The sequence below is a fragment of the Kineococcus sp. NBC_00420 genome (genome assembly GCF_036021035.1).
In the GTDB taxonomy this organism is placed as follows: Bacteria; Actinomycetota; Actinomycetes; order Actinomycetales; family Kineococcaceae; genus Kineococcus.
In genome coordinates this window covers 3670271-3726431 of sequence record NZ_CP107930.1, presented here as the reverse complement: position 1 = coordinate 3726431, position 56161 = coordinate 3670271, and the positions used below count along the sequence as shown (strand labels likewise).

Sequence of the window (56161 nt, the reverse complement as noted above, 5' to 3'; positions counted from 1 at the left end):
CACTCCCGCCGCGTCGGCGATCTTCTTGGCGCTCCCGCGGACCATGATCTCCGGCCGGTGGCCGTCCTCGCGTTCGACGACGACGTCGCGCCACACGAGCCCGACGGGCGCGCCGAGCGACTTCGCCACGGCCTCCTTGGCCGCGAACCGCGCCGCGAGGGACTCCGCGGGCAGGTTCCGCTCGCCGTCGCCGAAGAGGCGTTCCAGCAGCAACGGTGTCCGTTCGACCTGACGTTTGAAGCGCGCGACGTCGACGACGTCGATGCCCACTCCGATGATCATTGGTTGATCCCCCTCCGCCGGGCGTCACCGTCCCACGAGGGCGGGTGACGCCCGACGGCGGGGGGTCACTCCACGGTGACGGACTTCGCGAGGTTGCGGGGCTGGTCGACGTCGAGGCCCTTGGCGGTCGCGAGCTCGCAGGCGAACACCTGCAGCGGCACCACGGCCAGCAGCGGGGACAGCAGCGTCGAGGTCTGCGGGATGCGGATCACGACGTCGGCGAAGGGTTCCACGGCGGTGTCGCCCTGTTCGGCGATGACCAGGGTGCGCGCGCCGCGGGCCCGGACCTCCTGGATGTTGGAGACGACCTTCGCGTGCAGGGAGTCCCGCCCGCGCGGGCTGGGCACGACGACGAACACGGGGGTCCCGGGTTCCACCAGCGCGATCGGCCCGTGCTTGAGCTCACCGGCCGCGAAACCCTCGGCGTGGATGTAGGCGAGTTCCTTGAGCTTCAGCGCCCCCTCCATCGCCACCGGGTAGCCGACGTGGCGGCCGAGGAAGAGCACCGAGCGGGTGTCGGCCATGTAGCGGGCGATCTCGCGGACCTGTTCCAGCCCGTCGAGGACCTGGCGGACCTGGGCCGGGATCTCTTGGAGTTCCGCGAGGACCTGGGCGATCTCGTCGGCGAACTTGTTGCCGCGCAACTGGGCCAGGTACAGGCCGAGCAGGTAGCAGGCGGTGATCTGGGCGAGGAACGCCTTCGTCGAAGCGACCGCGATCTCCGGTCCGGCGTGGGTGTAGAGCGCCGCGTCGGACTCGCGCGGGATCGTCGAGCCGTTGGTGTTGCAGATCGCCAGCACCTTCGCGCCCTGTTCGCGGGCGTGGCGGACGGCCATGATCGTGTCCATCGTCTCCCCCGACTGCGAGATCGCGACGACGAGGGTGCGCTCGGACACGACGGGGTCGCGGTAGCGGAACTCGTGGGCGAGTTCCACCTCCACGGGGATGCGGCACCAGTGCTCGATGGCGTACTTCGCGACCTGGCCGGCGTAGGCGGCCGTCCCGCAGGCGATGACGACGATCTTGTCGATGCTGCGCAGCTGCGCCTCGGAGATCTTCATCTCGTCCAGCTGCAGCCGGCCGTTCGCGTCGGTCCGCCCGAGCAGGGTGTCGGCGATGGCCTGCGGCTGGTCGTGGATCTCCTTGGCCATGAAGGACGGGAACCCGCCCTTCTCGGCGGCCGCCGCGTCCCAGTCGACGTGGAAGCGACGGCCCTGGCTGGGCGAGCCGTCGAAGCCGGTGACGACGACGTCGTCGGGGGTGATGGTGACGATCTGGTCCTGGCCCAGCTCCAGCGCCTCGCGGGTGTGGGCGATGAACGCCGCGACGTCGGAGCCGAGGTAGTTCGCGTGCTCACCGAGCCCCACCACCAGCGGGGAGTTGCGGCGGGCGCCGACGATCGTGCCGGGTTCGTCGGCGTGCACCGCGAGCAGCGTGAACGCGCCCTCGAGGCGGGCGCAGACGGCCCGCATGGCGGCGGTCAGGTCCCCCGCGGCGTCCGCGTCGTAGGCCCGGGCGAGCAGGTGCGCGACGACCTCGGTGTCGGTCTCGCTGGTGAACTCGACACCGGCCCCGAGCAGCTCGGTGCGCAGCGTCGCGAAGTTCTCGACGATGCCGTTGTGGATGAGCGCGAGCCGGCCGCCCTGCCCGACGTGAGGGTGGGCGTTGCCGTCCGTGGGGCCGCCGTGGGTGGCCCAGCGGGTGTGCCCGATCGCGGTGCCCGCCGCGGGCAGCGGGTCGGCGTCGAGGAGCTCGACGAGGTTGGCCAGCTTCCCGGCCTTCTTGCGGGTCTGCACACCACCGGGGGTCAGCACCGCGATGCCCGCGGAGTCGTAGCCCCGGTACTCCAGCCGACGCAGCCCTTCGAGGACGACCTCGCTCCCGTGCTGCGCTGCCCCCACGTACCCGACGATTCCGCACATGGGATCGAGGGTACGGTCCGGGCGGCGCAGTCCTGGTCACCCGAACGGGACGCGTCACCCGGTACCCTCACGCCGGTGAGCACCGGCGCACCCACGCACGTCCCCGTGAACTCACACCCGAGCTCCGCCAACCCCTACGTGGTCCTGGACCGCGAGCACTGGAGCGCGCTGCGCGCCTCGACCCCGCTGACCCTCACGGCCGAGGACGTCACCCGGCTGCGCGGTCTCGGCGACCGGGTCGACCTGCGCGAGGTCGAGGAGGTCTACCTCCCGCTGTCGCGGCTGCTGACCCTCTACGACCGTTCCGCGGGTTCCCTGCACGCCGCGACGTCGACCTTCCTGGGCGAGGCCGTGGCGCGGACCCCGTTCGTCATCGGGATCGCCGGGTCGGTGGCCGTGGGCAAGTCCACGACGGCCCGCGTGCTGCGCGAACTGCTCTCGCACTGGCCCGAGACCCCCCGGGTCGAGCTCATCACCACCGACGGGTTCCTGCTGCCCAACGCCGAGCTGGAACGCCGCGGGATCCTGCACCGCAAGGGGTTCCCCGAGAGCTACGACCGGCGGGCGCTGCTCCGCTTCGTCGCGGCGGTGAAGTCCGGGGTCCCCGAGGTCCGGGCCCCGGTCTACTCCCACCTCGTGTACGACATCGTCCCCGGCGAGGAGGTCGTCGTGCGCCGCCCCGACGTGCTCATCGTCGAGGGCCTGAACGTCCTGCAACCGGCCCGGGTCCGCGACGACGGGACGCAGGGCGTCGCGGTCAGCGACTACTTCGACTTCTCGCTCTACGTCGACGCCCGCAGCGAGGACGTGCGGAACTGGTACGTCGACCGGTTCCTGGAACTGCGGCGGACGGCGTTCTCGAAGCCGCAGTCCTACTTCCACCGCTACGCCTCGCTCACCGACGACGAGGCCGTGGAACGCGCCCGCCGGATCTGGAACGACATCAACGGCCCGAACCTCGCCGAGAACGTCCTGCCTACCCGGGGCCGGGCCACCTGCGTGCTGCAGAAGGGGCCCGACCACTCGGTGCGTCAGGTGCGGTTGCGCAAAGTCTGATCCCGCAGGGTGTGATCCCGCAGGGTGTGACGGATCTCGGCCACGGGCGCCTCGAGTTCCTCGATCAGTTCGTCGAGGACGAAACCGAGCTGCTCGTTGACCGCGATCATCGGCGTGTTCGACACCGCGTTCCACGTCGAGACCCGTTGCGCGACAGGATTGTCCACCACGGCGGTGCGCAGGCACTCGAGTTTCAGCAGCATCCCCAGCCGGTGTCCGCGGTGTTCGCGCAGCACCAGGGTGTCCAGCTGGATGAGCCGCTCCGGTTCGTGGTCGGAGCGCACCAGGACGCTGTAGCCGACGGCCGCACCGCCCGGGTCCTCGGCCACCGCCACCCACTGGTGCCGGCCCTGCGCCGCCCGGGCGGCCTCGACCTCGCGGATCCGGTCACCGTCCCACACCTCGGGTTCGACCTCGAGGTCGCCCATCGGGGCGTCGGTGCTCATCCGCGCGGTGAGGGCGGCCATCACGTCGAGGTCCGCCTCGGGAACCCAGCCGGCGAAGCTGCGCAACCGGTACCCCGACGCGTGCGGACGGGCCGCGGCCGCCAACGCCACCAGTCGCTCCGGCGGCACCGGCAGCGGGAGCTGGCGACGGGCTTCGAGCTGACCGCGGGTGAAACCCCAGGCCCGCGCGGCGCGTGACCCCGGCCAGGTTTCCTCGGGGTGGGTCACCGGACGGTCGACGGAGATCCGCACCGTGCTGCGGCCGGCGGCCTCGGCGAGATCGAGGGCGTGCTCCAGCAGCGCGGTACCGACCCCGCGTCGCCGCTGGTCCGCCACGACGCCGACCTGGACCCAGGCGGTGCGGGTGTTGTCCAGCAGGGTGAAGCGCACCTCGGCGACGCCGACGGGGACACCGCCCTCGCGGGCCAGCACGAGGTGGACCTCCTCCTCCGTGCTCCCCCGCTCCAGCTCGGCCCGGAGCTCACCGCGCCGCCAGGTCGAGGGATCGGGGCGGTCCTGCGCCTCGGCCGCGGCCAGGACGTCGTACCAGTCGTCGAAGTGCTCCGCCGCCCACGTGGCGCGGTCGGGGGCGGCGTTCGTCGTCGAGGTGAGCTCCACGCGGTCCAGTCAGCCAGACCGGAGGTTCAGAGCGCGAGTCGTTTCCGGACGACCTCGGCCAGGCGACCGGCGACGTCCTGGGCGTGCTCGGTGTGCGCGGCCTCGACCATGACCCGCACGAGGGGTTCGGTCCCGCTGGGGCGCAGCAGCACCCGGCCGGTCTCGCCGAGTTCGCGTTCGGCGTCGCCGACGGCCGCGAGCAGTTCCGCGTCGCTGCCGGCGCGGGACTTGTCCACCCCCCGGACGTTGATGAGGACCTGCGGCAACCGCTGGACGACACCGGCGAGGTCCTCCAGGGTGCGGCCGGTCTCGGCCATCCGCGCCAGCAGGTGCAGACCGGTGAGGACGCCGTCACCCGTCGTCGCGTGCTCGGGCAGGACGACGTGGCCGCTCTGCTCGCCGCCGATGCTCCACTTCCCCGCGCTCAGGGCCTCCAGGACGTAGCGGTCGCCGACGCCGGTCTCGATCATCGTGACGCCCTCGCGCTGCATCGCGAGGCGCAGACCGAGGTTGCTCATGACGGTGGCGACGAGGGTGTCCTCGACGAGCTGCCCGCGGTCGCGCAGGGCCAGGGTCAGGACGGCCATGATCTGATCGCCGTCGATCGTGTGACCGGCGGCGTCCACGGCCAGGCAGCGGTCGGCGTCGCCGTCGTGGGCCAGGCCGATGTCCGCACCGTGGGCCAGGACGGCCTCGGTGAGGGGTTCGAGGTGCGTGGAGCCGCAGCCGTCGTTGATGTTCAGCCCGTCGGGCGCGGCGTACAGCGTCGTCACCGTGGCGCCGGCCTCGGCCAGCACCCGCGGGGAGATCGCGCTGGCGGCGCCGTTGGCGCAGTCGACGACCACGTGCAGCCCGGCGAGCGACCCCGGTCCGCCCGGCAGGGTGGAGAGCAGGTGCGCGACGTAGGTGTCCTGCGCGTCCTGCTCCACGTCCGGTCCCGCGTGGACCCGGCCCACGGCGGCCCCCGTCGGACGACGCCCGCCGCCCTCGCGGTATGCGCGCTCCACGGCGTCCTCGACGTCGTCGGGGAGCTTCACCCCGCCGCGGGCGAAGATCTTCAACCCGTTGTCGGGCATGGGGTTGTGCGAGGCGGACAGCATCACGCCGAAGTCGGCGCCGGAGGTGTCCACCAGGTGGGCCAGCGCCGGCGTCGGCACGACACCGACGTCGAGGACATCGACCCCGGCGCTCGCCAGACCGGCCACGACCGCGGCGGAGAGGAACTCCCCCGACGCGCGGGGGTCGCGGGCCACGAGCGCCCGCGGGTGCGCGCTGCCACCCGGTTCGACCAGGACGGTCGCCGCGGCGACCGCCAGTCCCAGCGCCATGTCGGCGGTGAGGTCGACGTTCGCCAGCCCCCGCACACCATCGGTCCCGAAGAGCCGCGCCACCCTCTGTTCCTCCCCCACACGGCCGACACCGGCCGGACGTGACACGACGGCCCCGGGAGGACTCCCGGGGCCGTCGTGACGGTACTCGCTGAGCGCTGGATCAGCGCTTGCTGAACTGCGGCGCCTTGCGGGCCTTCTTCAGCCCGGCCTTCTTGCGCTCGATGGCGCGCGGGTCGCGGGTCAGGAACCCGGCCTTCTTCAGGGACGGGCGGTTGGCCTCGAGGTCGATCGCGTTCAGCGCGCGGGCGACACCGAGACGCAGCGCGCCGGCCTGACCGGAGGAGCCACCACCGTGGATGCGGGCGATGACGTCGAACGACCCCTCGAGCGCGGTGACGCGGAAAGGCTCGTTGACGAGCTGCTGGTGCACCTTGTTCGGGAAGTAGTTGTCCAGCTCACGACCGTTGATCGTCCACTTGCCGGTACCCGGCACGATGCGGACGCGGGCGACGGCTTCCTTGCGGCGGCCGGTGGCCCCGCCGGGAGCGATGATGCTGTTGCCGCCGGTCGCCGGGGTGGACGACTCGGAGGTGTACGTGCCGGTGAACTCGTCGGACTCGGTGATGTCCTCGACGACCTCAGGGGTGAAATCGGTGCTCACGATGCTCCTCGCTCAGTTTGCCGGGTGTGCGGCGGTGTGACTGCCGCGGCTCACTGCGCGACCTGGTGGATCGTGTACGGCACGGGCTGCTGAGCCGCGTGCGGGTGCTCCGGGCCGGCGTAGACCTTGAGCTTGCTCATGACCTGACGACCGAGGGAGTTCCGGGGGATCATGCCGCGGATGGCCTTCTCGACGGCCTTCTCCGGGTTCTTCTCCAGCAGGTCGACGTAGCTGGTGGCCTTCAGACCGCCCGGGTAGCCCGAGTGGCGGTAGGCGACCTTCTGCTCGCGCTTGGAGCCGGTGAGGGCCACCTTGGCGGCGTTGACGATGATGACGAAGTCGCCACCGTCGACGTGCGGCGCGTAGGTCGCCTTGTGCTTGCCGCGCAGGAGCGTCGCGGTCTGCACCGCGAGGCGGCCCAGCACGACGTCCTCCGCGTCGATGACGAGCCAGCGGTGATCGATGTCGCCTGGCTTCGGGGTGAACGTGCGCACGGGGGTTGCCCATCTCCTCGAGACGAATTGCGGACCGGCCCGCGCTCGAGATCCTGCAGCGCGCAGGTCATGAGACCGGGCGCTGACGGCAGGCACTGCGTGGGCACAACGACTCCCGACGGTACCTGTCGTCCACGCCGCGGGTCAAAACGGCTCCGCCGCGGCCGTGGTCGACGCGCGGTCAGCGCGTGGTCGACGCGTGGTCAGCGCGCCCGTTCGACCCGGCTGACGTCCCACACGGGCTCCGGTGTCTCCACGACCCGACCGTCCTCGCCGAAGAGCAGGAAGCGGTCGAAACCGCGGGCGAACCAGCGGTCGTGGGTGACGGCCACGACCGTCCCCTCGAAGACCCCCAGCGCCTGCTCCAGCGCCTCCGCGGAGTGCAGGTCGAGGTTGTCGGTCGGTTCGTCCAGCAGCAGCAGCGTCGCCCCGGACAGCTCCAGCAGCAGGATCTGCAACCGGGCCTGCTGACCCCCGGAGAGGTGCTCGAAGCGCTGTTCCGCGGCCTCGGCCAGGCCGTAGCGGTCCAGCGCCCGCGAGGCCGCCTCGCGGTCCAGGCCGGAGCGGTGGGAGTTCCCGCGGTGCAGGACGTCCAGCAGGGTCTTGCCGACCAGCGAGGGCTGCTCGTGGGTCTGGGCGAACCACCCCGGCCGCACCCGCGCCCCGAGGCGTGCGGAACCGCGGTGCGCGACGGGGTCGGGGACGTGCTCGTCCACCGGGCGGTGCTCGGCGTCGGGGTCGGAGCCGCCGGCGGCCAGCAACCGCAGGAAGTGCGACTTGCCGGAACCGTTCGCCCCGAGGACCGCGACCCGGTCCCCCAGCCACAGCTCGGCGTCGAAGGGCTTCATGAGGCCCGTCAGCTCCAGGCCCTCCACGACCACGGCGCGCTTGCCGGTCCGCCCGCCCTGCAACCGCATCCGGACGTCCTGGGCCGCCGGGGGCGCCTGCGGCGGACCGGCCTCCTCGAACTTCGCGAGCCGGGTCTGGGCGGCGGCGTAGCGCGAGGCCATGCCGTCGTTGAACTTCGACTTCTCCCGCAGGGTCACGACGAGGGTGCGGAGCTTGACGCGTTCCTCGTCCCAGCGCCGCCGGAGTTCCTCCAGCCGTTCCCCGCGGGCCTGGCGGGCCGCGCCGTAGTCGGCGAAGGAACCCCCGTGGGTCCAGGAGACCGCACCCAGCGCACCGGGTTCCAGCGTCACGATGCGTTCCGCCGCAGCGGAGAGCAGTTCCCGGTCGTGGCTCACCAGCAGCACCGACTTCGTCGTGGCGCGGAGCTGTTCCTCCAGCCAGCGCTTGCCGGGGACGTCGAGGTAGTTGTCGGGTTCGTCGAGCAGCAGGACGCCCTCGGGTCCGCGCAGCAACGCCTCCAGGACGAGGCGCTTCTGCTCCCCGCCGGAGAGCGTCCGCACCGGCCGGTACCGGCAGGCCTCGAACGACATCCCCAGCGCGGCCGAGGTGCACTCGTCCCAGAGGACCTCCTGCTCGTACCCGCCGGCGTCACCGAAGTCGGCCAGGGCCTGCGCGTAGCGCATCTGGGACTTCTCCGACTCCTCCTCGACCATCGCGGTCTCGGCGGTCTCGACGGCCGCGAACGCTCGGCGCAGGGCCTCGGGGGCGACGGAGACGAGGAGTTCGGCCACCGAGGTCTCGTCGCGGACGGAACCGACGAACTGACGCATCACGCCGAGCCCGCCGCTGCGGGCGATCGCGCCCTCCTGCACCGGTTCGTCCCCGGCGATGAGCCGCAGCAGGGTGGTCTTGCCGGTGCCGTTGGGACCGATCAGCGCGGTCGTCGACCCGTCGGCGACGCGGAACGACACCCCGTCGAGGAGGGGGCGCCCGTCCGGCAGTTCGTGCCCGACCCCCGAGACGTCGACGTGCCCACCGCTGTTCCCAGATCCCGCCACGGGCGACCAGTCTGCCGTGCGGTGGCTAGTGCTCGCCGCCGGTTTCCGCGCGGGCGGTGTGCTGGTGGGTCAGGCTGCAGCTGGTGGTGTCCGCGTCGGCCCACTCCCCCTGCACCGCGACGACGGCGATGCCCCCGGTGCGCAGCTGGCTCACCTCACCGGTGAGGGCCTCGACGAGGGAGCTCACGCCGGGGTTGTGCGCGACGATCACGACGGTCGCGTCGGGGCGGTCGGTGTCCAGACCCCGCACGATGCGCAGCAGGTCACCGAGCGAGGCCTCGTAGAGCCGCTCCTCGTCGACGACGACCGGAGCGACGCCCCACCCGTCCAGCAGGCGCGCGGTGGTCTCCTCGGTCCGGCGGGCGGGCGAGGTCAGCAGCAGGTCGCAGCCACCGACGTTCTCCGCGAGCCACCGACCGGCCTCGACGGCGTCCGCCTTCCCCCGTTCGGCGAGGGGGCGGGCGATGTCCTGGAGTCCTACCGGCGAATCGGCCTTCGCGTGGCGGACGACGACGAGCGTGGGCACACCCACCACCCTGCCCCACGACCACCCGGGCGCGCCGCCCGGGCCACCCGCTCAGGGGAGCGTGCGCACCGCACGGGCCTCGTGGGCGCGCGCGGCCAGGTCCCCGTCGGCGGGGTAGACGACCTCCTCGAGGGTCAGTCCCTGCGCTGCGACGACCGCGACGGTGGGGTCGCGCACCGCGGCGTCCTGCACCAGCCGGGGCCAGGCGACGTCGCGACGGCCGTCACCCACGGCCAGCGCGGCGCCGACGAGGGCGCGCACCATCGAGTGGCAGAAGGCGTCCGCCTGCACGTCGGCCACGAGCAGACCGTCACCGTCCCGGGTCCACGAGTACGCCAGCAGGGTCCGCACGGTCGTGGCGCCCTCCCGGGGCCGGCAGAACGCGGCGAACTCGCGCAGGCCGACGAGGCTGCGCGCCGCGAGGTCCATCGCGCCCAGGTCGAGGGGGCGGCGGTGGTGCAGGACGTCGAAGCGCCGCAACGGCGGGAGCCCCGCGGGGTCGTCGCAGACGCGGTACGCGTAGCGGCGGCGCAGGGCGCTGAAGCGGGCGTCGAAACCCTCGGGGGCGAGCCCGGCCCGGTGCACCCGCACGTCGGGCGGCAGGACGCCCGCCAGGCGCCGTACGAGGGCCGCTGCGGGCTCCGTGCCCGACCGGCCCGGGACGGCGTCCCAGCGGGCGCGCGGGACGTCGACGTGGGCCACCTGGCCGTTCGCGTGCACCCCGGCGTCGGTGCGCCCCGCCACGGTGAGCCGGGGGGCGGGGTCCAGGCGCAGGACCCGGGCCAGCCCGGCGGTCAGCTCGCCCTGGACGGTGCGCAACCCCGGCTGCTCGGCCCAGCCGGAGAAGGCGGTGCCGTCGTAGCCGAGGTCCAGTCGCACCCGCACGACGCCGGGGGGAACGCGGACGAGCCCGCCCTCCCCGGTGTCGGGGAGGACGGGCTCGTCGGGGTGAAGGGAGGCGCTCAGGCCTGGTCCTTCGTGTTCTCGTCGCTCGGGTCGGCCTCGGCGGCGTCGACCTCGACACCCTCGTCAGCGGTCGCCGGGGCGTCCGCGTCGGGGAGGGTGTCGGGCTGGTCCACGCTGCCGGCCTCGACCTGGTTCGCGTCGGTGGACTCGGCCGCGGGGGCCTCGTCACCGACGACGACCTCGTCGGCCGCCGGAGCGGTCGCCGCGGCGGCGCGCTCCGCCTCGCGGACGACACCCTGCTTGGCGCTGACCGGCTCCATGACGAGCTGGATCACCGCCATGGGGGCGTTGTCGCCCTTGCGGGGCCCGATCTTGACGATGCGGGTGTACCCACCGTTGCGCTCGGCCATGGCCGGCGCGATCTCGGTGAAGAGGAAGTGCACGACGGACTTGTCGCGGATCGTCTTCATGACCTCGCGGCGGGCCGCCAGGTCACCCTTCTTCGCGAAGGTGATCAGGCGTTCGGCGTACGGACGCATCCGCTTGGCCTTGGCCTCGGTGGTGGTGATGCTGCGGTGCTCGAAGAGGGCCGTCGCCAGGTTGGCGATGATCAGCTTCTCGTGGGCCGGCCCGCCGCCGAGCCGCGGACCCTTGGTGGGGGTGGGCATGTTGTTGTCTCCTCGGTTTTACCCCTCCCCCGCGTCAGCGGGGGGAGGGGCGACGGACGGTCAGAGCTGCTCGTCCTCGGCGAACGACGCGTCGTCGTCCTCGAAGTCGTTGACGACGGCGCTCGGGTCGAACCCGGGCGGGGAGTCCTTGAGGTGCAGGCCCATGCCGACCAGCTTGGCCTTCACCTCGTCGATGGACTTCTGCCCGAAGTTGCGGATGTCGAGCAGGTCGGCCTCGCTGCGCGAGACCAGTTCCCCGACGGTGTGGATGCCCTCGCGCTTGAGGCAGTTGTAGGACCGGACGGTGAGGTCCAGCGCCTCGATCTCCAGCGCGAGGTCCGCCGCCAGCGCGGCGTCGGTCGGCGAGGGACCCATGTCGATGCCTTCGGCCTCGACGTTGAGCTCACGGGCCAGACCGAACAGCTCGGTCAGCGTCTTGCCCGCGGACGCCACGGCGTCGCGCGGGGTGATGGCGTGCTTGGTCTCGACGTCGACGACGAGACGGTCGAAGTCCGTCCGCTGCTCGACGCGGGTCGCCTCGACCTTGTACGTCACCTTCAGGACGGGGGAGTAGATCGAGTCGACCGGGATGCGGCCGATCTCCTGCTCACCCGTCTTGTTCTGCGCCGCCGAGACGTAGCCGCGGCCGCGTTCGACCGTCAGCTCCAGCTCGAGCTTGCCCTTGCCGTTGAGCGTCGCGATGTGCAGGTCGGGGTTGTGGACCTCGACCCCCGCGGGCGGGGCGATGTCGGCCGCGGTGACCGCGCCCGGCCCCTGCTTGCGCAGGTACATCACGACGGGTTCGTCGTGCTCCGAGGAGACCACGAGGTTCTTGACGTTGAGGACGATCTCGGTGACGTCCTCCTTGACCCCCGGCACGGAGGTGAACTCGTGGAGCACACCGTCGATCCGCAGGCTCGTCACGGCCGCGCCCGGGATGGACGACAGCAGCGTGCGGCGCAGCGAGTTGCCGAGGGTGTACCCGAAGCCGGGTTCGAGGGGTTCGATGACGAAGCGCGAGCGGTACTCGTCGACGACGTCCTCGGTGAGGGTGGGGCGCTGTGCGATCAGCACGGAGGTTCCTTCCCGCGGGCGTCCGCCATATGACGCCCCGCACGCCCGTCAGCATCGGTCCGCCGACGGGGTCTGACTCGATCAGAGAACTGGTCCGATCAGGTGGGTCCCGCAGGCCTGGGCCTGCGGGACCGCACCGACGTCAGACGCGCCGACGCTTGGGCGGCCGGCAGCCGTTGTGCGGGCTGGGGGTGACGTCCTGGATCGCGCCGACCTCCAGGCCGGTGGCCTGGAGGGAACGGATCGCGGTCTCGCGGCCGGAACCCGGTCCCTTGACGAAGACGTCGACCTTGCGCATGCCGTGCTCCTGCGCACGACGCGCGGCCGCCTCGGCGGCCATCTGCGCAGCGAACGGGGTCGACTTGCGGGACCCCTTGAACCCGACCTGACCGGCCGACGCCCACGCGATGACCGCGCCCGTCGGGTCGGTGATCGAGACGATCGTGTTGTTGAACGTCGACTTGATGTGCGCGTGACCGTGCGCGACGTTCTTCTTCTCCTTGCGACGCGGCTTGCGCGTCGCCGTGGCCGTACGGCTCTTGGGAGGCATGCTCTCCGGGCTCCTGGTGTACTGCGGCGACTGAGATCGAGGGCGAACCCGTGGGTTCGCGAGGCGGCCCGCTGGCGGACCGCGCCGTCAGACTGCGACGGTTACTTGCGACCGGCCTTCTTCTTGCCGGCCACGGTGCGCTTCGGGCCCTTGCGGGTGCGCGCGTTGGTCTTGGTGCGCTGCCCGCGGACGGGCAGACCGCGGCGGTGCCGCAGGCCCTGGTAGCAACCGATCTCCACCTTGCGGCGGATGTCGGCGGCCACCTCGCGGCGGAGGTCACCCTCGACGCGGTAGTTGCCCTCGATGTGGTCGCGGAGCGCGACCAGGTCGTCGTCCGTGAGGTCGCGGACGCGCAGGTCCGGACTCACGCCCGTCGCGGCCAGGGTTTCCTGGGCTCGCGTGCGACCGACGCCGTAGATGTACGTGAGCGCGATCTCCAGCCGCTTTTCGCGGGGGAGGTCGACGCCGACGAGACGTGCCATGCGGGATGGTCCCTATCTGTCGCGGAGGTCTGGTGCAGGACCTGCCCCGCCGTCTCCTGCGGGTCCCCGGCCTCCGACCGGGGGTGTCACCGACCGCGGCTCGTGCTGCGGTCGGAGGGTCCTGCGCTGGGTGCCACCGTCTGCGTGCGGTGACCTTTCCGTGGATCGACTGCTGGGTGAGCCGGAGCTCAGCCCTGACGCTGCTTGTGACGCAGGTTGTCGCAGATGATCATGACCCGACCGTGACGGCGGATCACCTTGCACTTGTCGCAGATCTTCTTGACGCTCGGCTTGACCTTCATCGCTTCTCCGGTCGTGCTGACCCCGCCCGCGGGGAGCGGGGATCGGCGGCCAGTGGGTGGGTCACTTGTAGCGGTAGACGATGCGCCCGCGGGACAGGTCGTAGGGGCTGAGCTCGACGACCACCCGGTCCTCCGGGAGGATGCGGATGTAGTGCTGGCGCATCTTCCCCGAGATGTGGGCGAGCACCTTGTGACCGTTGCTCAGCTCGACGCGAAACATCGCGTTCGGCAGGGCCTCGATCACGGTGCCTTCGATCTCGATGACGCCGTCCTTCTTCGGCATGTCCTCCGCTTTTCCATCAAGTGTCGGTTCGGGATCAGCCCGGCCCTCGTGAGCACAGAACGTGCGAACGAGGAGGCATGGCGGACCGACGGTCAAGCTTACGTGACGGCGCGCCTGAGACGAAATCGGGCGATGATGCCGCTGAAGTGGGCTGGGGCGCAACACAAGACGCGTCCGGCGCTGCGCGCCGGCTCCAGCACCCGACCGCGGGGGGCGGCGCCGCAGCCCCTGGCGGGGTCAGGCGGAAGGGACCTGGACCCCGAACGCCGCGAGCTCCGAGGCGCCCCCGTCGGGTGCGGTCAGCACCCAGAGGCCCTCGTCGAGGACGGCCACGGTGTGCTCCCAGTGCGCGGCGCGGGTGCCGTCGGAGGTGACCACGGTCCAGTCGTCCGGCAGGACGTCGGTCTCGATCCCCCCACGGGTGCACATCGGCTCGATGGCCAGCACCATGCCGGGACGGACCTTGGGGCCCTTCTCGCGGACCCGGTAGTTCAGGACGTCGGGCGCCATGTGCATGGCCGTGCCGATCCCGTGGCCGGTGTAGCCGTCGACGATGCCCAGGCGGCCGTCCACGGCGTCCTCCACGGCCGCGCCGACGTCGCCGACCCTCCCGCGTGCGTCGAGGGCTGCGATGCCCGCCCAGAGCGCCTGACGGGTGATCTCGACCAGTTCCGCGTCGCCGGCGTCGTCCGGCTCACCCACGATCGCGGTGAAGGCGGAGTCGCCGTGCCAGCCGTCGACCACCGCTCCCCCGTCGATCGAGACGACGTCGCCCGCCACGAGCGGGGTGTCGCCGGGGATCCCGTGCACGACGACCTCGTTGACCGAGATGCAGAGCGTGGCCGGGTAGCCGTGGTAACCGAGGAAGTTGGACGTCCCACCACCCGCGTGGATGACCTCCGCGCCGATGGCGTCCAGCTCCTTCGGAGTGATCCCGGGCCGCAGGGCGGCCCGCACCGACTCCAGGGCCGCGGACGTCAGCAGCCCCGCCGCACGCATCTTCTGGATCTGTTCGGGGGTCTTGATCTCGACCCGTTCACGTCCGAGCACGGTGGCGGCGCGTCAGTTCGGGAGGCCGAGGGCGGCGACCAGGCGCGAGGTGACCTCGGCGATCCCGCCGAGGCCGTCGACGCTGCGCAGCAGCCCGCGGTCGGAGTAGACCTTCACGAGGGGCGCCGTCTGGTCCAGGTAGACCTGCTGGCGGGTGCGGACGACCTCTTCGGTGTCGTCGCTGCGCCCCTGCTCCAGCGCGCGGTGCGTCAGCCGACGGACGAGCTCGTCGGTGTCCGCGGTGATCTCGAGCACGTGCTCGAGCTTCACGCCGAACCCGGAGAGCATCTCGTCGAGCTCGCGGACCTGGTCCGTCGTGCGGGGGTAGCCGTCGAGGATGAAGCCCTCGGTGGCGTCGGGCTGCTCGAGGCGGTCGTGGACCATCGCGTTGGTCACGGTGTCCGGCACGTACTTGCCGGCGTCCAGGTACTCCTGGACGGTCTTGCCCAGTTCGGTCTGCTCCGCGACGTGGGTCCGGAAGATGTCGCCGGTGGAGATGGCCGGCACCCCCAGGCGGGCGGAGAGGAGCTTGGCCTGGGTGCCCTTGCCGGCACCCGGCGGACCGAGGAGGACGAGACGAGTCATCGCAAGAACCCTTCGTAGTTGCGCTGTTGGAGCTGGGACTCGATCTGCTTCACCGTCTCGAGCCCGACCCCGACGATGATCAGGATCGACGTGCCCCCGAAGGGCAGGTTCGTGCTGGCGTTGAAGAGCACGATAGCGATGAGCGGGAGCAGGGCGATCAGTCCCAGGTACAGCGATCCTGGCAGGGTGATGCGGGTGAGGATGTAGTCCAGGTACTCGGCGGTGGGCCGTCCGGCGCGCACCCCGGGGATGAAACCGCCGTACTTGCGCATGTTCTCGGCGACCTCGTCCGGGTTGAACGTGATCGCGACGTAGAAGTACGCGAAGAAGATGATGAGCAGGAAGTACGTGACCATGTACAGCGGGTGGTCACCCTTGGTCAGGTTGTCGTTGATCCAGATGACCCAGCCCGCGTTCGGGTCGCTGAACTGGCCCACCAGCGCCGGCAGGTACAGCAGCGACGACGCGAAGATCACCGGGATGACGCCGGCCATGTTGACCTTGAGCGGGATGTAGGTCGAGGTGCCCCCGTACATGCGGCGGCCGATCATCCGTTTGGCGTACTGGACGGGCACCCGGCGCTGGGACTGCTCGACGGCCACGACGAGGGCGACCACCACGACGATGATCGCGAGGACCGCGACGAAGGTGCCCCAGCCCTGCTGGTTCTGGATGCCCCAGAGCGCGGAGGGGAAGCCCGCGGCGATCTGGGCGAAGATCAGCAGGGACATGCCGTTGCCGATGCCGCGCTCGGTGACGAGCTCACCCATCCACATGATCAGGCCGGTGCCGGCGGTCATGGTCATGACCATCAGCACGATCGTCTGGACGCTCTGGTCGGGGAGGACCTGGGCGTTGCACGCCGTGCCGAAGAGCCGCGAGGGGTCCTTGGCGATGGTCACGTAGGTGGTCGACTGCAGGACCGCGAGACCGATCGTCAGGTACCGCGTGTACTGCGTGAGCTTGGTCGTCCCCTGCTGGCCCTCCTTCTTGAGGTCCTCGAAGCGCGGGATGACCACCGTCAGCAGCTGGATGATGATGCTCGCTGTGATGTACGGCATGATCCCGAGCGCGAAGATGCTCAGCTGCAGCAGCGCGCCGCCGGAGAACAGGTTCACCAGGCCCAGCAGGTCGTTGCCCGACTGCGACGCCTTGATGCACGACTGGACGGCGCTGTAGGAGACCCCTGGGGCCGGGACGAACGAGCCGAGCCGCACCAGCACGATGATCCCCAGCGTGAAGAGCAGCTTGCGGCGCAGGTCGGGCGTCCGGAAGGCGCGACCGATTGCGGTGAGCACTACAACCTCCTGCACCGCACTCCCCCGCGGTGCGCGGGGAGGGCGGGTTCGTCACTGACAGATCGGACGGTTGGGCCGGACGTGCGACACGTCGCACGCACGCAGCCCACAGAGGACCCTACCCCGCCACAAACGCACACGCGGCGGTAGCGGACGATCACTCGTCGCTACCGCCGCGTGGGCTGTGTCGTCGCTGGGTCAGCGAACGGTGGTGGAACCGCCCGCAGCCGCGATCTTCTCGGCCGCCGACGTCGAGAACTTGTCTGCCGTCACCTGCAGAGCCACGGAGATCTCCCCCGTGCCCAGCACCTTGACGAGCTGGCCCTTGCGGACCGCGCCACTGGCGACGAGCTCGTCGACACCGATGGTGCCGCCTTCGGGGAAGAGGGAGCCGAGCTTGTCGAGGTTGACGACCTGGTACTCGACGCGGAACGGGTTCTTGAACCCGCGCAGCTTCGGCAGGCGCATGTGCAGGGGCATCTGGCCGCCCTCGAAGGCCTCGGGCACCGAGTAACGAGCCTTGGTGCCCTTGGTCCCACGACCGGCGGTCTTGCCCTTGCTGCCCTCACCGCGACCCACACGGGTCTTGGCGGTGTTCGAACCCGGAGCCGGACGCAGGTGGTGCAGCTTCAGGACGTGTTCACCCTGGTTGGCCATCAGTCGACCTCCTCCACGGTCACGAGGTGCGAGACGGTGTTGACCATCCCGCGGAACTCGGGCTTGTCGTCCTTGACGACCGACTGCCCGATCTTGTGCAGGCCGAGGCTGCGCAGCGTCTCGCGCTGGTTCTGCTTGCGGCCGATGCCCGAGTTGATCTGGGTCACCTTGAGACGAGCCATCAGGAGGTCACCCCCGCAGCCTGGGCGCGCAGCAGCGCGACCGGGGCGACGTGCTCGACGGGCAGACCACGACGCGCCGCCACCTGCTCGGGACGCTCGAGGCCACGGAGGGCCTCGATCGTCGCGTGCACGATGTTGATGGCGTTGCTGCTGCCGAGGGACTTCGACAGGACGTCGTGGATACCCGCGCACTCGAGCACCGCGCGGACGGGACCACCGGCGATGACGCCGGTACCCGGGGAAGCCGGGCGCAGCATGACCACGCCGGCCGCCTTCTCACCCTGGATGGGGTGCGGGATGGTCCCCTGGATCCGCGGGACGCGGAAGAAGTTCTTCTTGGCCTCTTCGACACCCTTGGCGATCGCCGCGGGCACCTCCTTGGCCTTGCCGTAGCCGACACCGACGGTTCCGTCGCCGTCACCCACGACCACGAGGGCCGTGAAGCTGAAGCGACGGCCGCCCTTGACGACCTTGGCGACGCGGTTGATGGTCACGACGCGCTCGACGAAGTTGCTGCGGTCACCCGCACCACCCTGTCCGCGGTCGCGACCGCCACCGGCGTTGTCGCGACGGCCGCGGTTGTCGCCGCTGCCGCCACCACGGTTGTCGTTGTTGCCGCCGGCCGCACCGGCGCCACCGGCGCCTCGGCGCTGGGGTCCAGGCATCAGACGTTCCTCATCTCTTCGAGTGCTCGGGTCACAGGGCCAACCCGGCTTCCCGGGCGCCGTCGGCGATGGCCGCGACTCGACCCGCGTACCGGTTCCCACCGCGGTCGAAGACCACGGCTTCGATGCCGGCCGCCTTGGCCCGCTCGCCGACGAGGACGCCGACAGCCTTCGCCTTGGCCGACTTGTCGTCGCTGCTCGCGCGCAGGTCCGTCTCCATGGTCGAGGCCGACGCGAGGGTGTGACCCTGTGCGTCGTCGATGACCTGGACGAACACGTGCCGGGCGGACCGGGTGACGACGAGACGCGGACGCACTGCGGTGCCCACGACCTTCTTGCGCACTCGGGTGTGACGGCGCTTGAGCGAAGCCGCCTTGCCCTTCGTGGTGCGCTGAGTGGAGAGACCCATCGTCACTTACCAGCCTTTCCGACCTTGCGGCGGATCTGCTCGCCGGCGTAGCGAACGCCCTTGCCCTTGTAGGGGTCGGGCTTGCGCAGCTTGCGGATGTTGGCGGCGATCTCGCCCACCTGCTGCTTGTCGATGCCGGCGACGGAGAAGCGCGTGTTGTTCTCGACGGCGAAGGTGATGCCGGCCGGAGCCTTCACCACGACCGGGTGGCTGAAGCCGAGGGCGAACTCGAGGTCCGAACCCTTCGGCGTCACGCGGTAACCGGTACCGACGATCTCGAGCTTCTTCTCGTAGCCCTTCGTCACACCCTCGACCATGTTGGCCAGCAGGGTGCGGGTGAGTCCGTGCAGCGAGCGCGAGACGCGCTCGTCGTCCGGACGCTTGACCAGCAGCGTGCCGTCTTCGCCACGTTCGACGGAGATCGGGGACGCGATGGTGTGGTTCAGCTCGCCCTTGGGGCCCTTGACCGTGACGGCGAGGCCGTCGATGGTCACGTCCACGCCCGTGGGGACGGTGATCGGGAGTCGACCGATGCGCGACATGAGTCCTCCTCCCTCACCAGACGTAGGCGAGGACTTCCCCACCCACGCCCTTCTTGTTGGCCTGCTTGTCGGTCAGGAGACCCGAGGAGGTGGACAGGATCGCCACGCCCAGGCCGCCCAGAACGCGGGGCAGGTTGGTCGACTTCGCGTACACCCGGAGACCGGGCTTGCTCACACGGCGCAGGCCGGCGATCGAACGCTCGCGGTTGGGGCCGAACTTCAGCTCCATGGACAGCTTCTTGCCGACTTCGGCGTCCTCCACGGACCAGGAGGCGATGTAGCCCTCGGCCTGCAGGATCTCGGCGATGTGCGACTTCAGCTTGCTGTACGGCATGGACACGGTGTCGTGGTACGCCGAGTTGGCGTTACGCAAGCGCGTCAACATGTCGGCGATGGGGTCAGTCATCGTCATCGGGCTCGTCCGCCCTTCCTCGCCGGGGTTTCCGGTGCGCGGTGTGCGCTCCGGACCTTCGGCGTCGTCGAAATGATGTCAGAAGTCACCAGCAGGTCGATCCCACTCACCAGCTGCTCTTGGTCACACCGGGCAGCTCGCCCGCGTGTGCCATCTCGCGCACACAGATTCGGCACAGGCCGAACTTCTTGTACACGGCGTGGGGACGCCCGCACTTCTGGCAACGGGTGTAGCCACGAACCTTGAACTTCGGCTTGCGTGCGGCCTTGGTGATCAGAGCGGTCTTCGCCACGGTCAGTTCTCCTTGAACGGGAAGCCCAGAGCACGCAGCAGCGCACGGCCTTCGTCGTCGGTCTTCGCCGTCGTCACGACCGTGATGTCCATACCGCGGACGCGGTCGATCCTGTCCTGGTCGATCTCGTGGAACATGGACTGCTCGTTGAGACCGAAGGTGTAGTTGCCGTTCCCGTCGAACTGCTTCGGCGAGAGACCACGGAAGTCGCGGATGCGCGGGAGCGCCAGCGACGTCAGACGGTCGAGGAACTCCCACATGCGGTCGCCCCGCAGCGTGGTGTGGCAACCGATCGGCATGCCCTCGCGCAGCTTGAACTGCGCGATCGACTTGCGGGCCTTGGTGACCTGCGGCTTCTGACCGGTGATGGCCGTCAGGTCGCGGACAGCGCCGTCGATGAGCTTGGAGTCACGAGCCGCCTCGCCGACACCCATGTTCACCACGACCTTGACCAGGCCGGGGATCTGCATGACGTTCGGGTAGGCGAACTGCTCGTGCAGCTGACCCTTGATCTCTTCGCGGTAGCGCTGCTTCAGACGCGGCAACGCACGGGTTTCAGTCGTCGTGGTCATCAGATGTCCTTGCCGGAACGCTTGGCGACGCGGATGCGGTTGGTCTTGGTGCGACCGTCGCGTTCCACCTGCTCCGTGCGGATGCCCACACGGGTCGGCTTCTTGGTCTCCGGGTCGACGAGCTGCACGTTCGAGATGTGGATGGGGGCCTCGCGCTCGACGATGCCACCCTCCGTGCCCGGACGAGCCTTGGTGTGACGCTTGATGCGGTTCACACCCTCGACGAGGACGCGCTGGGTCTCCCCGTTGACGTCCAGGACCTTGCCCTGCTTGCCGAGGTCGGACGTCTTGGTCCCGTCCTCGTTGCGACGACCGCGAACGCGGGTGATGACCTGGACCAGGTCACCCTTCTTGATGCGGGTCTTCCCCATGGTCAGAGCACCTCCGGCGCCAGCGAGATGATGCGCATGAACTTCTTCTCGCGCAGTTCACGACCGACGGGCCCGAAGATTCGGGTGCCACGCGGGTCGCCGTCCGCGCGGAGGATCACCGCAGCGTTCTCGTCGAATCGGATGTACGAACCGTCGGCGCGCCGACGCTCCTTCTTGGTACGGACGATGACGGCCTTGACCACATCGCCCTTCTTGACGTTTCCACCGGGGATGGCGTCCTTGACCGTTGCCACGATCACGTCACCGATGCCGGCGTAGCGGCGGCCGGAGCCACCGAGCACGCGGATGCACAAGATCTCCTTGGCACCCGTGTTGTCGGCGACCTTGAGCCGCGACTCCTGCTGGATCACTCTCTACTCCTTCGTCGCGCCGGTTCTCGACCACCCGCTGAGGGGGCGAGCCTGGCCGAACGGACATGGAATCTGGGGGTGGGCCGCGACAGCGGCCCACCCGACGTCAGTCGCTGCGCTCGAGAGCGCGCGAATCACTTCGCGCGTTCGAGGACCTCGACGACGCGCCAGCGCTTGGTCGCCGAAGTGGGACGAGTCTCGGCGATGAGGACGAGGTCGCCCACACCGGCCGTCTCGACCTCGTCGTGCGCCTTGACCTTCGTGGTGCGGCGGATGACCTTCGCGTAGAGCGGGTGCTTCACGCGGTCCTCGACCTCGACCACGACGGTCTTCTGCATCTTGTCGCTGACGACGTAACCGCGGCGCGTCTTGCGGTCGCCACGATCGGTGGTGCTGGCGGCGCTGGTCTGCTCGCTCACTTCGCAGCCTCCTTCGTGATCGGCGCCTCGGTGATGCCGAGCTCGCGCTCGCGCATCGTCGTGTAGATGCGGGAGATGTCCCGCTTGACGGCCTTCAGCCGGGAGTTGTTCTCCAGCTGACCGGTCGCCGACTGGAAGCGCAGGTTGAACAGCTCTTCCTTGGCCTTCTTGAGCTCGTCGACCAGCTTCGCGTCCTCGAACTCACGCAGCTCGTCGGCGCCCAGGCCCTTCGTCCCGACGGCCATCATTCACCACCCTCGCGACGCACGATCTTGCACTTGACCGGGAGCTTGTGGATGGCGCGCGTCAGCGCCTCCGTAGCGATCTTCTCGGTCGGGAAGGACAGTTCGAACATCACCCGTCCGGGCTTGATGTTCGCGATCCACCACTCCGGCGAGCCCTTGCCGGAACCCATGCGGGTCTCGGCGGGCTTCTTCGTCAGCGGCCGGTCCGGGTAGATGTTGATCCAGACCTTGCCGCCACGACGGATGTGGCGGGTGATGGCGATACGAGCGGACTCGATCTGCCGGTTGGTGACGTAACCGCCCTCGACGGCCATGATCCCGTACTCACCGAAGGTGACCCGGGTGCCGCCGGAGGCCGCACCACGCCGCGTGGGGTGGTGCTGCTTGCGGTGCTTGACTCGGCGCGGAATGAGCACGACTCAGGCCTCCGATCCGGTGGTCGCCGGCGCTGCGGCAGCGGCCGGGGCCGCCTCCGCCGCGGGGGCGTCGCTGGTGGGACGAGGACGACGCGCACCACGGTCGGGGCGGTCGCTGCGCTCGCCACGACGCGGGGCGCGCGGGTTGGCGGCCTGCGACTGGGCGAGCTCACGGCTGGTGATGTCGCCGTGGTAGATCCAGACCTTCACGCCGATGCGGCCGAAGGTGGTGCGGGCCTCGTAGAAGCCGTAGTCGATGTTCGCGCGGAGGGTGTGCAGCGGCACACGGCCTTCGCGGTAGAACTCGGAACGGCTCATCTCGGCGCCGCCGAGACGACCGGCGCACTGGACACGGATGCCCTTGGCCCCGGAACGCATCGTGGTCTGCATCCCCTTGCGCATGGCGCGACGGAACGAGACGCGGCTGGCGAGCTGCTCGGCGACACCCTGGGCGACGAGCTGAGCATCGGTCTCGGGGTTCTTCACCTCGAGGATGTTCAGCTGCACCTGCTTGCCGGTGAGCTTCTCCAGCTCGGTCCGGATGCGGTCGGCTTCCGCCCCACGACGACCGATGACGATGCCCGGTCGTGCGGTGTGGATGTCGACGCGGACCCGGTCACGGGTGCGCTCGATCTCCACCTTGGAGATGCCGGCCCGCTCCATGCCCTTGGCCATGAGCTTGCGGATCGCGACGTCTTCCTTGACGTAGTCGGCGTAACGCTGACCAGTCTTGGTGGAGTCGGCGAACCACCGGCTGCGGTGATCGGTGGTGATGCCCAGTCGGAACCCGAACGGGTTGACCTTCTGTCCCATCAGCGGGTCCTCCTCGTCTTCTTGGCGCCCTTGACGGCGGGTGCGACGACCACGGTGATGTGGCTGGTGCGCTTCAAGATGCGCCCCGCGCGCCCTTGGGCACGGGGACGGAAGCGCTTCATCGTCGGGCCCTCGTCGACGTGGATCGCCTTGACGACGTACTCGGCCGGGTCGAACGCCTCAGAGTGCTTGTCAGCGTGGAACTTCGCGTTCGCCATGGCGCTCTCGACGAGCTTGCGAACGGGTTCCGCCGCGGACTGCGGGGCGAACGAGAGCACAGCGACGGCCTCAGTGGCCTGCTTGCCCCGGACGAGGTCGACGACTCGGCGCGCCTTCTGGGGCGTGACGCGGAGGTACCGCGTCTGCGCCTTGGCTTCCATCCTTGTCCTGCTTCCTGGTTTCGGTCTCGAAAGGTTGTCTCGCGGAGCCGGGAGGCTCAGCGGCGACGACCCTTGCGGTCGTCCTTCTCGTGGCCCTTGAACGTGCGCGTGGGCGCGAACTCGCCGAGCTTGTGCCCCACCATCGACTCAGTGACGAAGACGGGGGTGTGCTTGCGGCCGTCGTGCACCGCGAACGTGTGGCCCAGGAAGTCCGGCGTGACGACCGAACGGCGGGACCAGGTCCGGATGACGTTGTGCGTACCGGCCTCGTTCTGAGCGTCCACCTTCTTCTGAAGGTGGTCGTCGACGAACGGGCCCTTCTTCAAGCTGCGAGGCATGGCCTGAACTCCCTATCAGCGCTTCTTGCCGGTGCGGCGGCGACGAACGATGAGCTTGTCGCTCTCCTTGCCCGGACGCCGCGTACGGCCCTCAGGCTGACCCCACGGGCTGACGGGGTGACGACCACCGGACGTCTTCCCCTCACCACCACCGTGGGGGTGGTCGATCGGGTTCATGGCGACACCACGGACGGTCGGGCGCTTGCCCTTCCAGCGCATGCGGCCGGCCTTGCCCCAGTTGATGTTGGACTGCTCGGCGTTGCCGACCTCGCCGATGGTGGCGCGGCAGCGGACGTCGACGTTCCGGATCTCACCGGACGGCATGCGCAGCTGGGCGAAGCGGCCCTCGCGGGCGACCAGCTGAACGCTGGCGCCTGCGGAACGGGCGATCTTCGCTCCCCCACCGGGACGGATCTCGATCGCGTGGATCACCGTACCGACGGGGATGTTGCGCAGCGGCAGGTTGTTGCCGGGCTTGATGTCGGCCTCGGGGCCGTTCTCGATCCGGTCGCCCTGCTTGAGCTTGGCCGGCGCGATGATGTAACGCTTCTCACCGTCCACGTAGTGGAGCAGCGCGATGCGCGCGGTGCGGTTCGGGTCGTACTCGATGTGCGCGACCTTGGCCGGCACGCCGTCCTTGTCGTGACGACGGAAGTCGATCACGCGGTAGGCGCGCTTGTGGCCACCACCGATGTGGCGGGTGGTGATGCGGCCGGACGAGTTGCGACCACCGGTCTTGGACAGCGGGCGAACGAGCGACTTCTCAGGCTCGCTCCGCGTGATCTCGACGAAGTCGGCGACGGACGAGCCGCGGCGGCCCGGTGTCGTCGGCTTGTACTTGCGGATTCCCATTGCAGCGTTTCCTCGGGTTCGAAGGTTGTCTACGGCAGTCGTGCGAGCCCGCAGGCTCAGGCGACCGAGCCGCCGAAGATGTCGATCGTGCCCTCGCGCAACGTCACGATGGCCCGCTTGGTGTCCTTGCGCTTACCCGTGCCGTACCGGGTGCGCCGGCTCTTGCCCTGCCGGTTCGCGGTGTTCACCGACGAGACCTTGACGCCGAAGACGCGTTCGACCGCGACCTTGATCTCGGTCTTGTTCGCGCCCGGGTCGACCAGGAACGTGTACTTCCCCTCGTCGATGAGCGCGTAGCTCTTCTCCGAGACGACCGGCGCGAGCAGGATGTCGCGCGGGTCCTTCTGGGTTCCACCGATGGCACTCACAGGGTGCTCCCTTCCGACTCCGCTGCCACCGCGGTCGCGCTGCGACCCGTCGGCGGCCCCGCGACGAAGGCGTCGAGCGCCGCGCGGGTGAAGACGACGTCGTCGCTCTTCATGACGTCGTAGGTGTTCAGCTGGTCCTGGGGCAGGACGTGCACGTTGTCGAGGTTGCGGAGGCTCTTGACCGCCACCTCGTCGTCGCGGGTGAGCACGACGAGCACGTTCTTGCGACCCGACAGCGTGGCGATGAGCGTCCGCGCGGTCTTCGTCGAGGGGGCGTCACCCGAGGCGAGGCCTTCGACGACGTGCAGACGGTCGTGACGCACCCGGTCGGAGAGGGCACCGCGCAGAGCGGCCGCCTTCATCTTCTTGGGGGTGCGCTGGGAGTAGTCGCGGGGCTTGGGCCCGTGGACGATCCCGCCGCCGGTGAACTGGGGGGCGCGCAGCGAACCCTGACGGGCGCGGCCGGTGCCCTTCTGCTTGTACGGCTTCTTGCCGCCACCACGGACCTCGCCACGACGCTTCGTCGAGTGCGTGCCCTGACGTGCCGCCGCGAGCTGCGCGGTCACGACCTGGTGGATCAGCGAGATGTTCGCCTGGCGGCCGAAGTCCTTCGCGGGGAGTTCGACGGTGCCGTTGCTGCCGCCGTCGACGGTCCGCAGCGGGACGGTGATGGCCTCGGTCTGAGCGGTTTCGGTTGTCATCAGGCTCAGGCCTCCTTCACGCGCGCCTTGGACGCGCTCTTGACGAGCACGAGGCCGCCGCGGGGACCGGGGATCGCGCCCGTGATGAGCAGCAGACCCTTCTCCACGTCGATGGCCTGCACGGTCAGGTTCTGGGTGGTCTGGCGAGCCGCACCCATGCGGCCGGCCATGCGCATGCCCTTGAACACGCGACCCGGGGTGGCGCAGCCGCCGATCGACCCGGGCTTGCGGTGGTTGCGGTGCGCACCGTGGGAGGCGCCGACGCCGTGGAAGCCGTGACGCTTCATGACACCGGCGAAGCCCTTGCCCTTGGTGGTGCCCACCACGTCGACGGTGGCGCCGGCCGCGAAGGCCTCAGCGGTGACTTCCTGTCCCAGGGAGTACTCCGCGGCGTCCGTCGTGCGCAGTTCCACCAGGTGACGGCGCGGCGCGACGCCGGCCTTCTCGAAGTGGCCGGCAGCAGGCTTGTTCGCCTTGCGCTGCGCGATGGCCGTGGTGGCCAGCTGGACGGCTTCGTAGCCGTCGTCGGTAGTGGTGCGGATCTGGGTGACGACGTTGGGCTCGACCTTGACGACGGTCACGGGGACGATGCGGTTGTCCGCGTCCCACAGCTGCGTCATGCCGAGCTTGGTGCCGAGCACCCCTCGCACTTGCCTGTCGCTCATGGTGTTGGAATCCCTCAGAGCTTGATCTCGATGTCGACACCGGCCGGGAGGTCGAGTCGCATGAGCGAGTCGACGGTCTTCGGCGTGGGGTCGATGATGTCGATGAGGCGCTTGTGTGTGCGCATCTCGAAGTGCTCGCGGCTGTCCTTGTACTTGTGCGGCGAGCGGATGACGCAGTAGACGTTCTTCTCGGTCGGCAGCGGCACGGGCCCAGCGACCGAGGCGCCCGTCCGGGTCACCGTGTCGACGATCTTGCGCGCCGAACTGTCGATGACCTCGTGGTCGTAGGCCTTGAGCCTGATGCGGATCTTCTGTCCCGCCATGGCGTCGTCTGACTCTCTCTCTTCGTACCGCTACTGACTCGCGCACGGCGCGGTGCACCTGCTGGTGCTCCGACCCCCGAGGTCGGGCGTGTCGCGCTTTCGCACGATCTTCACCGTCTCCCGGTTGCCCGGATTGGTCCTGTCGTCCTGTTCAGGTTGCCCTGGAGGTCCAGGTGAACCGTCCGCCGCCCGTACGAGACGTTCGACGTTCGCGGTTGACGCTCCGTGGTCCTGGTCCGGTCCCCGGATCGGGTGGAATCGTGATCCAGGCGCGGACCAGCGGCGCGGCAACTCCGACAGTTTGCCAGACGGAGGGGGCCGTTGGCGAATCGAGTCAGCGGCAGCAACGGTGGTGGCTACTGCGTGGTCTGCAACGCGTTGCGCTGCACGACGAAGGGGCGGGTCCGAGTGGACCCGCCCCTCCGTCTGGCGGAGCGTCCCGTCGGGAGAGGGTGGACCTCCCCCGACGGATCAACTCACTTGAGGATCTTCACGACCCGGCCGGCGCCGACGGTGCGGCCACCTTCACGGATGGCGAACTTCAGGCCCTCTTCCATGGCGATCGGCTGGATGAGGTCGACCTTCATCTCAGTGTTGTCGCCGGGCATGACCATCTCGGTGCCCTCGGGCAGCGAGACGACGCCGGTGACGTCGGTCGTCCGGAAGTAGAACTGCGGACGGTAGTTGTTGTAGAACGGCGTGTGACGGCCACCCTCGTCCTTGGACAGGATGTACGCCTGGCCCTCGAACTCGGTGTGCGGCGTGATGCTGCCGGGCTTGACCACGACCTGGCCGCGCTCGACGTCGTCACGCTTGAGGCCACGCAGGAGCAGGGCGGCGTTGTCGCCGGCCTGGCCGCTGTCCAGCATCTTGTTGAACATCTCGATGCTGGTCACGGTGGTCTTGGCGGACGTCGGACGGATGCCGACGACCTCGACCTCCTGGTTGACGTTCAGGACGCCACGCTCGATGCGCCCGGTCACGACGGTGCCGCGGCCGGTGATCGTGAAGACGTCTTCGATCGGCATCAGGAACGGCTGGTCGATGGCGCGCTCGGGCTCGGGGATCGCGGTGTCGACCGCGTCCATGAGCTCCATGAGCTTCTCGCCCCACTCGGCGTCGCCCTCGAGCGCCTTCAGCGCCGAGACGCGGACGACGGGGAGGTCGTCACCGGGGAACTCGTAGGACGTGAGGAGCTCACGCACCTCCATCTCGACGAGCTCGAGGAGTTCCTCGTCCTCGACCATGTCGGCCTTGTTCAGCGCGACCACGATGTAGGGAACGCCGACCTGGCGGGCCAGGATGACGTGCTCCTTGGTCTGCGGCATCGGGCCGTCGGTCGCCGCGACCACGAGGATCGCACCGTCCATCTGGGCCGCACCCGTGATCATGTTCTTGATGTAGTCCGCGTGACCCGGGCAGTCGACGTGGGCGTAGTGACGCGCCTCGGTCTGGTACTCGACGTGTGCGATCGAGATCGTGATGCCGCGCTGACGTTCCTCAGGGGCCTTGTCGATCTGGTCGAACGCCGAGGCCTTGTTCAGCTCCGGGAACTTGTCGTGCAGCACGCGGGTGATCGCCGCGGTCAACGTCGTCTTCCCGTGGTCGATGTGACCAATCGTGCCGATGTTGACGTGCGGCTTGGTCCGCTCGAACTTCGCCTTCGCCACTGGGGGTCCTCCTCGGACTATCGTTTTCTTCCCGACCCGGTCAACGGGTGGGTGGGTGACCTGGCTGGTCACTGGCCCACGCGGTGGTGGTCCAGGGGTCGTGCAGGGTGGGGAAGCGGTCCTGGTGGACCGCTCCCCCGGGTCTGTCAGGAGCGGGTCATTCCCCGCGGACCTTCTTGACGATCTCTTCCGCCACGTTCCGCGGAACTTCAGCGTAGTTGGAGAACTGCATCGAGTAGACCGCGCGGCCCTGGGTCTTGGACCGGAGGTCGCCGACGTAGCCGAACATCTCCGACAACGGGACGGTGGCCTTGACGAGCTTGGCCCCGCTGACGTCGTCCATGGACTCGATCTGCCCACGGCGGGAGTTCAGGTCGCCGATGACTTCGCCCATGTAGTCGGCGGGCGTGCGCACCTCGACGGCCATGACCGGCTCGAGGAGCACGGGCTGCGCCTTGCGGACAGCTTCGCGCAGAACCATCTTGCCGGCGATCTTGAAGGCCATCTCCGACGAGTCGACGTCGTGCGCCGCACCGTCGTTGAGGGAGGCCTTGATGCCGACGAGCGGGTAACCCGCGACGACACCCTCCTGCATGGCTTCCTGGATGCCCTGGTCCACGGAGGGGATGTACTCACGCGGGACACGGCCACCGGTGACGGCGTTCACGAACTCGTAGAACGTGCCGTCAGCGGTGTCCATCGGCTCGATCGAGACCTGGACCTTCGCGTACTGGCCCGAACCACCCGTCTGCTTCTTGTGGACGTAGTCCTCCTTGAGGACCGCCCGACGGATGGTCTCGCGGTAAGCCACCTGGGGCTTGCCGACGTTGGCCTCGACCTTGTACTCGCGCTTCATCCGGTCGACGAGGATGTCGAGGTGGAGCTCGCCCATCCCCTTGATGATCGTCTGACCGGTCTCCTGGTCGAGCTCGACCTGGAAGGTCGGGTCCTCTTCGGCCAGGCGCTGGATCGCGGTACCGAGCTTCTCCTGGTCGCCCTTGGTCTTCGGCTCGATGGCGACCGAGATCACGGGCTCCGGGAAGGTCATCGACTCGAGGACGACCTGCTGGGCGGCGTCGGAGAGGGTGTCCCCGGTCGTCGTCTCCTTCAGGCCGATCATCGCGTAGATGTGACCCGCACGGGCCTCGTCCACGGGGTTCTCCTTGTTGGAGTGCATCTGGAAGAGCTTCCCGATGCGCTCCTTCTTCCCCTTGGTCGAGTTCACGACCGCGGAGCCGGCCGCGACCACGCCGGAGTACACCCGGACGTAGGTCAGCTTGCCGAAGAAGGGGTGTGCCGCGACCTTGAACGCCAGAGCCGAGAACGGCTCCGTCGCGTCGGGCTTGCGGATGATCTCGACGGACTCGTCGCCGACCTTGTGACCCACCATCGGCTTCACGTCGAGCGGCGAGGGCAGGTAGTCGATGACCGCGTCGAGCATGGGCTGCACGCCCTTGTTCTTGAACGCGGAGCCGCAGAAGATCGGGTACAGCTCGGAGTTGATCGTCAGCTTGCGAACCGCAGCCTTAATCTCCTCGGGCGTGATCTCCTCGCCGCCGAGGTACTTCTCCAGGAGGGCCTCGTCGGTCTCCGCGACGCGCTCGACGAGCTTCGCGTGGTACTCCTCGGCCTGCTCCTGCAGGTCGGCCGGGATCTCCTCGACGGTGTAGTCCGCACCGATCTGGACCTCACCGTGCCACGTGAGGGCACGCATGTAGACGAGGTCGATCATGCCGGAGAACGTGTTCTCGGCACCGATCGGGAGCTGCATCACGAGGGGTTCCGCACCGAGGCGGTCCTTGATGGTGTCGACGGTGAAGAAGAAGTCGGCGCCCAGCTTGTCCATCTTGTTGACGAAGCAGATGCGGGGGACGTCGTACTTGTCCGCCTGCCGCCACACCGTCTCGGACTGCGGTTCGACACCTTCCTTGCCGTCGAAGACGGCGACCGCGCCGTCGAGGACGCGCAGCGAGCGCTCGACCTCGACCGTGAAGTCCACGTGGCCCGGGGTGTCGATGATGTTGATCTGGGTGCCCTCCCAGAAGCAGGTGGTGGCTGCGGAGGTGATGGTGATGCCCCGCTCCTGCTCCTGCGCCATCCAGTCCATCGTGGCCGCGCCGTCGTGCACTTCGCCGATCTTGTAGTTGATCCCCGTGTAGAAGAGGATCCGCTCCGTCGTCGTGGTCTTGCCGGCGTCGATGTGAGCCATGATGCCGATGTTGCGGACCTTGGTCAGGTCCGTCAGCACGTCCTGTGCCACGGTTTACTGCCTCTTCCCTGGGATCGAGGGGGTGAGTCGGCCGGCACGGTCGGACGAACCGACCGTGCCAGGCGCTGGGGTCACCAGCGGTAGTGCGCGAAGGCCCGGTTCGACTCGGCCATCTTGTGGGTGTCCTCGCGACGCTTCACCGCGGCACCGAGGCCGTTCGAGGCGTCCAGGATCTCGTTGAGCAGACGCTCGGTCATCGTCTTCTCGCGACGCTGACGCGAGTAGCCCACGAGCCAGCGCAGCGCCAGCGTCGTGGAACGCGTGGGGCGCACCTCGATGGGCACCTGGTAGGTCGAACCACCGACGCGGCGGGACTTGACCTCGATCGCAGGCTTGACGTTGTCCAGCGCGCGCTTCAGCACGACGACGGGGTCGCCACCGGTCTTCTCACGGGCGCCCTCGAGCGCGCCGTAGACGATGGACTCGGCGACGGACTTCTTCCCGTCGAGGAGGATCTTGTTCACGAGCTGCGTCACCAGGGGAGACTGGTAGACGGGGTCCACCACGAGGGGACGCTTGGGTGCGGGGCCCTTGCGCGGCATGTCAGCTCTTCTCCTTCTTCGCGCCGTAGCGGCTGCGGGCCTGCTTGCGGTTCTTCACGCCCTGCGTGTCGAGCGACCCGCGGACGATCTTGTAGCGGACACCGGGGAGGTCCTTCACTCGACCGCCACGCACCAGGACCATCGAGTGCTCCTGGAGGTTGTGGCCGACGCCCGGGATGTAGGCGGTGACCTCGATGCCGCTCGTCAGCTTGACGCGGGCGACCTTGCGCAGAGCCGAGTTCGGCTTCTTCGGGGTCGTTGTGTACACGCGCGTGCACACGCCGCGTCGCTGCGGGCTGCCCTTCAGGGCGGGCGTCTTGGTCTTGACGACCTTGTCCTCCCGGCCCTTGCGGACCAGCTGCTGGATGGTGGGCACCCTGTCTCCGTCTTTTTCGATCTTGTGTGTCGGCTGATGTCATCGGGACGCGCTACCCGTCGTGGGCGGCGCTCGACCCCCGCCGACCCACGAGGTCGGGCGTGTCGTTCGGTCGAGGTCCCGCGGTGGTGACGTCCTGTCACCGGGCTGCGGGCGCGCTCGTGTCAAGCGGACACGAGACTACCCGCCGCGTCTGGCGATGGTCAAAACGAGGTGGGGGACGCTCGGGCAGCCCCCACCGAGGGGCCGTTCCCCTCCCCCGCTGCGGGGGGAGGGGAACGGCCCGGTGGGACTGCTCAGCGGTAGTCGCTGGAGCCGTAGTCGAACTCCTCGAGCGGGACGGCCTGGCCGGAGCCCACACCGAACTGCGCGTAGTCCACGTCGTCGTAGCCGGGCACCGAGTACATCTGCGCCTTGGCCTCCTCGGTGGGCTCGACCCGGACGTTGCGGTAGCGGGGAAGCCCCGTGCCGGCCGGGATGAGCTTGCCGATGATGACGTTCTCCTTGAGGCCCAGGAGCGGGTCGCTCTTGCCCTCCATGGCGGCGTTGGTGAGGACGCGCGTCGTCTCCTGGAAGGAGGCGGCGGAGAGCCACGAGTCCGTCGCGAGTGACGCCTTCGTGATCCCCATCAGCTCCGGACGACCGGAGGACGGCTGACCGCCCTCGGCCATGACCCGACGGTTCTCCTCCTCGAAGCGCGCACGTTCGACGAGCTCACCGGGCAGCAGCTCGGAGCCGTTCTGCTCGATGATCGTCACCCGCTTGAGCATCTGGCGGACGATGACCTCGATGTGCTTGTCGTGGATCGACACGCCCTGGGAGCGGTAGACCTCCTGCACCTCGTCGACCAGGTGCATCTGCACCCGGCGCGGGCCGAGGATGCGCAGCACCTGCTTGGGGTCGACCGCACCCTGGACGAGCTTCTGCCCGACCTCGACGTGCGTGCCGTCCTCGACCAGGAGCCGCTGACGACGCGTCACGGGGTACTCGACCTCTTCGGCACCGTCGTCGGGGGTCACGACGATCTTGCGCCCCTTGTCGGTGTCCTCGATGCGGGTGCGTCCCGACACCTCGGAGATCGGCGCGTTCCCCTTGGGGGTACGGGCCTCGAAGAGTTCGACCACGCGCGGCAGACCGTGCGTGATGTCACCGGCCTCGGACGCGGCACCACCGGTGTGGAAGGTACGCATCGTCAGCTGGGTGCCGGGCTCGCCGATCGACTGGGCCGCGACGATGCCGACGGCCTCGCCGATGTCGACGAGCTTGCCGCTGGCCAGCGAACGGCCGTAGCAACGGGCGCAGGTCCCGACGCGCGACTCGCACGTGAGCACCGAGCGGACCTTGAGGCTCTCGACACCCTGGGCGACCAGGGCGTCGATGACCACGTCACCGAGGTCGGAACCGGCCGGCAGCACGACCTCGCCGTCGACGGTGACGTCGGTGGCCAGCGTGCGTGCGTAGACGCTGGTCTCGACGTCGTCGTGGCGACGCAGGGTGCCGTCGGAGTTCTTCTCCGCGATGGGCATGGCCAGACCGCGGAAGGTGCCGCAGTCGTCCTCACGGACGATGACGTCCTGGGAGACGTCGACGAGACGACGGGTCAGGTACCCGGAGTCGGCGGTCCGCAGCGCGGTGTCCGCCAGCCCCTTGCGGGCGCCGTGCGTGGTGATGAAGAACTCACCCACGGTCAGGCCCTCGCGGAACGAGGCCTTGACCGGGCGGGGGATGATCTCGCCCTTCGGGTTCGCCATCAGGCCACGCATGCCGGCGAGCTGACGCATCTGCATCCAGTTGCCTCGCGCACCCGAGCTCACCATGCGGTGGATCGTGTTGTGCGTCGGCATCGCCGCCTCGAGGTCCTTCGCGACCTCGTTGGTGGCCTGGGTCCAGATCTCGATGAGCTCCTGGCGACGCTCGTCGTCGGTGATCAGACCGCGCTCGTACTGCTGCTGGACCTTCTCGGCCTTGGCCTCGTAGCGCTCGAGGATCGCCTGCTTGTTGGGCGGGGTCACGACGTCGGCGATGGAGACGGTGGTGCCCGACCGGGTGGCCCAGTGGAAACCGGCCTCCTTGAGGGCGTCCAGCGTCGCCGCCACCTGGACCTTCGGGTAGCGCTCGGCGAGGTCGTTGACGATCGTCGAGAGCTGCTTCTTGTCCACGACGACGTTCACGTACTCGTAGTCGACGGGCAGCGTCTCGTTGAACAGCGCCCGACCCAGCGTGGTCTCCACGTCGAGGTCCTGGCCCTGCTCCCAGCCCTCGGGCAGCGCCATGTTCGCCGTCGGGACGACACCCGAGAGGCGGATGCGCACCTTGGCGTTGAGGTTCATCTGCTTGCCGTCGAAGGCCATGATCGCCTCGGCCAGCGAGGAGAACTGACGGCCTTCACCGGCGACGTCGTCCCGGTCGGCGGTCAGGTGGTACAGACCGATGATCATGTCCTGGGTGGGCATGGTCACCGGGCGACCGTCCGCCGGCTTGAGGATGTTGTTCGACGACAGCATGAGGATGCGGGCCTCGGCCTGCGCCTCCGCGCTCAGCGGCACGTGCACGGCCATCTGGTCACCGTCGAAGTCCGCGTTGAACGCGGTGCAGACGAGCGGGTGGATCTGGATGGCCTTGCCCTCGACCAGCTGGGGCTCGAAGGCCTGGATGCCGAGGCGGTGCAGCGTGGGCGCACGGTTGAGCAGCACGGGGTGCTCGGTGATGACCTCGGACAGGACGTCCCAGACCACCGGGCGGGCGCGCTCGACCATGCGCTTGGCCGACTTGATGTTCTGCGCGTGGCTGAGGTCGACGAGCCGCTTCATGACGAAGGGCTTGAAGAGCTCCAGGGCCATCTGCTTGGGCAGACCGCACTGGTGCAGCTTCAGCTGCGGGCCGACGACGATGACCGAACGGCCCGAGTAGTCGACGCGCTTGCCGAGCAGGTTCTGGCGGAACCGGCCCTGCTTGCCCTTGAGCATGTCGGACAGCGACTTCAACGGGCGGTTGCCCGGCCCGGTCACCGGCCGGCCGCGGCGACCGTTGTCGAACAGCGCGTCGACGGCCTCCTGCAGCATGCGCTTCTCGTTGTTCACGATGATCTCGGGAGCCCCGAGGTCGAGCAGGCGCTTCAACCGGTTGTTGCGGTTGATGACGCGGCGGTAGAGGTCGTTCAGGTCCGACGTCGCGAAGCGGCCACCGTCGAGCTGCACCATCGGGCGCAGGTCCGGCGGGATGACCGGGACGCAGTCGAGGACCATGCCCTCGGGCGAGTTCCGGGTGGTGAGGAACGCCGAGACGACCTTGAGGCGCTTGAGCGCACGCGTCTTGCGCTGACCCTTGCCGGTGGCGATGGTCTCGCGCAGGGACTCGGCTTCGGCCTCGAGGTCAAAGTCCTGCAGACGCTTCTGCAGCGCCGCCGCACCCATGCCGCCCTCGAAGTACAGGCCGAAGCGCTCGCGCATGGCGCGGTAGAGCACCTCGTCACCCTCGAGGTCCTGGACCTTCAGGGTGCGGAAGCGGTCCCAGATCGTGGTCAGACGGTCGATCTCGGCGTCGGCGCGACGGCGGATCTGCGCCATCTCGCGTTCGGCGGACTCGCGCACCTTGCGGCGCACGTCCGACTTCGCGCCCTCGGCCTCGAGCTCGGCCAGGTCGGTCTCGAGCGTCTTGGCGCGGGTCTCGACGTCGGAGTCGCGACGGTTCTCGACCTCACGCTTCTCGACCTCGATCTGGGCCTCGAGCGAGGAGAAGTCGCGCTGACGTCCCTCGTCGTCGACCGACGTGATCATGTACGCGGCGAAGTAGATGACCTTCTCGAGGTCCTTCGGCGCGAGGTCGAGCAGGTAGCCCAGACGGCTCGGGACACCCTTGAAGTACCAGATGTGGGTGACGGGAGCGGCGAGCTCGATGTGGCCCATGCGCTCACGACGCACCTTGGCGCGCGTGACCTCGACACCACAGCGTTCGCAGATGATGCCCTTGAAGCGGACGCGCTTGTACTTGCCGCAGTAGCACTCCCAGTCCCGGGTGGGGCCGAAGATCTTCTCGCAGAAGAGTCCGTCCTTCTCGGGCTTCAGGGTGCGGTAGTTGATGGTTTCGGGCTTCTTGACCTCACCGTGCGACCACGTGCGGATGTCGTCCGCGGTGGCAAGCCCGATGCGCAGCTCGTCGAAGAAGTTGACGTCGAGCAACGGAATCTTCTTTCTGTCGTGTGTTCCGAGGTCTGACTCTGTCCGTGGAACCCCTCAGGGGCTCCGTTCGTCCGGCGGTGGCGGGCCGGGGGTACTCCCCCGGCCCGCACCCCGTCAGACCTCTTCGACGCTGCTGGGCTCGCGCCGGGCCAGGTCGATGCCCAGTTCCTCGGCCGCCCGGAAGACGTCCTCGTCGCTGTCGCGCATCTCGATGGCCATGCCGTCGGAGGAGAGGACCTCCACGTTCAGGCAGAGCGACTGCATCTCCTTGATGAGCACCTTGAAGGACTCGGGGATGCCCGGTTCGGGGATGTTCTCGCCCTTGACGATGGCCTCGTAGACCTTCACGCGGCCGAGCACGTCGTCGGACTTGATCGTCAGCAGCTCCTGCAGGGCGTAGGCGGCGCCGTAGGCCTCGAGGGCCCAGACCTCCATCTCGCCGAAGCGCTGTCCACCGAACTGCGCCTTACCACCCAGCGGCTGCTGGGTGATCATCGAGTACGGACCGGTCGAACGGGCGTGGATCTTGTCGTCGACCAGGTGGTGGAGCTTCAGGATGTACATGTAGCCGACCGCGACCGGCTCCGGGAAGGGCTCCCCGGAGCGACCGTCGAACAGCTGCGCCTTGCCGTCGCCCTGGACCAGACGGTCCCCGTCCCGGGTCGGGATGGTCGAGCTGAGCAGACCGGTGATCTCCTCCTCGCGCGCACCGTCGAAGACGGGGGTCGCGATGCGGGAGCCGGCCGGGGCCGAGCGGATCTCCTCGGGGATGAGCTTCGCCCAGTCCGGTTCGCCCTCGATCTTCCAGCCGCGGCTGGCGATCCAGCCGAGGTGGAGCTCGAGGACCTGACCCACGTTCATGCGGGACGGGACACCGAGCGGGTTGAGGATGACGTCGACGGGCGTGCCGTCCTCGAGGAAGGGCATGTCCTCGACGGGGAGGATCTTCGAGATGACGCCCTTGTTGCCGTGACGACCGGCGAGCTTGTCACCGTCGGTGATCTTGCGCTTGTTCGCCACGTAGACGCGGACCAGCTGGTTCACGCCCGGGGGCAGTTCGTCGCCCTCGTCGCGGTCGAAGACCTTGACGCCGATGACGGTGCCGGTCTCGCCGTGGGGCACCTTCAGCGAGGTGTCGCGGACCTCACGGGCCTTCTCGCCGAAGATGGCGCGCAGCAGGCGCTCCTCCGGGGTGAGCTCGGTCTCGCCCTTGGGCGTGACCTTGCCGACGAGCAGGTCGCCGTCACGGACCTCGGCGCCGATGCGGATGATCCCGCGCTCGTCGAGGTCGGCCAGCACCTCCTCGGCCACGTTCGGGATGTCCCGCGTGATCTCCTCGGGCCCGAGCTTGGTGTCGCGGGCGTCGACCTCGTGCTCCTCGATGTGGATCGAGGAGAGGACGTCGTCCTGCACGAGGCGCTGCGACAGGATGATCGCGTCCTCGTAGTTGTGGCCCTCCCACGGCATGAACGCGACCATCAGGTTGCGTCCGAGCGCCATCTCGCCGCCCTCGGTCGAGGGACCGTCCGCGAGGACCGTCCCGACCTCGACGCGGTCGCCCTCGTTGATGACGACCTGCTGGTTGTAGGCGGTGCCGTGGTTGGAGCGGCGGAACTTCGCGACCTTGTAGGTCGTCGAGGTGCCGTCGTCGTTCGTCGTCGTGATCATGTCGGCGGACACGTCCGTCGCGACACCGGCCTTGGAGGCCACCACGACGTCACCAGCGTCGACCGCGGCACGGAACTCCATGCCGGTACCGATCAGCGGCGCCTCGGACTTGACCAGCGGGACGGCCTGACGCTGCATGTTCGCGCCCATGAGCGCGCGGTTCGCGTCGTCGTGCTCGAGGAACGGGATCATCGCGGTCGCGACGGAGACCATCTGCCGGGCGGCGACGTCCATGTAGTCGACCTCGTCGCGCGGGACGAACTCGGTCTCACCACCCTTGGCGCGCACCAGGACGCGGGCCTCGGCGAAGCGGGAGTCCTCGTCGAGCGGGGCGTTGGCCTGCGCGATGACGAAGGCGTCCTCCTCGTCGGCGGTGAGGTACTCGACCTCGTCGGAGACGATCCCGTCCTTGATCTTGCGGTACGGGGTCTCGATGAAGCCGAACGGGTTGATGCGCCCGTAGGACGAGAGCGAACCGATCAGGCCGATGTTCGGGCCTTCCGGGGTCTCGATCGGGCACATGCGGCCGTAGTGCGACGGGTGGACGTCGCGGACCTCCATGCCGGCGCGCTCACGGGAGAGACCGCCCGGGCCCAGCGCCGAGAGACGACGCTTGTGGGTCAGACCCGCGAGCGGGTTGGTCTGGTCCATGAACTGCGACAGCTGCGACGTCCCGAAGAACTCCTTGATGGAGGCCACGACGGGACGGATGTTGATCAGCGTCTGCGGCGTGATCGCCTCGACGTCCTGGGTCGTCATGCGCTCGCGCACGACGCGCTCCATCCGGGACAGGCCGGTGCGGACCTGGTTCTGGATGAGCTCACCGACGCTGCGCAGACGGCGGTTGCCGAAGTGGTCGATGTCGTCGACCTCGACGCGCGCCTCGATGGGCTGCCCGTTCTTGACGCCCGGCATGGTGACCTCGCCGGCGTGCAGCTTCACCAGGTACTTGATGGTGCGCACGATGTCGTCGACGGAGAGGACGCTGTCGGACAGCGGCTCCTCGGTGCCCAGCTTCTTGTTGACCTTGTAGCGGCCGACCTTGGCCAGGTCGTAGCGCTTGGGGTTGAAGTACAGGTTGTCGAGCAGGTTGCGCGCGGCCTCCTGCGTCGGCGGTTCACCCGGGCGCAGCTTGCGGTAGATGTCCAGCAGCGCGTCCTCGACGCCCGAGGTGTGGTCCTTCTCCAGCGTGGAGATCATCGACTCGTAGTCGGCGAACTCCTCGCGGATCTGGGACTCGCTCCAGCCCAGGGCCTTCATCAGGACCGTGACCGACTGCTTGCGCTTGCGGTCGACGCGGACGCCGACGGTGTCGCGCTTGTCGATCTCGAACTCGAGCCAGGCACCGCGCGAAGGGATGATCTTCGCGGTCCAGGTGTCGCGGTCGGACGTCTTGTCCGGCACGCGCTCGAAGTAGATGCCCGGCGAACGGACCAGCTGCGACACGACGACGCGCTCGGTGCCGTTGATGACGAAGGTGCCGCGCTCGGTCATGAGCGGGAAGTCACCCATGAAGACGGTCTGCGACTTGATCTCACCGGTGTTGCCGTTGATGAACTCCGCCGTGACGAACAGGGGCGCGGAGTAGGTGAGGTCGCGCTCCTTGCAGTCGTCGAGGGAGTACTTCGGCGGCTCGAAGCGGTGGTCGCGGAACGACAGCGACATGGAGCCCGAGAAGTCCTCGATCGGGGAGATCTCTTCGAAGATCTCCTCCAGACCGGAGGTCGTCGGGACGGCGAGCCCACCGTTGGTGGAGGCCTCGACCCGGTCCTGCCAACGCTTGTTGCCGAGCAGCCAGTCGAAGCTGTCCGTCTGGAGCGCGAGGAGGTCGGGGACCTCCAGTGGTTCGTGGATCTTGCCGAAGGAGTATCGACCGGAGATCGTGCGCGGTGCCTTGTTGCCGATGTACGTGCGGTTCGGTGCGGACGCTGGAAGCGAGGCAGCCAAGAGTGGTCCTTCCACGGGCCTGCGAACTCTGTGCACTACCCGCCCCGCTCGGTCGTTCCCACGGCGACGACCGGCTATATGACTCTGGGCAGCGCAAAACAGCAGAGTACCCCCGATGGGCACGACTGTCCAACCCCCGGATCTGGCGATCCGGGCGCCGCGCGCCGGTGACCGCGAGCCCCCCGACGGCGACGTCGGCCCCGACGACGGTGTCGGGACGAGCAGGCGGTCGTGTTGACGACCGAGATGAGGATGTCCCCCCGACGCGTCCGCGTCAAGGCGACCCCCCGGGCGTGTGGGCAACTCGCCGAACCGGCCCCGGAAGTCGTCCGGGAACGCCGCAGGGGCGGCCGGACCGAGGTCCGACCGCCCCTGGGGCGTAGCGACCCGGGTCAGCCCCGGGCGGGGGTCACTTGAGGGTGACGGTGGCGCCAGCGGCTTCGAGCTGGGCCTTGGCCTTCTCGGCAGCGTCCTTGGCGACCTTCTCGAGGACGGGCTTGGGGGCACCGTCGACGAGGTCCTTGGCCTCCTTGAGGCCGAGGGAGGTCAGCGCGCGGACCTCCTTGATGACACCGATCTTCTTGTCACCAGCGGCCTCGAGGATGACGTCGAACTCGGACTGCTCTTCAGCAGCCTCGGCCGGCGCGCCGGCGACCGGGCCACCGGCCATCGCCACGGGGGCGGCGGCGGTGACGTCGAAGGTCTCCTCGAACTTCTTCACGAACTCGGAGAGCTCGATGAGGGTGAGTTCCTTGAACGCGTCGAGCAGCTCGTCGGTGCTGAGCTTCGCCATGAGGGCGGTCCTTCCTGAGTGTGTGGGTCCCGCGGTTCGCTGCGCGGGCAGGGGGGTGGGAGCTGGGAGCTCAGGCGTCCACGGTCTCGGCCACGGGGGCCTCGTCCGCAGCAGCCTCTGCGGGGGCGCCCGCAGCCTGCTTCTCCCGCAACGCTTCCACGGTGCGGACGGTCTTGGACAGCGGCGCCTGGAACAGCGACGCGGCCTTCGACTGGGTGGCCTTGAGGACACCGGCGACCTTGGAGAGGAGAACCTCGCGGGACTCCAGGTCGGCCAGGGCCTTGACGTCGTCGGCGCTGATCGCGCGGCCGTCGAGCACGCCGCTCTTGACGATCAGCTGGGGGTTGGCCTTGGCGAAGTCACGCAGACCCTTGGCCGCCTCCACCGGGTCACCGGTGATGAAGGCGATCGCGGAGGGGCCGGACAGCTGCCCCTCGAAGGCCGTGACTCCGGCCTCCTTCGCGGCGATGCTGGTCAGCGTGTTCTTCAGGACCGCGTAGGTCGTGTCAGGACCCAGCGCCGTCCGCAGGTTCGTGAGCTGCGCGACGGACAACCCCCGGTACTCGGTGAGCACCGCGGCGTTGGACTCCTGGAACAGAGCCGTGAGTTGCTTCACGGCGGCGATGTTCCTGGGCTTCGGCATGTGTGCCCTCCTTCCTCGTCTCGGGGGAAACCGGTCGACCCCGAAAGCACGAAACGCCCCGGCGCAGGTGCGCGGGGCGTCGGAGGGCGGCCACCAGGGCCACGATCGAAGCTCTTGCTCACCTGCGCAGGTCGCCCGCACTGCGGGGCCTTCAGCTACCAGCACCAGAGGTTCTGCACCAGAGGTGTGGGTAGCGACCGGCGGTCTTCGGTACTGGACAAGACTACACGCCGTGGACGGGTGGTCCTGACCGCACGACGCAGGGGCGGGACCCCGGAACGGGATCCCGCCCCTGCGGGGTGGTTCAGCGACGCGTCAGTTGACGGTCGCCTCCCCGGTGAGGTTGCGGGTCAGCGCGGGGTCGACCGGCACGCCCGGGCCCATCGTGGTGGTGATGGTGGCCTTGCGCAGGTAGCGGCCCTTGGAGGAGGACGGCTTGAGGCGCAGCACCTCGTCGAGCGCGGCGGAGTAGTTCTCGACGAGCTGGGTGTCGTCGAAGCTCGCCTTGCCGATGACGAAGTGCAGGTTGGCGTGCTTGTCGGTGCGGAACTCGATCTTCCCGCCCTTGATCTCCGTGACGGCCTTGGCGACGTCCATGGTCACGGTGCCGGTCTTCGGGTTCGGCATCAGACCACGGGGGCCCAGCACCTTGCCCAGACGACCGACCTTGCCCATGAGGTCCGGGGTCGCGACGGCGGCGTCGAAGTCGAGGCGCCCCTTGGCGACCTCGTCGATGAGCTCGTCGCCACCGACGATGTCGGCGCCGGCGGCCTCGGCCTGCGCGGCGCGGTCACCGACGGCGAAGACCAGCACGCGGGCGGTCTTGCCGGTGCCGTGCGGCAGGTTGACGGTGCCGCGGACCATCTGGTCGGCCTTGCGGGGGTCCACACCGAGGCGGAACGCGACCTCGACGGTGGCGTCGTACTTCACCAGCGACGTCTCGCGGGCGAGCTTGACGGCGTCGAGCGGTGCGTACAGCTCGTCGAAGTCGATCTTCTCGGCTGCGGCCTTGTAACCCTTGCTGCGCTTCACTTCTGCTCCTCTGGATCGTTGAGGGTCGTGGTCGAACGGACCGCGCGCGGCCCTGCCACTGGAACTACCGCTGGGTGTCGGGTGCGACAGCTCAGTCGGAGACGGTGATGCCCATGGACCGAGCGGTGCCCGCGATGATGCGAGCGGCCATGTCGACGTCCTTGGCGTTGAGGTCCTGCAGCTTCTGCTCCGCGATCGAACGCACCTGGGCGTTGGTGAGGTTCGCGACCTTCTTCACGTGGGGCTCGCCGGAGCCCTTCTCCACGCCCGCAGCCTTCTTGATGAGCTCGGCGGCCGGCGGGGTCTTGGTGATGAAGGTGAACGAGCGGTCCTCGTAGACCGTGATCTCGACCGGGATGACGTTGCCGCGCTGGGACTCGGTCTGCGCGTTGTACGCCTTGCAGAACTCCATGATGTTCACGCCGTGCTGACCGAGCGCGGGCCCGATCGGCGGGGCCGGGGTCGCCTGGCCGGCCTTGATCTGGAGCTTGATGAGCCCGGAGACCTTCTTCTTGGGGGGCATGAGCGATCCCTTCCTCGGATGCGTGACGGCCGTTCGGTGCCCGCGGTTCGGGCGACGACGTGTTGTGGCCGTCGATCAGTCTACGGGAGGACTCCCCCTGCCCCCAAAACGAGACGCCCCCACCCCGGCTCGGGGTGAGGGCGTCTCGCGGGAGAGCAGTGCGTCAGATCTTGGCGACCTGGTTGAAGTTCAGCTCGACCGGCGTCTCGCGGCCGAAGATCGAGACCAGCACCGTGAGCTTCGCGCGGTCGGTGGAGATCTCGGAGATCGTCGCGGGGAGGGTCTCGAAGGGGCCTTCCATGACGGTGACCGATTCGCCGACCTCGAAGTCGACGGTCTTCGTCGGGGCGGCGGCGGCGCCACCACCGGCGCTCTTCTCGCCGGCCTTCTCGCTGGACGGCAACGTCGGCGCGAGCATGGAGAAGATCTCGTCGTTGGACAGCGGGACCGGCTGGTGGGTGTTGCCCACGAAACCGGTGACCCCCGGGGTGTGCCGGACGGCGCCCCACGACTCGTCGGTCAGGTCCATGCGGACGAGGACGTAGCCGGGGATCCGGACGCGGCGCACGTTCTTGCGGGTGCCGTTCTTGACCTCGACGACCTCTTCCATGGGCACCTCGACCTGGAAGATGTAGTCCTCCATGTTGAGGGAGGTCATGCGGGTCTCGAGGTTGGTCTTCACGCGGTTCTCGTAGCCGGCGTAGGAGTGGATGACGAACCACTCACCGGGTGCACGACGGAGCTTCTTGCGGAACTCCTCGACCTCGTCGACCTCGCCCTCACCGGCGTCGAGACCTCCGGCAGCCTCGCCTTCGGTGACCTCGACCTCTGCGCCCTCGGCGTCCACGGACGCACCGTCAGGCGACTCGCCCCCGACCGGTTCCGCGACGTCCTCGACCTCGGCGTTCAGGTCGCCGGCCTCGTCACCCTCGTCGCCCTCGTCGCCCTCGACGGCACCGATCGCGTCGGCGACCGGTTCGTCGGGGGTGTCCGCGGCCTGCTCGGCGTCGGCTTCCACGTCGGCCTCGGCGTCCGCCTGGACGTCCGCGGCGTCGTAGGTCTGGGTCGCGATGTACTGCTCGTCCGACTTGTCGTCGTCCGAGGGACCCCACTGCTCCGACACGTGCTGACCTGCTTCCTTCGGGATCGGGACTCGCAACGCACCAGGCTGGCGCGCGCTGACGTTCGTCAGGACCCGAACACCAGCAGGACGAGCTTGCCGATGCCGTAGTCCAGCGCGGACACGAAGAGCATCATCACCACGACGAAGACGAGCACGACTCCGGTGTAGCTCAGCAGGTCCCGGCGGGTGGGCCAGACGACCTTGCGCAGCTCTTCGATGACCTGACGCAGGAACAGCAGGAGACCGTTGCGCTTCTTGGCCTCGGCGGGTTCCGCCGTGGCCTTCGTCGTCTGGCTCACCTCGCGCTGCCCCGCTTCTGTCGTGTGTCGCTCACGTACGGACGTGCCTCCCGGAGGACCGGGAGCACGGGTGGTGCTCGCAGGGCAGGAGGGACTCGAACCCACAACCGCCGGTTTTGGAGACCGGTGCGCTACCAATTGCGCCACTGCCCTGAACGGCTGCGCCGCCCCGGAGGGCGTGCGAAACCTCGACGGTTCGAGAACCGCCACGACCACCATAGGTGACGCCGGGGCTCACCGTCGAACCCGTCCGGGCTCCGAGGCTCCACGGCCGCACGCCGAGGGGTGGAAGGATGACCTGCGTGACCGCCCAGACGAGTCCTCCGCCCGGCACGGCCCCCACCGGTGCGCGCCACCGCGTCTCGGCCCGCATCGCGGGCATCGCCGAGTCCGCGACCCTCGCCGTGGACGCCAAGGCGAAGGCGCTGAAGGCCGCCGGTCGCCCGGTCATCGGCTTCGGCGCGGGCGAGCCGGACTTCCCCACCCCGCAGGCCATCGTCGACGCCGCCGTCGCCGCCTGCACCGACCCGGCCAACCACCGCTACACCCCCGCCGGCGGGCTGCCCGTCCTGCGGGAGGCGATCGCGGCCAAGACGGCGCGCGACTCCGGCTACCAGGTCTCCCCCGCCCAGGTCCTGGTGACCAACGGTGGCAAGCAGGCCGTCTACGAGGCCTTCGCCGCGATCCTCGACCCGGGTGACGAGCTGCTGCTGCCGGCGCCGTACTGGACGACCTACCCCGAGGCCGCGCGCCTCGCCGGCGGGGTCGCCGTGGAGGTCTTCGCCGGCCTGGAGCAGGGCTACAAGGTGACCGTCGACCAGCTCGAGGCGGCCCGCACGCCCCGCACCAAGGCGCTGCTGTTCTGCTCCCCCTCGAACCCGACCGGCGCGGTCTACTCCCCGGAGGAGGTCCGCGCGATCGGTCACTGGGCCCTCGAACACGGCGTCTGGGTCGTCAGCGACGAGATCTACGAGCACCTCGTCTACGACGGCGTGCGCGCCGCCTCGATGCCCGTGGAGGTCCCCGAGCTCGCCGACACCTGCATCGTCGTCAACGGGGTCGCGAAGACCTACGCCATGACGGGCTGGCGCGTGGGCTGGCTGATCGGGCCGCCCGACGTGGTCAAGGGCGCCGCGAACCTGCAGTCGCACCTGTCCTCCAACGTCGCGAACGTGTCGCAGCGCGCAGCCGTCCAGGCGCTCACCGGTGACCTGACCGCCGTCGCCGCGATGCGGGAGGCCTTCGACCGACGTCGCACGACGATGGTGCGGATGCTCGACGCGATCGAGGGCGTGCGCTGCCCCCTGCCGCAGGGCGCGTTCTACGCCTACCCCAGCGTCGAGGACCTGATCGGGAAGACGTTGCGGGGCACCGAGATCACCTCGTCCGCCGTGCTGGCCGAACTCATCCTCAGCGAGGCCGAGGTGGCCGTCGTCCCGGGTGAGGCGTTCGGTCCGAGCGGGTTCCTGCGCCTGTCCTACGCCCTCGCCGACGCCGACCTCGTGACCGGGGTCGAGCGCATCCAGGCCCTCCTCGCCGAGGTGCGCTGAGCGCGGGTACACCGTCCGGTGGACCCGCGGGGACGCTCGAGCCGTCACCCTCGGGGGGTGAACCCCCTGCCCGCCGTCCGAGTCCGCGGACTCACCAAGCGCTACCCCAACGGCACGCTCGCCCTCGCCGGGATCGACCTCGACGTCGATCCCGGCGAGTGCGTGGCCCTGCTCGGCCCGAACGGGGCCGGCAAGACGAGCACCATCGAGGTCCTCGAGGGGCACCGCTCGCGCGACGGCGGTGAGGTCGACGTCCTCGGCAAGGACCCGGCCACCGCCGGCCTCGCCTGGCGGGCACGGCTCGGCATCGTGCTGCAGGAGGCGACCGACGCCGCCGACCTCTCGGTGCGCGAGGCCGTGCGCCACTTCGCCCTCTACCACCTCGACGCCCGGGACCCCGACGAGGTCATCGCCCTCGTCGGACTCGAAGGCTCTGCACGGCAACGGATCCGAGCCCTCTCCGGCGGGCAGCGCCGACGGCTCGACGTCGCGCTGGGCATCCTCGGCCGCCCCGAGCTGCTCTTCCTGGACGAGCCCACGACGGGTTTCGACCCCGAGGCGCGACGCCACTTCTGGGACCTCGTCCGCGGTGTTCAGGCCGAGGGCACGACGATCCTGCTGACCACCCACTACCTCGACGAGGCCGCCGCGCTGGCCGACCGCGTCGCCGTCGTCGTGGGCGGTCGGGTGGTGGAGACCTCCACCCCGTCCACCCTCGGCGGACGGTTGCGACTGGGGGCGACGGTGCACTGGAGCGAGTCGGGATCCGCACGGGTCGAGCGCACCGACCGGCCCGGCGACCTGGTGCGGCACCTGCTGGCGCGCCCCGAGCTCCTCGTCGACGGCGAGCTGCCCGGTCTGGAGGTCCACCGGCCCACGCTGGAGGACGCCTACCTGGCCCTCGTGGACGGGGTCCGGCGGTGAGCGCCCCCGAGGTTTGCGCCGGCCGGCTCCGGGTCGGCAGCGTCCACGGTCGCCCCTCGACGGCCCGCATCGCACTGGCGCGCACCGGCCTGGAGATCCGGCAGTTCGTCCGCGAGCGCGACGCGATGGCCTTCGTCTTCGCCTATCCGATCGTCATGCTGGTCATCTTCGGGTCGATCTTCGGCGGCCAGGAACTGCCCGACGGGACGCCGTTCTCGCACTACTTCCTGGCCGGCATCGTCGCGACCGGGATCATGCTCACGAGCTTCCAGAGCCTCGCCGTCGGCATCGCGGGCGAACGCGACGACGGCACCCTGAAGCGCTTGCGGGGCATGGCCGTCCCCGCGCTGGCCTACGTCCTGGGCAAGGTCGGGATGGTGCTGACCACCTCGATCGTCCAGGTGGCCCTGCTGCTGGTGGTGGCCCGGGTCGGTTACGGCGTGCCGTGGCCGGGCGACCTGACGCACTGGGCCCGGTTCGGGTGGGTGTTCGCGCTGGGGACGGTGGCCGGCACGGTGCTGGGCGTGGCGTTCTCGGCCGTCCCGGCCTCGGCCCGGTCGGCGACCGCGGTGACGGCCCCGGTGGTCATCGTGCTGCAGTTCTTCTCGGGGGTCTTCTTCACGCTCGCGTCGCTGCCGGGCTGGATGCTCGCCGTCGCGGAGGTCTTCCCGCTGAAGTGGATGGCCCAGGGCCTGCGGGCGGCGCTGCTGCCGGAGAGCGCCGCGGCGGCGGAACCGGGCGGGAGCTGGGGACTGGGAACGGGAGCGCTGATCATGGCCGCCTGGGTCGTGCTGGGCCTGCTCCTGTGCCTGCGGTCCTTCCGCTGGACCCGCAAGGACCGGTGAGCGGGCACGATGACCGGGTGGGGACACCTCAGGAGCGCTGGCCGGTGAGCAGGAACCCCGCGACCACCTCGTGGTGGGTGCGCAGCGTGCCCGGCTGGCACGCCGCCTTCGGCCTGTTCGTGGTCATCGCCGCCCTGGTGCTGCTGATCGGCGACGACGAGCACCGGCTCCGCGCCGCCGTCGCGGTGGGGGTCGTCGCGCTGACGTACGTGCTGCTCGGGCCCCGGGCGGCCCGCGTGCGGGACCGGCGCTCGCGGATCTACCTCGCCGTGCTGGTCGTGGGTCTCACCGTCGCCCTGACCGGCGCCCCGACGCTGAGCTTCCTGCTCTTCGTCGCCTTCCCGCAGACCTGGTTCCTCACCGGCTCCCGCCGCGAGGGCACGCTGTGGACGGTGGCTGTCGCACTGGCCGGCCTGACCGGGATGACCCTGGGCTACGGCGACTCGGCGCGCACGGTCGACATCGCGGTGTCGATGCTCGTCAGCACCGCCTTCACGTGCGTCCTCGGGATCTGGATCTGGCAGGTCGTCTCGCAGAGCGAGGAACGGGCAGCGCTCATCACCGAGCTCGAGAGCACCCGGGCGGAACTGGCCGCGGCGCACCACGCGGCGGGAGTCGCCGCCGAGCGGGCCCGGCTGGCCGCCGACATCCACGACACCCTCGCCCAGGGGTTCACCGGCATCGTGCTGCTGGCCCAGTCGACCGCCGCGACCGCCCCGCCGGGCCCGACCCGTGCGCAGCTGGAACTGATCGAGGGTTCCGCGCGGGCGGGGCTGGCGGAGGCCCGGACCCTGGTGGCGGCGATGAGCCCGGTCGACCTCGAGGACACGACGCTGGCCGAGGCGCTGCACCGTCTCGCCGAGCGGGTGTCCCGGGAGAGCGGTGTGGCCGTGGACGTGGTCGTGGCGGAGGACCTCCGGGGGTTGTCCGCGGGCCGTCAGGTCGTGCTGCTGCGGGCTGCGCAGGAGGCGTTGGGCAACGTGCGCAAGCACGCCGGGGCGCGCAGGGTCCAGGTGCACCTCGTCAACGCGGACGGCACGGCCACGCTGGAGGTGCACGACGACGGGGTGGGGATCACCGAGCAGGACGTGGTCGCCGCGAGCGGTTTCGGCCTCGCCGGCATGCGACGCCGGGTCGAGGAGGCCGGCGGGGTGTTCGAGGTCGTCGGCGAACCCGGTGGCGGTACCCGGTTGCTGGTCGCCGTGCCGGTGGAGGTCCCGGCGTGAGGTCGGTGCGGGTGCTCGTGGTCGACGACCACCCCGTCGTGCGCGGGGGCATCGAGGGGCTGCTCGCGACGGCCGACGACCTCGAGGTCGTCGGCGGCGCCGCGGACGGTCGGGAAGCCCTCGATGCCGTGGCGAGACTGCGACCGGACGTCGTGCTGATGGACCTGCGGATGCCCGTCGTGGACGGCGCCACGGCCACGGCGGAGATCCGGCGCGCCCACCCGGAGGTCCACGTGCTCGTGCTGACGACGTACGAGACCGACGCCGACATCGTCCGGGCCGTCGAGGCCGGGGCGACCGGCTACCTGCTCAAGGACACCCCGCTGGCCCAGCTCCTCGACGCCGTCCGCGCTGCGTCGCGGGGTGAGACCGTGCTGGCCCCGCCGGTCGCGGCGAAGTGGAGGGCGCGCTTGCGGGGGTCCGTCCAGGAGTCGCTGACCCCGCGGGAGCTGCAGGTCCTGGGCTCGGTGTCGCGCGGGTCGACGAACGCCGAGATCGGCCGGGAGCTCTTCATCGGGGAGGCGACGGTCAAGACGCACCTGCTGCGGACCTTCGCGAAGCTCGGCGTGGACGACCGCACCCACGCCGTGACGATCGCGACCCAGCGTGGGCTGCTGCCACCACCGTGAGGACCCCCTGACCAGGACGGATGGCGGTTCGTCCTGGCAGACTCACGGAGCGTGACACGCACGGTCGAGTCCCTGCCCAAGGCGCACCTGCACCTGCACTTCACCGGGTCGATGCGCCCCCAGACCCTGCTCGACCTGGCCGAGCGCCACCGGATCCGGCTGCCCACCCAGCTGAGCTCGTCCTCGATGATCACCCTCTCCCCCGACGAACGCGGCTGGTTCCGCTTCCAACGGCTCTACGACGCCGCCCGCGCCTGCGTCCGGACCGCGGACGACATGCGCCGGATCGTGCTGGAGGCCGCCGCCGACGACGCGGCCGAGGGGTCGCGGTGGCTGGAGCTGCAGGTGGACCCGACCTCCTACGCCGTACACGTCGGCGGGATCACCCCGGCGCTGGAGATCGTCCTCGAGGCCGCCCGCGACGCGACCGCGCTGACCGGGACCGCGGTGGCCGTCGTCGTCGCCGCGAGCCGGATCCGCCACCCGCTGGACGCGCGGACCCTGGCCCGACTGGCCGCCCGCCACGCCGGCGACGGGCCGGGCACGGTCGTCGGGTTCGGGCTGTCCAACGACGAACGGCGGGGGGACACCTCGGAGTTCGCCGGGGCCTTCGACATCGCCCGCGACGCCGGGCTCGCCTGCGTCCCGCACTCCGGCGAGCTCCTGGGCCCCGACCACGTCGCGCAGACCCTGCGGGAGCTGCACCCGGACCGGCTCGGCCACGGCGTCCGCAGCGGCGAGGACCCGGCGGTGCTGGACCGGGTCATCGCGGCCGGGGTGGCCCTCGAGGTCTGCCCGACGAGCAACGTCTCCCTCGGGGTGTACCCCGACCTCGAGCGGGTTCCGTTGCGGCAGCTGGTGTCCGCCGGAGCCACGGTGGCGCTCGGGGCCGACGACCCGCTGCTCTTCGGGCCCCGCCTCGCCGCGCAGTACCGCAGCGCGCGGGAGGACCACGGGTTCGACGACGAGGGGCTGGCCGGGCTCGCGAAGGCGTCGATCAGCGCCTCGCGGGCCCCGGCGGAGGTGAAGCGAGCCCTGCACGCGGAGGTGGGCGACTGGCTGCTGAGTTCGTCGCGCGAAGAGACCCCGGAATCCCTCGCGATGTGATTGACTCAATGAGTTGATTCATTGAGTTCGGGAGGCATCCGTGTTCGGTGGGCTCGTCGTGTTCGTGCCGTTGATCGTCCTGCTGGGAGGTGCCGCCGCGGCCCTCGTGTCCGTGCGCCGGGCCGCACACCCCTGGGAGCTACCGCTCCCGGCTGCCGAGGCCCGCCTCCGGGACGCACGGTCGTCCGTCGTGGGCGTCACCACCGGGCTGGGCACCGCCGTGGTGGTCGTGGCCGTCGGACTCCTCTCGCACTCCCCGGCCCTGGTGCTGACCGGACCGCTCGTCGGAGCCGCCCTCCACGCGGTGGTGGCCTACCTGCACGAGACCACTCACCCCCGGCCGACCGGGCGGGTGCGCAGCGCCAAGGTCGTCACGCGGTCGATCGGGGACAGCGCTCCCCCGGTCCTGACCGTCCTCGGTGCTCTCGCGGGATCCGTCGTCCTCGCGGCCTGCGTGGGCGGGATCGTGGTCAACGGAGCGTCGTCGCAGTACGTGTGGGAGCGGGGGAACGGGTTGGCGTCCGGCGGGCTCTTCCCCGGCGGCGCCATCGCCCTGCCGGTGCTCGTGGCGGCGTTCACCGCGATCGTCGTCACCGGCGCTGTCCTGCACCGGGTACCGGCACGGCCGGCCGTGCCGACGGCTCCCGCGTGGGTCGACGACGGTCTCCGCCGCACCAGCGCCCACCGCGTGGTGCGGGTCACGAGCGCGGCTCTGCTCGCGACCGCCGGGGTCCTCGTCCTGCTGTGGTCCCACTTCGCCGCGGTCTACGGCCTGGAGTTCACGGTCAACCCCGATCCGGCGGACCAGCCGATGCCCGTCGGACCGTTGGAGTGGCTCGTCGAGCCCCTCGGCCTGGGCGGCCTGTCCATCGTCCTCGTCGGTCTCGTCGTGCTGGCCGTTCCCGCCCGTGGCCTCCGCAACCCCGTCGCGGTGGGTGTCACCACGGCGTGAGTTCTCTGGAACTGTCCGTCGACACCCAGTCCGCGGTCCCGGCCTACGAGCAGATCCGCGAGCAGATCACCACGCTCGCCACCACCGGCGCCCTGCGCGAGGGCGACCGCCTCCCCGCAGCCCGGACGTTCGCCGCGGACCTCGGCCTCGCGGTCGGCACCGTGCAACGCGCCTACCGCGAGCTCGAGGCGGCCGGGACTGTCACGTCACGACGACGGACGGGGACGGTCGTCGCGGCGCAGGTCACCGTCGAGGAGGACGTCCGCTGGGCGGCGGAGGGGTTCGTCGAACGGGCCCTGGGGTCGGGGTTGAGCCCGGAGCAGGCGCTCGACGTCGTGCGCGCCGCGCTGGTCAGCGTCGGCCGGGGTCGCCCCGGTCCTCCGGCGCCGAAACCCCCGGGCCGGGCGCAGGCTCAGTAGGAACCCGTCCGCGTGGGTCAGCGGGGAAGGGTGAACGCCGCCACGAGTCCGCTCAGCTCGACCGCGGCGCGCGAGACCTCACCTGCGGTGGTGGCGGTGTGAGTCGCCCCCGCCGTGGTCTGGTCCGCCGCGGCGGCGATGCCGGAGATGTTCAGCGCGATCTCCTGACTCCCCGAGGAGACCTCGGTGACGTTGCGGACCATCTCCGACGTCGTCGCCGACTGCTCCTCCACCGCCGCCGCGATGGTGGCCTGCAACCCGTCGATGCGGGCGATGACCTCACTGATGCCGCCGATGGCGAACGCGGCCTCGGTCGCGTCAGCCTGGGTGGCCGCCACCCGGGTGGTGATGGACTCGGTGGCCCGAGCGGTCTGCTGGGCCAGTTCCTTCACCTCCCCGGCGACGACGGCGAAGCCCTTGCCCATCTCCCCGGCGCGGGCGGCTTCGATGGTGGCGTTGAGGGCGAGGAGGTTGGTCTGCTCGGCGATGGAGGTGATGAGCTTGACGACGTCGCCGATCTCGCGGGAGGAGGCGGAGAGGCGGTCCAGGATCTCCGAGGCCTGCGACGCGCTGGACACGGCGTCGGCGGAGACCGAGGAGGCCTCGGCGGTGGAGGTGGCGATCTCGCGGATGGCGGCGGTCATCTCCTCCCCGGCGGCGGCGACGGTGCCGATGTTGGCGGAGATCTCTTCGGTGGCGGCGGAGACGACCTGGGTCTGGGTGGCGGATTCCTCGGCGCCGGAGGAGAGCTGGGTGGCGACGGTGGTCAGTTCCTCGCTGGAGGCGGCGAGGGTCGCGGCCGAGGCGTTGATGGCGCGCATCGTCGCGGTCAGCTTGTCCATGGTGGTGTCCAGGGCGCCGGCGAGCTCGCCGACCTCGTCCTTGGTGTCGATGCCCACGCGCTGGTCCAGGCGGCCGTCGGCCAGGCCGAGGACGACGGTGAGGGTGCGAGCCAGGGGACGTGCGATGGAGCGGGCGACGACGACGGCGACGACGACGGCGATCACCAGCGCGAGGGCACCGATGACCAGCAGCAGGGTGACGGCGGTGCGGTAGTCGCGACCACCCGAGGCCGCCAGAGCCTTGGCGGCGTCCTGTTCGGTGGTGGCTATCACGTCGAGCTGGGCGTTGAGGGCTGTGACCACCGGGGTGGAGGTGCGCTCCCGGGTGGTGTAGAAGCCCGTCACGTCGTTGGCGAGCGCGAGCGGAACCAGGGCTTCGCGGGTGCTGCGGTACTGGGCCATGAGGTCCTGGACCTTGGCGCGGTCGGCCTCGGAGGCGGCCGGGGAGGTCGTCAGGTAGGCCGCCCAGGAGGCGTCGTAGGCGGCGTCGTCGTCCTTCATGGCCGCCAGCGCCGCGTCGGTGGTGGTCACGTCCGGGGCCACGGCGGCGTTGAGCAGGTCGATGCGGGTGTCGGAGAAGTCGTTCTTGGTCGCGCCGATGGTCCGGACGGAAGCCATGGCCGAGGTCGACACGGTGTCCAGGTTGGCCTGCGACGAACCCAGTCGCGAGATGCCCAGGGCCACCACCGCGGCCAGCAGGAGGCACACGATCCCGAACGCGGCGAACAGCTTGGAGGCGACCTTCAGATCACGCAGGGACTTCATGGCGACGGCCTTCCGGGGTGGACGTACGGGTTCCCCACGTGGCAGGAGACCGGGGGTTCGACCTGTCGACTACCCCTCGGTCATCGGTACGGTCCACGACGTCCTGTAGACCGTCCGGGTGACGTCCTGCGGGCCGGGCTCAGAGCGAGGTGCCCACCAGCACGGGCTCGTTGACCAGGCGGATCCCGAACCGGGCCTCGACCCCGTCGGTGACCGTCCGCGCCAGCGCCAGCAGGTCGGCCGCGGTGGCCCCGCCCCGGTTGGTGATCGCCAGGGTGTGCTTGGTCGACAACGTCGCGGGGCCGGGAGCACCGAAGCCCTTGCCGAACCCGGCGTGGTCGATCAGCCACGCGGCCGAGGTCTTCACCAGCCCGTCGCCCCCCGGGAAGCGCGGGGCGTCGGTGGGCAGCGCGTCGGCCTGGTCGGGGCGCAGCAGCGGGTTGGTGAAGAAGGACCCGGCGCTCCAGGTGTCGTGGTCGCTGCGGTCGGCCGGGTCCCAGACCATCCCCTTGCCGGCGCGGAGTTCGAGCACCGCCGCGCGGACCGCGGCCGAGGACACCCGGGCGCCGACCTCGACCCCGAGCCGGCGCGCGAGTTCGGGGTAGGCGACCTCGGAGGCGGCCGCCCGGAGGGGGAACTGGAACGTCACGTCGAGGACCACGTAGCGGCTCTCGGGGTGCGGGCCGTTCAGCGCGACCCTCGACCGCTTGAGCAGGGACGTGCGGTAGCCGAACCCCAGCTCGGCGGCCACGAACGTGCGCTGCCGGCGTTCGAGCCGGTCCCAGGTGCGGACGGTCTCGATGGTCTGCGCCACGTCCTGTCCGTACGCCCCGACGTTCTGCACGGGCGTCGCGCCGACGGACCCGGGGATGCCGGACAGCGCCTCGACCCCCGCCCACCCGCGCTGCACCGCGGTCGCGACGAAGGCGTCGAAGGAGTGGCCGGCGGCGACCGTCACGACGCCGCCACCGCAGGCGTCCTCGCTGGCGACACTGACGCCCTGCGTCGCGACGTGCACGACGGTGCCGTCGAACCCCGCGTCCGCGACGAGCAGGTTCGACCCGCCGGCGACCAGCAGCAGGGGCTCCCCCGCGGCGTCCGCCGCAGCGACGGCCTCGACGACCTCCGCATCGGTGCGGGCCTCGACGAGCTTCCGGGCGGGTCCCCCCACGCGCAGGGTGGTCAGGTCGGCGAGCAGGTGGGTCACGAGGACAGCTTGCCCCCCGCGGCCGCGCCGCCCGCGCCGAGGGCGACCCCGTCGGCGTGCGGGCGGGCCGCCGCGGCGACGAAGAGCGCGACCACCGAGGCCACCGCGGCCGCGGTCACGGCGTGGACGACCCCGGTGCGGTCGGCGAGCAGACCCACCAGCGGCGGGCCCGCGAGGAAGGCGGTGTACCCGACGGAGGAGACGACGCTGACGCGGACGGCCGCGTTGGTCTCCTCGTCACCGGCGGCGCTCATCCCGGTCGGGAACCCGAGCGCGGCGCCCAGGCCCCAGAGCAGCGCACCCACCACGGCCACCGTGACGTTCGGGGCGAGGACGAAGACGCCGACGCCGACGGCGGCGACGCCCGCGCTGAGCCGCAGGGCCGGCACCCGGCCGAGGCGCTGCAGGGCGACCGGCCCGACGAGTCGCCCGCAGGTCATCGCGACGACGAAGACGGTGAACCCGGCGACGCCCGCCGAGTGCGAGACGTCGTGACCGTCGATGAGGCCGAGCGCCAGCCAGTCGTTGGCGGTGCCCTCGACGAAGGCCATGCAGAGCACCAGGACCCCGATGAGCAGGGTGCGCGGTTCGCGCCACGCCTGCCCCAGCGAGATCCCCGCCCGCGGCTGCTCCCCGGTGGTCGCCGGGGCGGCCTCGCCGAGGAAGGACCGGGTCAGGACCGTCGTCCCCAGCACGACGAGGACCGCGACGGCGCAGAGGTGCGTCCAGGTCGGCACCCCGACCTTCAGCAGCAGCACGGAGACCCCGGCGGAGGCCACGCTGCCGAGGCTCCAGGCCGCGTGGAAGCGGGACATGATCGCGCGGTCCAGGCGGCGCTCGACGGCCGACCCCTCGACGTTCATCGCGACGTCCCAGGAGGCGACGCCCGCCCCGGCGGCGAACAACCCCAGCGCGGTCGGGGGCACGGAGCCGAAGCCGTCCACGGAGACGGAGACCACGAGCAGGCCGAGGGCCACGACGACGGAGCCGCCGAAGACGGTCCGGGCCCGCCCGAAGCGCAGCACGACCGCCCCCGCGATCGGCATGGCGAGGACGGAGCCGAGCGAGAAGGCCAGCAGCAGCAGGCTCATCCCGCCGTTGGACAGGCCCAGGGTGTCGCGGACGGAGGGGATCCGGGCCACCCACGTCGACATGAAGAAGCCGTTGAGGACGAAGGCCGCGTACACGGCCGTCCTCGCCCGCAGGGCTGCGGGCGAGGGGGTGCTCACGGCAGGCGGACGACAGCCCGGGCGCGCCCGAGGACCTTCGTCCCCGCGTGGGTCACGGTGAGGTCGACCTCGACCGTGCGGGCGGACTCGTCGCGCGTGAGCACCGTGCCGGCGACCTCGACGACGGCCGGCTCAGCGGAGGGCACGACGACGGGGGCGGTGAACCTCGTGCCGAAGGAGACCACCGCGGTCGGGTCCCCGGCCCAGTCGGCCACGACGGAACCGGCCAGGCCCATGGTCAGCATCCCGTGGGCGATGACGTCGGGCAGGCCGACGGACGTCGCGGTCGCCTCGTCGAGGTGGATCGGGTTGTGGTCCCCGGAGGCCTCGGCGTAGGCGCGGAGGTCGTCGCGGGAGAGCTCGTAGCGGGCGGCGGGGAGTTCGGTGCCGACCTCGGTGTCCTCGAAGTTCACGCCGGGTCCTCCGCGCGGACGACCAGCATCGACGTCACCGTCGTGACGGGGGTGCCGTCGGTGCGGGCGAGTTCGGTGCGGGTGGTGATCATCGCGTTGCCGCGCACGACGCGGACGCGGTCCACGTGCACCTCGGCGGTGAGTTCGTCACCGGCCACGATGGGGGCGTGGTGGCGGAACTGCTCCTCGCCGTGGACGACGCGGGAGAAGTCGATGCCCGCGGCCGGGTCGGCCACGAACTGCTTCTCCGCGACCTGGGCCAGCGTGACCGCGAAGGTCGGCGGGGCGACGACGTCGGCGTAGCCGAGTTCACGGGCGGCCGCCGTGTCGTGGTGGACCGGGTGGGCGGCCCGCACGGCCCGAGCGAAGGCCCGGACCGTGTCGGCGCTCACCGTGGTGGTCCCGGAGGCCGGGTAGACACGCCCCGCGAAGGACTCGTCGACGTTGACGGTCGTCACAGGTGCGTGCTCCCCGATCCGGAACGGACGTGCTGGTGTCAGCGGGTTTCGCGGTGCGTGGTCTTCTTGCCGCAGCGCGGGCAGAACTTGGCCAGGTC

66 protein-coding genes and 1 tRNA gene (2 of these 67 cut by a window edge) are annotated in these 56161 nt (G+C 70.0%); 9 read left to right on the top strand and 58 right to left on the bottom strand.

What is annotated here, in order from left to right:
* On the bottom strand, positions 1-282 hold the 5' portion of the coding sequence (locus OG218_RS18415; RefSeq protein WP_328294671.1) for a holo-ACP synthase. The gene continues 72 nt to the left of window position 1, outside the view; 282 of the gene's 354 nt are visible here — the first part of the coding sequence; its start codon is at positions 280-282; the stop codon falls past the left edge of the window.
* 65 nt (positions 283-347) lie between these two features.
* Positions 348-2204 carry a glutamine--fructose-6-phosphate transaminase (isomerizing) gene (glmS, locus tag OG218_RS18410; RefSeq protein WP_328294670.1) on the bottom strand — a complete coding sequence of 619 codons (1857 nt, stop codon included), beginning with the start codon at positions 2202-2204 and terminating at the stop codon, positions 348-350.
* 75 nt (positions 2205-2279) lie between these two features.
* On the opposite strand from glmS, the gene coaA reads away from it, so the two are divergent.
* Complete coding sequence (gene coaA, locus OG218_RS18405; protein ID WP_328294669.1) at positions 2280-3260, top strand: type I pantothenate kinase; 981 nt, start codon at positions 2280-2282, stop codon at positions 3258-3260.
* Here coaA and OG218_RS18400 read toward each other — a convergent pair.
* The 50 genes from OG218_RS18400 to OG218_RS18155 all read right to left on the bottom strand — a co-directional run bounded on the left by OG218_RS18400 (position 3236) and on the right by OG218_RS18155 (position 43650).
* On the bottom strand, positions 3236-4324 hold the full coding sequence (locus tag OG218_RS18400) for a GNAT family N-acetyltransferase (protein WP_328294668.1): 1089 nt from the start codon (positions 4322-4324) through the stop codon (positions 3236-3238). The genes coaA and OG218_RS18400 overlap by 25 nt on opposite strands.
* A 26-nt stretch (positions 4325-4350) precedes the next feature.
* Positions 4351-5715 carry a phosphoglucosamine mutase gene (gene glmM / locus OG218_RS18395; protein WP_328294667.1) on the bottom strand — a complete coding sequence of 455 codons (1365 nt, stop codon included), beginning with the start codon at positions 5713-5715 and terminating at the stop codon, positions 4351-4353.
* Between the two features lie 100 nt (positions 5716-5815).
* Positions 5816-6280 carry a 30S ribosomal protein S9 gene (gene rpsI / locus OG218_RS18390; protein WP_380162235.1) on the bottom strand — a complete coding sequence of 155 codons (465 nt, stop codon included), beginning with the start codon at positions 6278-6280 and terminating at the stop codon, positions 5816-5818.
* A gap of 86 nt (positions 6281-6366) precedes the next feature.
* Positions 6367-6810: a 50S ribosomal protein L13 gene (rplM, locus tag OG218_RS18385; RefSeq protein ID WP_328294666.1), complete on the bottom strand. Its 444-nt coding sequence runs from the start codon at positions 6808-6810 to the stop codon at positions 6367-6369.
* A 203-nt stretch (positions 6811-7013) separates the two neighbouring features.
* The gene (locus OG218_RS18380) at positions 7014-8717 is read right to left on the bottom strand and encodes an ABC-F family ATP-binding cassette domain-containing protein (protein WP_328294665.1); all 1704 of its coding nucleotides are present in this window, start codon (positions 8715-8717) and stop codon (positions 7014-7016) included.
* Positions 8718-8742: 25 nt separating this feature from the next.
* The gene (locus tag OG218_RS18375) at positions 8743-9243 is read right to left on the bottom strand and encodes a SixA phosphatase family protein (protein WP_328294664.1); all 501 of its coding nucleotides are present in this window, start codon (positions 9241-9243) and stop codon (positions 8743-8745) included.
* Positions 9244-9294: 51 nt separating this feature from the next.
* A complete protein-coding gene (locus OG218_RS18370) occupies positions 9295-10128 on the bottom strand; it encodes a tRNA pseudouridine synthase A (protein ID WP_328294663.1) in 834 nt (277 codons plus the stop codon).
* A gap of 77 nt (positions 10129-10205) precedes the next feature.
* A complete protein-coding gene (rplQ, locus tag OG218_RS26690; protein ID WP_380158417.1) occupies positions 10206-10817 on the bottom strand; it encodes a 50S ribosomal protein L17 in 612 nt (203 codons plus the stop codon).
* A 60-nt stretch (positions 10818-10877) separates the two neighbouring features.
* Positions 10878-11891 (bottom strand): DNA-directed RNA polymerase subunit alpha, encoded by a 1014-nt coding sequence (locus tag OG218_RS18360; RefSeq protein WP_328294662.1) that lies wholly within the window; start codon positions 11889-11891, stop codon positions 10878-10880.
* 142 nt (positions 11892-12033) lie between these two features.
* Positions 12034-12441: a 30S ribosomal protein S11 gene (rpsK, locus tag OG218_RS18355; protein WP_328294661.1), complete on the bottom strand. Its 408-nt coding sequence runs from the start codon at positions 12439-12441 to the stop codon at positions 12034-12036.
* 101 nt (positions 12442-12542) lie between these two features.
* Positions 12543-12923, bottom strand: a complete 381-nt coding sequence (gene rpsM / locus OG218_RS18350) for a 30S ribosomal protein S13 (RefSeq protein ID WP_328294660.1) — start codon at positions 12921-12923, stop codon at positions 12543-12545.
* Between the two features lie 188 nt (positions 12924-13111).
* Entirely contained in the window at positions 13112-13225 is a 114-nt protein-coding gene (gene rpmJ, locus OG218_RS18345) for a 50S ribosomal protein L36 (protein ID WP_106209588.1), read from the bottom strand.
* Between the two features lie 61 nt (positions 13226-13286).
* Positions 13287-13508: a translation initiation factor IF-1 gene (gene infA, locus OG218_RS18340; protein ID WP_012084955.1), complete on the bottom strand. Its 222-nt coding sequence runs from the start codon at positions 13506-13508 to the stop codon at positions 13287-13289.
* Between the two features lie 237 nt (positions 13509-13745).
* On the bottom strand, positions 13746-14558 hold the full coding sequence (gene map, locus OG218_RS18335) for a type I methionyl aminopeptidase (RefSeq protein ID WP_328294659.1): 813 nt from the start codon (positions 14556-14558) through the stop codon (positions 13746-13748).
* A 12-nt stretch (positions 14559-14570) separates the two neighbouring features.
* Positions 14571-15143: an adenylate kinase gene (locus OG218_RS18330; RefSeq protein ID WP_328294658.1), complete on the bottom strand. Its 573-nt coding sequence runs from the start codon at positions 15141-15143 to the stop codon at positions 14571-14573.
* Entirely contained in the window at positions 15140-16441 is a 1302-nt protein-coding gene (secY, locus tag OG218_RS18325; RefSeq protein WP_328294657.1) for a preprotein translocase subunit SecY, read from the bottom strand. The genes OG218_RS18330 and secY overlap by 4 nt, the downstream gene beginning before the upstream one ends.
* Before the next feature lie 198 nt (positions 16442-16639).
* Positions 16640-17098, bottom strand: a complete 459-nt coding sequence (gene rplO, locus OG218_RS18320; protein ID WP_380158424.1) for a 50S ribosomal protein L15 — start codon at positions 17096-17098, stop codon at positions 16640-16642.
* Entirely contained in the window at positions 17098-17280 is a 183-nt protein-coding gene (gene rpmD, locus OG218_RS18315) for a 50S ribosomal protein L30 (protein WP_012084962.1), read from the bottom strand. Before rpmD ends, rplO begins: the two co-directional genes overlap by 1 nt.
* Positions 17280-17945, bottom strand: a complete 666-nt coding sequence (gene rpsE / locus OG218_RS18310) for a 30S ribosomal protein S5 (protein WP_380158426.1) — start codon at positions 17943-17945, stop codon at positions 17280-17282. Before rpsE ends, rpmD begins: the two co-directional genes overlap by 1 nt.
* A gap of 31 nt (positions 17946-17976) precedes the next feature.
* A complete protein-coding gene (rplR, locus tag OG218_RS18305; protein WP_328294656.1) occupies positions 17977-18354 on the bottom strand; it encodes a 50S ribosomal protein L18 in 378 nt (125 codons plus the stop codon).
* 2 nt (positions 18355-18356) lie between these two features.
* Positions 18357-18896, bottom strand: a complete 540-nt coding sequence (gene rplF, locus OG218_RS18300; protein ID WP_328294655.1) for a 50S ribosomal protein L6 — start codon at positions 18894-18896, stop codon at positions 18357-18359.
* A gap of 13 nt (positions 18897-18909) precedes the next feature.
* Positions 18910-19308 (bottom strand): 30S ribosomal protein S8, encoded by a 399-nt coding sequence (rpsH, locus tag OG218_RS18295; protein WP_328294654.1) that lies wholly within the window; start codon positions 19306-19308, stop codon positions 18910-18912.
* Positions 19309-19414: 106 nt separating this feature from the next.
* Entirely contained in the window at positions 19415-19600 is a 186-nt protein-coding gene (locus OG218_RS18290) for a type Z 30S ribosomal protein S14 (protein WP_328294653.1), read from the bottom strand.
* 2 nt (positions 19601-19602) lie between these two features.
* The gene (gene rplE / locus OG218_RS18285; RefSeq protein WP_328294652.1) at positions 19603-20172 is read right to left on the bottom strand and encodes a 50S ribosomal protein L5; all 570 of its coding nucleotides are present in this window, start codon (positions 20170-20172) and stop codon (positions 19603-19605) included.
* Positions 20172-20543 (bottom strand): 50S ribosomal protein L24, encoded by a 372-nt coding sequence (rplX, locus tag OG218_RS18280; RefSeq protein ID WP_328294651.1) that lies wholly within the window; start codon positions 20541-20543, stop codon positions 20172-20174. The genes rplE and rplX overlap by 1 nt, the downstream gene beginning before the upstream one ends.
* Positions 20544-20545: 2 nt before the next feature.
* On the bottom strand, positions 20546-20914 hold the full coding sequence (gene rplN / locus OG218_RS18275; protein ID WP_012084971.1) for a 50S ribosomal protein L14: 369 nt from the start codon (positions 20912-20914) through the stop codon (positions 20546-20548).
* A gap of 134 nt (positions 20915-21048) precedes the next feature.
* Positions 21049-21333: a 30S ribosomal protein S17 gene (gene rpsQ / locus OG218_RS18270; RefSeq protein ID WP_328294650.1), complete on the bottom strand. Its 285-nt coding sequence runs from the start codon at positions 21331-21333 to the stop codon at positions 21049-21051.
* A complete protein-coding gene (gene rpmC, locus OG218_RS18265; protein ID WP_328294649.1) occupies positions 21330-21578 on the bottom strand; it encodes a 50S ribosomal protein L29 in 249 nt (82 codons plus the stop codon). The genes rpsQ and rpmC overlap by 4 nt, the downstream gene beginning before the upstream one ends.
* The gene (gene rplP, locus OG218_RS18260) at positions 21578-21994 is read right to left on the bottom strand and encodes a 50S ribosomal protein L16 (protein ID WP_328294648.1); all 417 of its coding nucleotides are present in this window, start codon (positions 21992-21994) and stop codon (positions 21578-21580) included. The genes rpmC and rplP overlap by 1 nt, the downstream gene beginning before the upstream one ends.
* A gap of 3 nt (positions 21995-21997) precedes the next feature.
* Positions 21998-22807, bottom strand: coding sequence for a 30S ribosomal protein S3 (gene rpsC / locus OG218_RS18255; RefSeq protein WP_328294647.1), 810 nt, complete (start codon positions 22805-22807; stop codon positions 21998-22000).
* The gene (rplV, locus tag OG218_RS18250) at positions 22807-23187 is read right to left on the bottom strand and encodes a 50S ribosomal protein L22 (RefSeq protein ID WP_012084976.1); all 381 of its coding nucleotides are present in this window, start codon (positions 23185-23187) and stop codon (positions 22807-22809) included. Before rplV ends, rpsC begins: the two co-directional genes overlap by 1 nt.
* A 56-nt stretch (positions 23188-23243) precedes the next feature.
* Positions 23244-23525, bottom strand: a complete 282-nt coding sequence (rpsS, locus tag OG218_RS18245) for a 30S ribosomal protein S19 (RefSeq protein ID WP_012084977.1) — start codon at positions 23523-23525, stop codon at positions 23244-23246.
* A 15-nt stretch (positions 23526-23540) separates the two neighbouring features.
* Entirely contained in the window at positions 23541-24377 is an 837-nt protein-coding gene (gene rplB / locus OG218_RS18240; RefSeq protein WP_328294646.1) for a 50S ribosomal protein L2, read from the bottom strand.
* Positions 24378-24433: 56 nt separating this feature from the next.
* Positions 24434-24736: a 50S ribosomal protein L23 gene (rplW, locus tag OG218_RS18235; protein ID WP_328296261.1), complete on the bottom strand. Its 303-nt coding sequence runs from the start codon at positions 24734-24736 to the stop codon at positions 24434-24436.
* A 5-nt stretch (positions 24737-24741) separates the two neighbouring features.
* Positions 24742-25446 carry a 50S ribosomal protein L4 gene (rplD, locus tag OG218_RS18230; protein WP_328294645.1) on the bottom strand — a complete coding sequence of 235 codons (705 nt, stop codon included), beginning with the start codon at positions 25444-25446 and terminating at the stop codon, positions 24742-24744.
* 5 nt (positions 25447-25451) lie between these two features.
* A complete protein-coding gene (rplC, locus tag OG218_RS18225; RefSeq protein WP_328294644.1) occupies positions 25452-26111 on the bottom strand; it encodes a 50S ribosomal protein L3 in 660 nt (219 codons plus the stop codon).
* Positions 26112-26125: 14 nt separating this feature from the next.
* A complete protein-coding gene (gene rpsJ, locus OG218_RS18220) occupies positions 26126-26434 on the bottom strand; it encodes a 30S ribosomal protein S10 (protein WP_012084982.1) in 309 nt (102 codons plus the stop codon).
* A 476-nt stretch (positions 26435-26910) separates the two neighbouring features.
* Positions 26911-28104: an elongation factor Tu gene (tuf, locus tag OG218_RS18215; RefSeq protein WP_328294643.1), complete on the bottom strand. Its 1194-nt coding sequence runs from the start codon at positions 28102-28104 to the stop codon at positions 26911-26913.
* Positions 28105-28261: 157 nt separating this feature from the next.
* Positions 28262-30364 (bottom strand): elongation factor G, encoded by a 2103-nt coding sequence (fusA, locus tag OG218_RS18210; protein ID WP_328294642.1) that lies wholly within the window; start codon positions 30362-30364, stop codon positions 28262-28264.
* An 80-nt stretch (positions 30365-30444) separates the two neighbouring features.
* On the bottom strand, positions 30445-30915 hold the full coding sequence (gene rpsG / locus OG218_RS18205; RefSeq protein WP_328294641.1) for a 30S ribosomal protein S7: 471 nt from the start codon (positions 30913-30915) through the stop codon (positions 30445-30447).
* A gap of 1 nt (position 30916) precedes the next feature.
* Positions 30917-31291, bottom strand: coding sequence for a 30S ribosomal protein S12 (gene rpsL, locus OG218_RS18200; protein WP_012084987.1), 375 nt, complete (start codon positions 31289-31291; stop codon positions 30917-30919).
* A gap of 296 nt (positions 31292-31587) precedes the next feature.
* The gene (locus OG218_RS18195; RefSeq protein WP_328294640.1) at positions 31588-35469 is read right to left on the bottom strand and encodes a DNA-directed RNA polymerase subunit beta'; all 3882 of its coding nucleotides are present in this window, start codon (positions 35467-35469) and stop codon (positions 31588-31590) included.
* 114 nt (positions 35470-35583) lie between these two features.
* Positions 35584-39084 carry a DNA-directed RNA polymerase subunit beta gene (gene rpoB, locus OG218_RS18190; RefSeq protein WP_328294639.1) on the bottom strand — a complete coding sequence of 1167 codons (3501 nt, stop codon included), beginning with the start codon at positions 39082-39084 and terminating at the stop codon, positions 35584-35586.
* A gap of 409 nt (positions 39085-39493) precedes the next feature.
* A complete protein-coding gene (gene rplL, locus OG218_RS18185; RefSeq protein WP_328294638.1) occupies positions 39494-39877 on the bottom strand; it encodes a 50S ribosomal protein L7/L12 in 384 nt (127 codons plus the stop codon).
* 70 nt (positions 39878-39947) lie between these two features.
* Positions 39948-40520, bottom strand: a complete 573-nt coding sequence (rplJ, locus tag OG218_RS18180) for a 50S ribosomal protein L10 (protein WP_328294637.1) — start codon at positions 40518-40520, stop codon at positions 39948-39950.
* Between the two features lie 315 nt (positions 40521-40835).
* On the bottom strand, positions 40836-41552 hold the full coding sequence (gene rplA / locus OG218_RS18175) for a 50S ribosomal protein L1 (RefSeq protein WP_328294636.1): 717 nt from the start codon (positions 41550-41552) through the stop codon (positions 40836-40838).
* A gap of 91 nt (positions 41553-41643) precedes the next feature.
* Positions 41644-42075: a 50S ribosomal protein L11 gene (gene rplK / locus OG218_RS18170; protein ID WP_328294635.1), complete on the bottom strand. Its 432-nt coding sequence runs from the start codon at positions 42073-42075 to the stop codon at positions 41644-41646.
* Positions 42076-42238: 163 nt separating this feature from the next.
* Positions 42239-43198 carry a transcription termination/antitermination protein NusG gene (nusG, locus tag OG218_RS18165; protein WP_328294634.1) on the bottom strand — a complete coding sequence of 320 codons (960 nt, stop codon included), beginning with the start codon at positions 43196-43198 and terminating at the stop codon, positions 42239-42241.
* A 65-nt stretch (positions 43199-43263) separates the two neighbouring features.
* The gene (gene secE, locus OG218_RS18160) at positions 43264-43497 is read right to left on the bottom strand and encodes a preprotein translocase subunit SecE (protein ID WP_328294633.1); all 234 of its coding nucleotides are present in this window, start codon (positions 43495-43497) and stop codon (positions 43264-43266) included.
* An 80-nt stretch (positions 43498-43577) separates the two neighbouring features.
* Positions 43578-43650, bottom strand: a tRNA-Trp gene (locus tag OG218_RS18155).
* Positions 43651-43790: 140 nt separating this feature from the next.
* On the opposite strand from OG218_RS18155, the gene OG218_RS18150 reads away from it, so the two are divergent.
* From OG218_RS18150 to OG218_RS18115, 8 genes are all read left to right on the top strand, one after another.
* Positions 43791-45047: a pyridoxal phosphate-dependent aminotransferase gene (locus OG218_RS18150; protein ID WP_328294632.1), complete on the top strand. Its 1257-nt coding sequence runs from the start codon at positions 43791-43793 to the stop codon at positions 45045-45047.
* Positions 45048-45113: 66 nt separating this feature from the next.
* Positions 45114-45971, top strand: coding sequence for an ABC transporter ATP-binding protein (locus OG218_RS18145; protein ID WP_442906525.1), 858 nt, complete (start codon positions 45114-45116; stop codon positions 45969-45971).
* Positions 45968-46816, top strand: a complete 849-nt coding sequence (locus OG218_RS18140; protein WP_328294630.1) for an ABC transporter permease — start codon at positions 45968-45970, stop codon at positions 46814-46816. Before OG218_RS18145 ends, OG218_RS18140 begins: the two co-directional genes overlap by 4 nt.
* Positions 46817-46860: 44 nt before the next feature.
* Positions 46861-48042: a sensor histidine kinase gene (locus OG218_RS18135; RefSeq protein WP_328294629.1), complete on the top strand. Its 1182-nt coding sequence runs from the start codon at positions 46861-46863 to the stop codon at positions 48040-48042.
* A complete protein-coding gene (locus OG218_RS18130; RefSeq protein WP_328294628.1) occupies positions 48039-48671 on the top strand; it encodes a response regulator transcription factor in 633 nt (210 codons plus the stop codon). The genes OG218_RS18135 and OG218_RS18130 overlap by 4 nt, the downstream gene beginning before the upstream one ends.
* 51 nt (positions 48672-48722) lie before the next feature.
* Positions 48723-49778: an adenosine deaminase gene (locus tag OG218_RS18125; protein WP_328294627.1), complete on the top strand. Its 1056-nt coding sequence runs from the start codon at positions 48723-48725 to the stop codon at positions 49776-49778.
* Positions 49779-49818: 40 nt separating this feature from the next.
* Entirely contained in the window at positions 49819-50730 is a 912-nt protein-coding gene (locus tag OG218_RS18120; protein ID WP_328294626.1) for a hypothetical protein, read from the top strand.
* Complete coding sequence (locus OG218_RS18115) at positions 50727-51149, top strand: GntR family transcriptional regulator (RefSeq protein ID WP_328294625.1); 423 nt, start codon at positions 50727-50729, stop codon at positions 51147-51149. Before OG218_RS18120 ends, OG218_RS18115 begins: the two co-directional genes overlap by 4 nt.
* A gap of 17 nt (positions 51150-51166) precedes the next feature.
* Here the strand turns inward: OG218_RS18115 and OG218_RS18110 are convergent, their stop codons facing one another.
* The 6 genes from OG218_RS18110 to rpmG all read right to left on the bottom strand — a co-directional run.
* Positions 51167-52756, bottom strand: coding sequence for a methyl-accepting chemotaxis protein (locus OG218_RS18110; protein ID WP_328294624.1), 1590 nt, complete (start codon positions 52754-52756; stop codon positions 51167-51169).
* A gap of 139 nt (positions 52757-52895) precedes the next feature.
* Positions 52896-53963, bottom strand: coding sequence for a UDP-N-acetylmuramate dehydrogenase (locus OG218_RS18105; RefSeq protein ID WP_328294623.1), 1068 nt, complete (start codon positions 53961-53963; stop codon positions 52896-52898).
* The gene (locus OG218_RS18100; protein ID WP_328294622.1) at positions 53960-55192 is read right to left on the bottom strand and encodes an MFS transporter; all 1233 of its coding nucleotides are present in this window, start codon (positions 55190-55192) and stop codon (positions 53960-53962) included. The genes OG218_RS18105 and OG218_RS18100 overlap by 4 nt, the downstream gene beginning before the upstream one ends.
* Positions 55189-55605, bottom strand: a complete 417-nt coding sequence (locus OG218_RS18095) for a MaoC family dehydratase (protein WP_328294621.1) — start codon at positions 55603-55605, stop codon at positions 55189-55191. Before OG218_RS18095 ends, OG218_RS18100 begins: the two co-directional genes overlap by 4 nt.
* Complete coding sequence (locus tag OG218_RS18090) at positions 55602-56063, bottom strand: FAS1-like dehydratase domain-containing protein (protein WP_328294620.1); 462 nt, start codon at positions 56061-56063, stop codon at positions 55602-55604. The genes OG218_RS18095 and OG218_RS18090 overlap by 4 nt, the downstream gene beginning before the upstream one ends.
* Positions 56064-56101: 38 nt before the next feature.
* Positions 56102-56161, bottom strand: partial view of a 50S ribosomal protein L33 gene (gene rpmG / locus OG218_RS18085; protein ID WP_012085006.1) — the 3' portion only. Its footprint extends 108 nt past the window's final position; 60 of the gene's 168 nt are visible here — the last part of the coding sequence; its start codon lies off the right edge, out of view; the stop codon is at positions 56102-56104.

Excerpts from the sequence above, each read along its gene's own strand:
- OG218_RS18330 (WP_328294658.1), bottom strand. The coding sequence starts at position 15,143 with ATGACTCGTCTCGTCCTCCTCGGTCCGCCGGGTGCCGGCAAGGGCACC.
- rplK (WP_328294635.1), bottom strand. The coding sequence starts at position 42,075 with ATGCCCCCCAAGAAGAAGGTCTCCGGGCTCATCAAGCTCCAGATCAAG.
- rplD (WP_328294645.1), bottom strand. The coding sequence starts at position 25,446 with ATGACAACCGAAACCGCTCAGACCGAGGCCATCACCGTCCCGCTGCGG.
- rpsC (WP_328294647.1), bottom strand. The coding sequence starts at position 22,807 with ATGGGACAGAAGGTCAACCCGTTCGGGTTCCGACTGGGCATCACCACC.
- rplF (WP_328294655.1), bottom strand. The coding sequence starts at position 18,896 with ATGTCGCGCATCGGTCGACTCCCGATCACCGTCCCCACGGGCGTGGAC.
- rplR (WP_328294656.1), bottom strand. The coding sequence starts at position 18,354 with ATGGGTCTCTCCACTCAGCGCACCACGAAGGGCAAGGCGGCTTCGCTC.
- rpsS (WP_012084977.1), bottom strand. The coding sequence starts at position 23,525 with ATGCCTCGCAGCTTGAAGAAGGGCCCGTTCGTCGACGACCACCTTCAG.
- rplC (WP_328294644.1), bottom strand. The coding sequence starts at position 26,111 with ATGAGCGACAGGCAAGTGCGAGGGGTGCTCGGCACCAAGCTCGGCATG.
- glmS (WP_328294670.1), bottom strand. The coding sequence starts at position 2,204 with ATGTGCGGAATCGTCGGGTACGTGGGGGCAGCGCAGCACGGGAGCGAG.
- rplE (WP_328294652.1), bottom strand. The coding sequence starts at position 20,172 with ATGACCACGACGACTGAAACCCGTGCGTTGCCGCGTCTGAAGCAGCGC.
- rpsJ (WP_012084982.1), bottom strand. The coding sequence starts at position 26,434 with ATGGCGGGACAGAAGATCCGCATCAGGCTCAAGGCCTACGACCACGAG.
- rpmD (WP_012084962.1), bottom strand. The coding sequence starts at position 17,280 with ATGGCTCGTCTCAAGGTGACCCAGATCAACTCGGGCATCGGCCGCAAG.
- rplO (WP_380158424.1), bottom strand. The coding sequence starts at position 17,098 with ATGGCCAACCAGGGTGAACACGTCCTGAAGCTGCACCACCTGCGTCCG.
- rpmJ (WP_106209588.1), bottom strand. The coding sequence starts at position 13,225 with ATGAAGGTCAAGCCGAGCGTCAAGAAGATCTGCGACAAGTGCAAGGTG.
- rplB (WP_328294646.1), bottom strand. The coding sequence starts at position 24,377 with ATGGGAATCCGCAAGTACAAGCCGACGACACCGGGCCGCCGCGGCTCG.
- rplJ (WP_328294637.1), bottom strand. The coding sequence starts at position 40,520 with ATGCCGAAGCCCAGGAACATCGCCGCCGTGAAGCAACTCACGGCTCTG.
- infA (WP_012084955.1), bottom strand. The coding sequence starts at position 13,508 with ATGCCGAAGAAGGACGGCGTCATCGAGATCGAAGGCACCGTGATCGAG.
- OG218_RS18150 (WP_328294632.1), top strand. The coding sequence starts at position 43,791 with ATGACCTGCGTGACCGCCCAGACGAGTCCTCCGCCCGGCACGGCCCCC.
- rpmC (WP_328294649.1), bottom strand. The coding sequence starts at position 21,578 with ATGGCCGTCGGGACGAAGGGCCTGGGCGCCGACGAGCTGCGTGAGTTC.
- rplX (WP_328294651.1), bottom strand. The coding sequence starts at position 20,543 with ATGGGGAAGACCCGCATCAAGAAGGGTGACCTGGTCCAGGTCATCACC.
- rpsE (WP_380158426.1), bottom strand. The coding sequence starts at position 17,945 with ATGCCTGGACCCCAGCGCCGAGGCGCCGGTGGCGCCGGTGCGGCCGGC.
- rplQ (WP_380158417.1), bottom strand. The coding sequence starts at position 10,817 with ATGCCCACCCCCACCAAGGGTCCGCGGCTCGGCGGCGGGCCGGCCCAC.
- rpsH (WP_328294654.1), bottom strand. The coding sequence starts at position 19,308 with ATGACGATGACTGACCCCATCGCCGACATGTTGACGCGCTTGCGTAAC.
- rplL (WP_328294638.1), bottom strand. The coding sequence starts at position 39,877 with ATGGCGAAGCTCAGCACCGACGAGCTGCTCGACGCGTTCAAGGAACTC.
- rpsK (WP_328294661.1), bottom strand. The coding sequence starts at position 12,441 with ATGCCTCCCAAGAGCCGTACGGCCACGGCGACGCGCAAGCCGCGTCGC.
- OG218_RS18110 (WP_328294624.1), bottom strand. The coding sequence starts at position 52,756 with ATGAAGTCCCTGCGTGATCTGAAGGTCGCCTCCAAGCTGTTCGCCGCG.
- rpsG (WP_328294641.1), bottom strand. The coding sequence starts at position 30,915 with ATGCCGCGCAAGGGCCCCGCACCCAAGCGTCCCCTCGTGGTGGACCCC.
- rpsM (WP_328294660.1), bottom strand. The coding sequence starts at position 12,923 with ATGGCACGTCTCGTCGGCGTCGACCTCCCCCGCGAAAAGCGGCTGGAG.
- rplV (WP_012084976.1), bottom strand. The coding sequence starts at position 23,187 with ATGGAAGCCAAGGCGCAGACGCGGTACCTCCGCGTCACGCCCCAGAAG.